At 72.8% G+C, this 55,796-nt stretch carries 55 protein-coding genes and 2 pseudogenes; 28 read left to right on the top strand and 29 right to left on the bottom strand.

What is annotated here, in order from left to right:
- Positions 1-21: 21 nt before the first annotated feature.
- From panD to miaB, 9 genes are all read right to left on the bottom strand, one after another.
- Positions 22-438 (bottom strand): aspartate 1-decarboxylase, encoded by a 417-nt coding sequence (panD, locus tag LJ221_RS00375; protein WP_241712621.1) that lies wholly within the window; start codon positions 436-438, stop codon positions 22-24.
- Between the two features lie 109 nt (positions 439-547).
- Positions 548-913 carry a response regulator transcription factor gene (locus LJ221_RS00370; RefSeq protein ID WP_241712618.1) on the bottom strand — a complete coding sequence of 122 codons (366 nt, stop codon included), beginning with the start codon at positions 911-913 and terminating at the stop codon, positions 548-550.
- Positions 914-999: 86 nt separating this feature from the next.
- Positions 1,000-2,499 carry a GTPase HflX gene (gene hflX, locus LJ221_RS00365; RefSeq protein WP_241712616.1) on the bottom strand — a complete coding sequence of 500 codons (1,500 nt, stop codon included), beginning with the start codon at positions 2,497-2,499 and terminating at the stop codon, positions 1,000-1,002.
- A gap of 215 nt (positions 2,500-2,714) precedes the next feature.
- Entirely contained in the window at positions 2,715-4,856 is a 2,142-nt protein-coding gene (locus tag LJ221_RS00360) for a bifunctional (p)ppGpp synthetase/guanosine-3',5'-bis(diphosphate) 3'-pyrophosphohydrolase (RefSeq protein ID WP_241712615.1), read from the bottom strand.
- A gap of 105 nt (positions 4,857-4,961) precedes the next feature.
- Positions 4,962-5,864: a diaminopimelate epimerase gene (gene dapF / locus LJ221_RS00355; RefSeq protein WP_374228332.1), complete on the bottom strand. Its 903-nt coding sequence runs from the start codon at positions 5,862-5,864 to the stop codon at positions 4,962-4,964.
- Positions 5,865-5,919: 55 nt separating this feature from the next.
- Positions 5,920-6,411: a hypothetical protein gene (locus LJ221_RS00350; RefSeq protein ID WP_241712737.1), complete on the bottom strand. Its 492-nt coding sequence runs from the start codon at positions 6,409-6,411 to the stop codon at positions 5,920-5,922.
- A gap of 125 nt (positions 6,412-6,536) precedes the next feature.
- On the bottom strand, positions 6,537-7,475 hold the full coding sequence (gene miaA, locus LJ221_RS00345) for a tRNA (adenosine(37)-N6)-dimethylallyltransferase MiaA (protein WP_241712613.1): 939 nt from the start codon (positions 7,473-7,475) through the stop codon (positions 6,537-6,539).
- A gap of 105 nt (positions 7,476-7,580) precedes the next feature.
- Complete coding sequence (locus tag LJ221_RS00340) at positions 7,581-8,288, bottom strand: class III extradiol dioxygenase subunit B-like domain-containing protein (protein ID WP_241712612.1); 708 nt, start codon at positions 8,286-8,288, stop codon at positions 7,581-7,583.
- 141 nt (positions 8,289-8,429) lie between these two features.
- Positions 8,430-9,917, bottom strand: a complete 1,488-nt coding sequence (miaB, locus tag LJ221_RS00335; protein ID WP_241712611.1) for a tRNA (N6-isopentenyl adenosine(37)-C2)-methylthiotransferase MiaB — start codon at positions 9,915-9,917, stop codon at positions 8,430-8,432.
- Positions 9,918-9,993: 76 nt separating this feature from the next.
- On the opposite strand from miaB, the gene LJ221_RS00330 reads away from it, so the two are divergent.
- Positions 9,994-10,983: a TAXI family TRAP transporter solute-binding subunit gene (locus LJ221_RS00330; RefSeq protein WP_241712610.1), complete on the top strand. Its 990-nt coding sequence runs from the start codon at positions 9,994-9,996 to the stop codon at positions 10,981-10,983.
- A gap of 60 nt (positions 10,984-11,043) precedes the next feature.
- Here the strand turns inward: LJ221_RS00330 and LJ221_RS00325 are convergent, their stop codons facing one another.
- Together LJ221_RS00325 and LJ221_RS00320 are read right to left on the bottom strand one after the other, a co-directional pair.
- A complete protein-coding gene (locus LJ221_RS00325) occupies positions 11,044-12,471 on the bottom strand; it encodes a HAMP domain-containing sensor histidine kinase (protein ID WP_241712609.1) in 1,428 nt (475 codons plus the stop codon).
- Positions 12,472-12,505: 34 nt separating this feature from the next.
- Positions 12,506-13,267, bottom strand: coding sequence for a response regulator transcription factor (locus tag LJ221_RS00320; RefSeq protein ID WP_241712608.1), 762 nt, complete (start codon positions 13,265-13,267; stop codon positions 12,506-12,508).
- Between the two features lie 283 nt (positions 13,268-13,550).
- Here LJ221_RS00320 and LJ221_RS00315 point away from each other — a divergent pair, with 283 nt between their 5' ends.
- The 6 genes and pseudogenes from LJ221_RS00315 to LJ221_RS00290 all read left to right on the top strand — a co-directional run.
- Positions 13,551-14,327, top strand: coding sequence for an amino acid ABC transporter ATP-binding protein (locus LJ221_RS00315; protein WP_241712606.1), 777 nt, complete (start codon positions 13,551-13,553; stop codon positions 14,325-14,327).
- 53 nt (positions 14,328-14,380) lie between these two features.
- Positions 14,381-15,211: a glutamate ABC transporter substrate-binding protein gene (locus LJ221_RS00310; protein ID WP_241712735.1), complete on the top strand. Its 831-nt coding sequence runs from the start codon at positions 14,381-14,383 to the stop codon at positions 15,209-15,211.
- 102 nt (positions 15,212-15,313) lie between these two features.
- The gene (locus tag LJ221_RS00305) at positions 15,314-15,991 is read left to right on the top strand and encodes an amino acid ABC transporter permease (protein WP_241712733.1); all 678 of its coding nucleotides are present in this window, start codon (positions 15,314-15,316) and stop codon (positions 15,989-15,991) included.
- A complete protein-coding gene (locus LJ221_RS00300) occupies positions 15,988-16,893 on the top strand; it encodes an amino acid ABC transporter permease (protein WP_241712604.1) in 906 nt (301 codons plus the stop codon). The genes LJ221_RS00305 and LJ221_RS00300 overlap by 4 nt, the downstream gene beginning before the upstream one ends.
- Positions 16,894-17,078: 185 nt before the next feature.
- The gene (locus LJ221_RS00295) at positions 17,079-18,653 is read left to right on the top strand and encodes an FAD-dependent monooxygenase (protein ID WP_241712602.1); all 1,575 of its coding nucleotides are present in this window, start codon (positions 17,079-17,081) and stop codon (positions 18,651-18,653) included.
- A gap of 119 nt (positions 18,654-18,772) precedes the next feature.
- A pseudogene (locus tag LJ221_RS00290) lies at positions 18,773-19,343 on the top strand (MFS transporter); the annotation flags it as partial.
- Positions 19,344-19,425: 82 nt separating this feature from the next.
- Here the strand turns inward: LJ221_RS00290 and recX are convergent.
- The 5 genes from recX to LJ221_RS00270 all read right to left on the bottom strand — a co-directional run bounded on the left by recX (position 19,426) and on the right by LJ221_RS00270 (position 22,481).
- Positions 19,426-19,956, bottom strand: a complete 531-nt coding sequence (gene recX / locus LJ221_RS00285; RefSeq protein WP_241712599.1) for a recombination regulator RecX — start codon at positions 19,954-19,956, stop codon at positions 19,426-19,428.
- Between the two features lie 3 nt (positions 19,957-19,959).
- Positions 19,960-21,087 (bottom strand): recombinase RecA, encoded by a 1,128-nt coding sequence (gene recA, locus LJ221_RS00280; RefSeq protein ID WP_241712597.1) that lies wholly within the window; start codon positions 21,085-21,087, stop codon positions 19,960-19,962.
- A gap of 112 nt (positions 21,088-21,199) precedes the next feature.
- Positions 21,200-21,409, bottom strand: a complete 210-nt coding sequence (locus LJ221_RS00275; protein ID WP_241712595.1) for a hypothetical protein — start codon at positions 21,407-21,409, stop codon at positions 21,200-21,202.
- A gap of 5 nt (positions 21,410-21,414) precedes the next feature.
- On the bottom strand, positions 21,415-21,546 hold the full coding sequence (locus LJ221_RS23350; protein ID WP_302851924.1) for a hypothetical protein: 132 nt from the start codon (positions 21,544-21,546) through the stop codon (positions 21,415-21,417).
- Positions 21,543-22,481 (bottom strand): ATP-binding protein, encoded by a 939-nt coding sequence (locus LJ221_RS00270; RefSeq protein ID WP_241712593.1) that lies wholly within the window; start codon positions 22,479-22,481, stop codon positions 21,543-21,545. The genes LJ221_RS23350 and LJ221_RS00270 overlap by 4 nt, the downstream gene beginning before the upstream one ends.
- A gap of 359 nt (positions 22,482-22,840) precedes the next feature.
- On the opposite strand from LJ221_RS00270, the gene LJ221_RS00265 reads away from it, so the two are divergent.
- On the top strand, positions 22,841-23,155 hold the full coding sequence (locus LJ221_RS00265) for a hypothetical protein (RefSeq protein WP_241712591.1): 315 nt from the start codon (positions 22,841-22,843) through the stop codon (positions 23,153-23,155).
- 126 nt (positions 23,156-23,281) lie between these two features.
- Here LJ221_RS00265 and LJ221_RS00260 read toward each other — a convergent pair whose 3' ends face one another.
- Positions 23,282-23,851 (bottom strand): snapalysin family zinc-dependent metalloprotease, encoded by a 570-nt coding sequence (locus tag LJ221_RS00260; protein ID WP_241712589.1) that lies wholly within the window; start codon positions 23,849-23,851, stop codon positions 23,282-23,284.
- 198 nt (positions 23,852-24,049) lie between these two features.
- A complete protein-coding gene (locus LJ221_RS00255; RefSeq protein WP_241712587.1) occupies positions 24,050-24,934 on the bottom strand; it encodes a septum formation family protein in 885 nt (294 codons plus the stop codon).
- A 153-nt stretch (positions 24,935-25,087) separates the two neighbouring features.
- Here LJ221_RS00255 and LJ221_RS00250 point away from each other — a divergent pair, with 153 nt between their 5' ends.
- Positions 25,088-25,312 (top strand): hypothetical protein, encoded by a 225-nt coding sequence (locus LJ221_RS00250; protein ID WP_241712585.1) that lies wholly within the window; start codon positions 25,088-25,090, stop codon positions 25,310-25,312.
- A 22-nt stretch (positions 25,313-25,334) separates the two neighbouring features.
- On the opposite strand, the gene LJ221_RS00245 is transcribed toward LJ221_RS00250, so the two are convergent.
- Positions 25,335-26,738 carry an FAD-dependent oxidoreductase gene (locus LJ221_RS00245; RefSeq protein ID WP_241712583.1) on the bottom strand — a complete coding sequence of 468 codons (1,404 nt, stop codon included), beginning with the start codon at positions 26,736-26,738 and terminating at the stop codon, positions 25,335-25,337.
- 108 nt (positions 26,739-26,846) lie between these two features.
- Entirely contained in the window at positions 26,847-27,443 is a 597-nt protein-coding gene (locus LJ221_RS00240; protein ID WP_241712581.1) for a TetR/AcrR family transcriptional regulator, read from the bottom strand.
- Positions 27,444-27,685: 242 nt separating this feature from the next.
- Here LJ221_RS00240 and LJ221_RS00235 point away from each other — a divergent pair, with 242 nt between their 5' ends.
- Positions 27,686-28,576: an NAD(P)-dependent oxidoreductase gene (locus tag LJ221_RS00235; RefSeq protein ID WP_241712578.1), complete on the top strand. Its 891-nt coding sequence runs from the start codon at positions 27,686-27,688 to the stop codon at positions 28,574-28,576.
- Positions 28,577-29,327: 751 nt separating this feature from the next.
- Complete coding sequence (locus tag LJ221_RS00230) at positions 29,328-30,002, top strand: CAP domain-containing protein (RefSeq protein ID WP_241712576.1); 675 nt, start codon at positions 29,328-29,330, stop codon at positions 30,000-30,002.
- A gap of 75 nt (positions 30,003-30,077) precedes the next feature.
- Here the strand turns inward: LJ221_RS00230 and LJ221_RS00225 are convergent.
- Positions 30,078-30,229, bottom strand: a pseudogene (locus LJ221_RS00225) (lamin tail domain-containing protein); the annotation flags it as partial.
- Positions 30,230-30,376: 147 nt separating this feature from the next.
- Positions 30,377-31,087: a ribonuclease H gene (locus LJ221_RS00220; RefSeq protein ID WP_241712731.1), complete on the bottom strand. Its 711-nt coding sequence runs from the start codon at positions 31,085-31,087 to the stop codon at positions 30,377-30,379.
- A gap of 98 nt (positions 31,088-31,185) precedes the next feature.
- Here LJ221_RS00220 and LJ221_RS00215 point away from each other — a divergent pair, with 98 nt between their 5' ends.
- Positions 31,186-31,935 carry an MBL fold metallo-hydrolase gene (locus LJ221_RS00215; RefSeq protein ID WP_241712574.1) on the top strand — a complete coding sequence of 250 codons (750 nt, stop codon included), beginning with the start codon at positions 31,186-31,188 and terminating at the stop codon, positions 31,933-31,935.
- A 35-nt stretch (positions 31,936-31,970) separates the two neighbouring features.
- Here LJ221_RS00215 and LJ221_RS00210 read toward each other — a convergent pair whose 3' ends face one another.
- From LJ221_RS00210 to LJ221_RS00200, 3 genes are all read right to left on the bottom strand, one after another.
- Positions 31,971-32,834, bottom strand: coding sequence for an ABC transporter ATP-binding protein (locus tag LJ221_RS00210; protein WP_241712571.1), 864 nt, complete (start codon positions 32,832-32,834; stop codon positions 31,971-31,973).
- Positions 32,835-32,899: 65 nt separating this feature from the next.
- On the bottom strand, positions 32,900-33,964 hold the full coding sequence (locus LJ221_RS00205; RefSeq protein WP_374228331.1) for a FecCD family ABC transporter permease: 1,065 nt from the start codon (positions 33,962-33,964) through the stop codon (positions 32,900-32,902).
- Complete coding sequence (locus tag LJ221_RS00200; RefSeq protein ID WP_374228330.1) at positions 33,961-35,028, bottom strand: FecCD family ABC transporter permease; 1,068 nt, start codon at positions 35,026-35,028, stop codon at positions 33,961-33,963. Before LJ221_RS00200 ends, LJ221_RS00205 begins: the two co-directional genes overlap by 4 nt.
- 136 nt (positions 35,029-35,164) lie before the next feature.
- Here LJ221_RS00200 and LJ221_RS00195 point away from each other — a divergent pair, with 136 nt between their 5' ends.
- From LJ221_RS00195 to LJ221_RS00150, 10 genes are all read left to right on the top strand, one after another.
- Entirely contained in the window at positions 35,165-36,205 is a 1,041-nt protein-coding gene (locus LJ221_RS00195; protein ID WP_241712569.1) for an ABC transporter substrate-binding protein, read from the top strand.
- 67 nt (positions 36,206-36,272) lie between these two features.
- The gene (locus tag LJ221_RS00190) at positions 36,273-37,202 is read left to right on the top strand and encodes a siderophore-interacting protein (protein ID WP_241712567.1); all 930 of its coding nucleotides are present in this window, start codon (positions 36,273-36,275) and stop codon (positions 37,200-37,202) included.
- Between the two features lie 203 nt (positions 37,203-37,405).
- Complete coding sequence (locus LJ221_RS00185; RefSeq protein ID WP_241712725.1) at positions 37,406-38,911, top strand: aspartate aminotransferase family protein; 1,506 nt, start codon at positions 37,406-37,408, stop codon at positions 38,909-38,911.
- Positions 38,908-40,245 carry a lysine N(6)-hydroxylase/L-ornithine N(5)-oxygenase family protein gene (locus tag LJ221_RS00180; RefSeq protein WP_241712565.1) on the top strand — a complete coding sequence of 446 codons (1,338 nt, stop codon included), beginning with the start codon at positions 38,908-38,910 and terminating at the stop codon, positions 40,243-40,245. The genes LJ221_RS00185 and LJ221_RS00180 overlap by 4 nt, the downstream gene beginning before the upstream one ends.
- On the top strand, positions 40,242-40,814 hold the full coding sequence (locus LJ221_RS00175) for a GNAT family N-acetyltransferase (protein WP_241712563.1): 573 nt from the start codon (positions 40,242-40,244) through the stop codon (positions 40,812-40,814). Before LJ221_RS00180 ends, LJ221_RS00175 begins: the two co-directional genes overlap by 4 nt.
- Before the next feature lie 71 nt (positions 40,815-40,885).
- Positions 40,886-42,670 (top strand): IucA/IucC family siderophore biosynthesis protein, encoded by a 1,785-nt coding sequence (locus tag LJ221_RS00170; protein ID WP_241712723.1) that lies wholly within the window; start codon positions 40,886-40,888, stop codon positions 42,668-42,670.
- Positions 42,671-42,679: 9 nt separating this feature from the next.
- Positions 42,680-44,269, top strand: coding sequence for a DHA2 family efflux MFS transporter permease subunit (locus LJ221_RS00165; RefSeq protein WP_374228337.1), 1,590 nt, complete (start codon positions 42,680-42,682; stop codon positions 44,267-44,269).
- 3 nt (positions 44,270-44,272) lie between these two features.
- The gene (locus tag LJ221_RS00160; RefSeq protein WP_241712561.1) at positions 44,273-46,477 is read left to right on the top strand and encodes a penicillin acylase family protein; all 2,205 of its coding nucleotides are present in this window, start codon (positions 44,273-44,275) and stop codon (positions 46,475-46,477) included.
- Positions 46,474-47,103 (top strand): GNAT family N-acetyltransferase, encoded by a 630-nt coding sequence (locus LJ221_RS00155; RefSeq protein WP_241712559.1) that lies wholly within the window; start codon positions 46,474-46,476, stop codon positions 47,101-47,103. The genes LJ221_RS00160 and LJ221_RS00155 overlap by 4 nt, the downstream gene beginning before the upstream one ends.
- Positions 47,104-47,161: 58 nt before the next feature.
- Positions 47,162-47,533: an MmcQ/YjbR family DNA-binding protein gene (locus tag LJ221_RS00150; RefSeq protein WP_241712557.1), complete on the top strand. Its 372-nt coding sequence runs from the start codon at positions 47,162-47,164 to the stop codon at positions 47,531-47,533.
- Positions 47,534-47,564: 31 nt separating this feature from the next.
- Here the strand turns inward: LJ221_RS00150 and LJ221_RS00145 are convergent, their stop codons facing one another.
- Positions 47,565-48,182, bottom strand: a complete 618-nt coding sequence (locus LJ221_RS00145; protein WP_241712554.1) for a PadR family transcriptional regulator — start codon at positions 48,180-48,182, stop codon at positions 47,565-47,567.
- A 158-nt stretch (positions 48,183-48,340) separates the two neighbouring features.
- On the opposite strand from LJ221_RS00145, the gene LJ221_RS00140 reads away from it, so the two are divergent.
- The 4 genes from LJ221_RS00140 to LJ221_RS00125 all read left to right on the top strand — a co-directional run bounded on the left by LJ221_RS00140 (position 48,341) and on the right by LJ221_RS00125 (position 51,772).
- Positions 48,341-48,733 (top strand): nuclear transport factor 2 family protein, encoded by a 393-nt coding sequence (locus LJ221_RS00140; protein ID WP_241712719.1) that lies wholly within the window; start codon positions 48,341-48,343, stop codon positions 48,731-48,733.
- 94 nt (positions 48,734-48,827) lie between these two features.
- A complete protein-coding gene (locus LJ221_RS00135) occupies positions 48,828-50,861 on the top strand; it encodes an FAD-dependent oxidoreductase (protein WP_241712552.1) in 2,034 nt (677 codons plus the stop codon).
- A 146-nt stretch (positions 50,862-51,007) separates the two neighbouring features.
- Positions 51,008-51,457 (top strand): NUDIX domain-containing protein, encoded by a 450-nt coding sequence (locus LJ221_RS00130; protein ID WP_241712550.1) that lies wholly within the window; start codon positions 51,008-51,010, stop codon positions 51,455-51,457.
- A gap of 84 nt (positions 51,458-51,541) precedes the next feature.
- A complete protein-coding gene (locus LJ221_RS00125) occupies positions 51,542-51,772 on the top strand; it encodes a hypothetical protein (protein ID WP_241712549.1) in 231 nt (76 codons plus the stop codon).
- A gap of 48 nt (positions 51,773-51,820) precedes the next feature.
- Here the strand turns inward: LJ221_RS00125 and LJ221_RS00120 are convergent, their stop codons facing one another.
- Together LJ221_RS00120 and LJ221_RS00115 are read right to left on the bottom strand one after the other, a co-directional pair.
- Positions 51,821-52,135, bottom strand: a complete 315-nt coding sequence (locus LJ221_RS00120; RefSeq protein WP_241712547.1) for a hypothetical protein — start codon at positions 52,133-52,135, stop codon at positions 51,821-51,823.
- A gap of 406 nt (positions 52,136-52,541) precedes the next feature.
- Complete coding sequence (locus LJ221_RS00115; protein ID WP_241712545.1) at positions 52,542-52,961, bottom strand: PPOX class F420-dependent oxidoreductase; 420 nt, start codon at positions 52,959-52,961, stop codon at positions 52,542-52,544.
- A gap of 516 nt (positions 52,962-53,477) precedes the next feature.
- Between LJ221_RS00115 and LJ221_RS00110 the strand changes: the two genes are divergently transcribed.
- A complete protein-coding gene (locus LJ221_RS00110; protein WP_241712543.1) occupies positions 53,478-54,371 on the top strand; it encodes a slipin family protein in 894 nt (297 codons plus the stop codon).
- Positions 54,372-54,418: 47 nt separating this feature from the next.
- On the opposite strand, the gene LJ221_RS00105 is transcribed toward LJ221_RS00110, so the two are convergent.
- Positions 54,419-55,156, bottom strand: a complete 738-nt coding sequence (locus tag LJ221_RS00105; RefSeq protein ID WP_241712541.1) for a peptidoglycan recognition protein — start codon at positions 55,154-55,156, stop codon at positions 54,419-54,421.
- A gap of 386 nt (positions 55,157-55,542) precedes the next feature.
- On the opposite strand from LJ221_RS00105, the gene LJ221_RS00100 reads away from it, so the two are divergent.
- On the top strand, positions 55,543-55,737 hold the full coding sequence (locus tag LJ221_RS00100; protein ID WP_241712540.1) for an antitoxin: 195 nt from the start codon (positions 55,543-55,545) through the stop codon (positions 55,735-55,737).
- The last annotated feature ends 59 nt before the right edge of the window (positions 55,738-55,796 follow it).

Below are 55,796 nucleotides of genomic sequence, written 5' to 3'. Positions count from 1 at the left end.
GGATGTGCGGGCGCCCGGTGGTCAGACCATGGCCATCGGGCTGCGCACCATGTCGCTGCCGGGCACCGGCTCGGAGGGGTCGCTGCCCAGCTCCACGATGCGGTTGTCGGCGTCGACGTGCACCACCGCGGGCCGGTGGGAGCGGGCCTCGGCGTCGTCCATCTGCGCGTAGCTGATGAGGATCACCAGGTCCCCGGGGTGGACCAGGTGCGCGGCCGCGCCGTTGATTCCGATCACCCCGGAGCCGCGCCGCCCCTCGATGACATAGGTCTCCAGGCGGGCGCCGTTGGTGATGTCGACGATGTGGACCAGCTCTCCGGGCAGCAGGTCGGCGGCCTCCATCAGGTCCGCGTCAATCGTGACGGACCCCACGTAGTGGAGATCCGCCTCGGTGACCGTGGCACGGTGGATCTTCGACTTGAACATGGTGCGCAGCACGGTGCCGACTCCTCGAAGGTGGGTAGGGTCGCGCTCCCGGGGCAGGATGCGCGCCGTCCCGCCCATCGTACGGCCGCGCCCCCGGCCACCCGGTGGAGCGTGACCCGGATCACGGTCGGTCGGCCGCCGTCTCCCGTGGCCCGCGGCGCGGACTCCAGCACCGCGGATAACGCCCCCTGACCGGCCACACCACCGGGGACAGCGCGCACCAGGCCGCCGAAACCGCCACCGGAAGCCTCTCACGCAGCCGTGCGGCCACCGAGATACCGTCCAGACCGGGCAGATCGATGTCGAGGACCATGATGTCGGGCCCGTGCCGCAGGGCCGCCTCCAGCGCGGACAGGCCGTCGGCCGCCTGCCCCGCGACCTCGATGCCCGGTTGTCCGTCCGGGATCTCCGCCGGGTCCGCCCGCACCACGTGCATGTCCTCGGCGACCAGCACTTTGATCGTGGGATCAGTATGCCCGTACGGCATCCGGCCCCGCACAGCCTCGGGCCCGCCCCCTGGAGAAGGGGGCGGGCCCGGTTGCGCGGTGCCGGAAGGCGCGTGCGGCGCCGGGGTCAGGCCGTCGTGCCCGCGGTGGCGTACGCCCTGAGTTCGACCGCCAGCTCCTCGTGAACACGGGTCGCGAGCAGCGTGCCGCCCTCGGTGTGTTCCTCCGAGATGATCTCCCCCTCGGCGTGGGCCCGGGAGACCAGGTCGCCGCGGGTGTAGGGCACCAGCACCGTCAGCTCCACGGCCGGGCGCGGCAGCTCCCGGTCGATCAGCTCCAGCAGCTCGTCGACACCCTGCCCGGTACGGGCGGAGACGGCGAGGGCGCGCTTCTCGGCGCGCAGCAGCCGCGCCAGGGTCAGCGGATCGGCGGCGTCCGCCTTGTTGACCACCACGATCTCGGGCACGTCCACCGCGCCGACGTCCCGGATCACCTCGCGCACGGCGGCGAGCTGCTCCTCGGGGGCCGGGTGCGAGCCGTCCACCACGTGGAGGATCAGGTCGGAGTCGGCGACCTCCTCCATCGTGGAGCGGAACGCCTCGACGAGGTGATGCGGCAGATGGCGCACGAAGCCGACGGTGTCGGCCAGGGTGTACGCGCGCCCGCCGGGGGTCTCGGCGCGGCGTACGGTCGGATCAAGGGTGGCGAACAGCGCGTTCTCCACCAGCACGCCCGCGCCCGTGAGGCGGTTGAGCAGCGAGGACTTGCCCGCGTTGGTGTATCCGGCGATGGCGATCGACGGTACCTTGTTGCGGCGCCGCTCCTGCCGCTTGACGTCGCGGCCGGTCTTCATCTCCGCGATCTCCCGGCGCGTCTTCGCCATCTTCTCGCGGATCCGCCGCCGGTCCGTCTCGATCTTGGTCTCACCGGGACCACGGGTGGCCATGCCGCCGCCGGAGGAACCGGAGCCGCCGCCGCCCATCTGCCGGGACAGAGACTGGCCCCAGCCGCGCAGCCTGGGCAGCATGTACTGCATCTGCGCCAGCGCCACCTGGGCCTTGCCCTCGCGGGACTTGGCGTGCTGGGCGAAGATGTCGAGGATCAGGGCGGTGCGGTCCACCACCTTGACCTTGACGACGTCCTCCAGGTGGATGAGCTGGCCGGGGCTGAGCTCACCGTCGCACACGACGGTATCGGCCGCCGTCTCGACCACGATGTCGCGCAGCTCCTGCGCCTTGCCCGAGCCGATGTAGGTGGCCGGGTCCGGCTTGTCGCGGCGCTGGATCACCCCGTCGAGGACGAGCGCGCCGGCGGTCTCGGCCAGGGCCGCGAGCTCGGCGAGGGAGTTATCGGCGTCCTGCGCGGTGCCGGAGGTCCACACGCCCACGAGCACCACGCGCTCCAGGCGCAGCTGCCGGTACTCGACCTCCGTGACGTCCTGGAGTTCGGTGGACAGGCCCGCGACACGGCGGAGAGCGGCGCGCTCGGAGCGGTCGTACTGGTCACCGTCGCGCTCGCCGTCGATGTCGTGGCTCCAAGCGACGTCCTCCTCCATCAGGGCGTCGGCTCGGCGGTACGTCTCGGCGAGGCGCTGGCCGTTCTGCGGGAGGGAGGAAGAGAAGGTCAAGTGAGTCCTTACGTCGTTGGAGTGAAGGTATCCGGGTCAACGTGTACGGCGCCCGGAACATTCCCGTCGGCACGAGTGCGAGCAGGGGCCCGGAGGCGGATCCGGGCCGCAGCCCGCCCCGGACATGAAGATGGTGGCACGGCGCGGCCCGGCCGTCACCCGGTTTGTGCGGCGGCCCGCCCTTCCGGCGGACCGGGCTCCCCCGAGCGGGTTCCTCAGGGCTGGGTCCGGGTGGCCCGGACGACGTCGTAGACGCCGGGCACCTCCCGCATGGCCCGCATCAGCCTGGGCAGCTCACCGGCGTCCTCCAGGCGCAGGGTGTAGGTGTGCCGCACCCGGTGCTCCCTGGGCGGCTCGACCTCGGCGGAGACCACGGCGACCCCTTCCGCCGCGATGGCCTCGGTCAGGTCGGCCAGGAGGTGCGGGCGGCTCAGTGACTCGGCGTACAGCGTCACCCGGCAACCCGCGCCGGAGTCCTGCCACCGCACGGCCACGGTCCCGCGGCCGGCCGCGGTCATCCGGGCCACGGTGGGGCAGCCCTCCCGGTGGGCGGTCACCGCACCGCCGCGTACCGCGAAGCCGACCACGGCGTCGGGCGGCACCGGTGTGCAGCAGCGGGCCAGCCGCACGGGGGCGCCGGGCAGCCCGGCCACCGCCGCGGGCCTCTCGCGGGGCCGCGCGGCCCGTCCGGGGGCGCCGGGCGCGGAGGCAGGGGCCGCGGGGGCGTGCGTGGTCGCCCGGGCTCCGGCCGGAGGGCCCGGCCGGGTGTCCCCGTCCGCGTCCTCCGCTCGCTCGCCCCCCTGCGCGCAGGCGTCGAGCCAGGTGCGGATGGCGATCCGCGCGGTGGGGGTGCGGGCGTGTTCGAGCCACTGCGGGGAGGGGCCGGAGGTGCCCTCGGAAGCCATCAGCAGCTGCAGCGAGTCCCCGTCGCTCAGTACGGTGCCCAGCGCCGCGAGCCGTCCGTCCACCCGGGCGCCGACCAGGGCGTGCCCGGCCGCGCCGTAGCGGGCGTAGGCGGCGTCCACGCAGGTGGCGCCCGCAGGCAGGTGGAGGGCCGCTGTCCGGCCGGGGCCACCCGGGTCGGTGCAGAAGACGGTGATCTCGCGGTCCTGGGCGAGATCGTCTCGCAGCTCGGCCCAGAAAGTGTCCGGATCGGGTGCGTGGCTCTGCCACTCCAGCAGCCTCTCCAGCCAGCCGGGCCGGGTGGGGTCGGCGCGGCCGTCGTCCGCGGCGGCCGCCTCGTCGTGGGGGTCGGAGGAGTGGCCGGGGGCCCCGTGCGGGTCACCGAGGGCGATCACCCCGGCCTCGGCGACACGGTGCATCCGGCGGGTGCGGACCAGGACCTCGGCCATCCGCCCCCCGGTGTCGGCGACGGCGGTGTGCAGCGACTGGTACAGGTTGAACTTGGGTACGGCGATGAAGTCCTTGAACTCCGACATCATCGGCGTGAAGCAGGTGTGCAGCTCTCCCAGGACGGCGTAGCAGTCCGCGTTCTCGGCGACCAGGATCAGCAGCCGCCCGAAGTCGCAGGGCCCCAGCTCGCCGCGTTTGGCGCGGGCCCGGTGGACGGAGAGGAAGTGCCGCGGCCGGATGAGGACCTCCGCGGCGATGCCCGCCTCGCGCAGTACGGCACGCACCGATTCGGCGATCTCGGCGAGCGGGTCGGCGCCGGCGTTGTGCTCGCGGATCAGCTCCCGGGTGCGGTCGTACTCCTCCGGGTGGAGCACGGCGAAGGCCAGGTCCTCCAGTTCGGTCTTGAGCGCCTGTACGCCCAGCCGCTCGGCCAGCGGGATCAGCACGTCACGGGTGACGCGGGCGATCCGCGCCTGCTTCTCGGGCCGCATCACCCCCAGGGTGCGCATGTTGTGCAGCCGGTCGGCGAGCTTGATGGACATCACCCGCACGTCGCTGCCGGTGGCCACCAGCATCTTTCGGAAGGTCTCCGGCTCGGCGGCGGCGCCGTAGTCCACCTTCTCCAGTTTGGTGACGCCGTCGACCAGGTAACCCACCTCCTCGCCGAACTCCGCCCGCACCTGCTCCAGCGTCACATCGGTGTCCTCGACGGTGTCGTGGAGCAGGGAGGCCGTCAGGGTCGTGGTCTCGGCGCCGAGTTCGGCCAGGATCAGGGTGACGGCCAGCGGGTGGGTGATGTAGGGCTCGCCGCTCTTGCGCGTCTGCCCCCGGTGCGAGGACTCCGCCAGCACGTAGGCGCGGCGCAGGGTGTCGAGGTCGGCGCCGGGGTGGTGGGCGCGGTGCGCCTTGGCCACGTGTTCGATGGCGTCGGGGAGGGCGTGTCGGGACGACGGACCCAGGAGGGCCGCACGACCGAGCTTGCGAAGGCTCCGTACTGCGCTCATGGCACCTCCCACTGCCTCGGGGGGCTTGATCCTACCGAGCCTGCCACATCCCGCGTGCCGCCTCCTGTCCGCAGTGGCCGGGATCACCCGTTCGAGCGGTCGCCCTCAGGAAACGGCGAGCAGGAACGGCTCGATCGTACCCTCGGCCACGATCACGGCGGGTCCGGTCATCTCGACACCGCCGTCCGGATGTTCAGTGATCACCAGCCGCCCGCCGGGGACGTCGACGGTGTAGGTGACCGGAGTGCCGTCCGCGGCCGGGTCCGCGCCGTCCCGGCGGGCGGCGGCGACCATGACCGCGCAGGCGCCCGTACCGCAGGAGCGGGTCTCGCCGGAGCCTCGCTCGTGCACCCGCAGGGCCACATGGCGCGGCCCCCGGCCGACGGCGAACTCGACGTTGACTCCTTCGGGGTAGGCCGCGGCCGGCGCCACGGCCGGAGCGGTGTACAGGTCGCCGGCGTGGGCGAGGTCGTCGACGAAGGCGACGGCGTGCGGGTTGCCCATGTCGACGTGGAGCGCGGGCCAACTGTGCTCACCCGCCGTCACTGTGACGTCCGTCTCCGTACCGCCGGGCAGCTTGGCCGCGCCCATGTGGACGGTGACGCCACCGTCCTCGGTCAGGCGCACCCGGCGCACACCGGCCCGGGTGGCGACGGCGAGGTCGCCGGTACCGGCCAGTCCGGCGCGCCGGAGGTAGCGCGCGAAGACCCGTACGCCGTTGCCGCACATCTCCGCGACACTGCCGTCGGAGTTGCGGTAGTCCATGAACCACTCGGCCTCGCCGGCCATCGAGCGTGCCTCGGGGTGGGCCGCGGAGCGCACCGCCCGCAGCAGGCCGTCCCCACCGATCCCGGCCCGCCGGTCGCACAGTCGGGCCACGGCCGCAGTGGACAGGTCCCGCACCCCGTCCGGGTCGGGGATGATCACGAAGTCGTTCTCGGTGCCGTGCCCCTTGAGGAACGGCACGGACGTGCCTGCGGTCCCTGCTGCGCTGTTCACGGTGCCCATCGTACGGGGCCGGCCCCGGCCGCCGGGCAGGCCGGCGGGAGGACCGGGGCGGTGTCTAGCGGAGCCGGGCGACGCGCCAAACGGCCAGCGTCACGAGAGCGCCGGCGATCAGCGCGTACAGCACGATCAGACGCCAGTCGGGACGCTCGCCGGAGCCTCGCGCCGGCAGGCCCGGCCAGGTGAGGCCGACACGGCGGGCGGCCATCATGCCCCAGCCGGCGGCACAGCAGCTGAGGAGGAGCCCGAGCATGGCGACCACCGCACCGCCCTCGCCGAGCCCGAAGGCGAGCGGGAAGGCGAACATCAGCGAGCCGGCCGCTCCCAGGCCCACGATGGGGGCGAGCTGCCACAGCCGCAGCTTCCGGGGCGGGCGGAGTTCACCGTAGGACTCGTCCTCCTCGGGTGCCGCTTCCTCCAGCGCCCCGAGGCCGTCGCCGTCCTCCAGAGAGTCCACACCGTCCAGGTCCTGCGGGCCGTCGCCGGCCGCGCCGTCGGCGCGGAGCTGCTCGACGGCCGGTTCGTCGCTGCTACGAGGGCCGGCCTCCATCGCCACGTGCCCTCCCAACTCCCGGCTCTGCGGCTCGATCGGCGGTCGATGCTCGCCGATGCTCGATAATGGCACGCCAGGGCGGCCGTCCAGCGCCCGCTGGACGTCCCGATGCCATCACGTGATCAGGCTGTGACCGCCCGTTCGAGGAGGGCCAGGGCCCGCCCGGGGAGTTCGCCGCGGTCGTCCGCCGCACCGCTGAGCCAGTGGACACGCGGGTCGCGGCGGAACCAGGAGTCCTGGCGGCGCGCGAAGCGCTTGGTGGCGCGTACGGTCTCGGCGCGCGCCTCGTCCTCGGTGCACTCGCCGGCCAGGGCGGTCAGAATCTGCTGGTAGCCCAGGGCGCGCGAGGCCGTGCGGCCCTCGCGCAGCCCGGCACGCTCCAGCTCGCGCACCTCCTCGACCAGCCCCGCCTCCCACATCCTGTCGACCCGCCGGGCGATCCGCTCGTCGAGTTCCGGGCGTCCGACGTCGACTCCGATCTGGAGGGTGTCGTAGACGGAGTCGGGACCGGGGAGGTTGGCGGTGAAGGGACGACCGGTGATCTCGACGACCTCCAGGGCGCGGACGATCCGGCGGCCGTTGCCGGGCAGGATCGCGCGGGCCGCCTCGGGGTCGACGGCGGCGAGCCGGGCGTGGAGCGCCCCGGGGCCGGACTCGGTCAGCTCCTCCTCCAGCCGGGCCCGCACGGCCGGGTCGGTGCCGGGGAACTCCAGGGCGTCGACGGCGCCGCGCACGTACAGCCCGGATCCCCCCACGAGCACAGGGGTGCGCCCCTGTGCGAGCAGGCGGTCGATCTCGGCACGGGCCAGGCGCTGGTACTCGGCGACGCTGGCGGTGACCGTGACGTCCCAGACGTCCAGGAGGCGGTGCGCAACGCCCTGGCGCTCCTCGCACGTCAGCTTGGCGGTGCCGATGTCCATGTCCCGGTAGAGCTGCATGGAGTCGGCGTTGATCACCTCGCCGCCGAGATGTCGCGCGAGGGCGACGCCCAGGTCGGACTTTCCGGCCGCGGTGGGTCCGACCACGGCGATGACGCGGGGGGTGGGGGGCGAACTGCTCACGGCCCAAGTCTCGCAAACACACCGGGAGGACTCCGAGCGGGTCGCGCGGCGCCCCGCGCCGGTCCGGCGCCATACCGTGACGGGGTGGGCCGGGAGCGCGGCGGTCTACGACCAGCTCGCCACCAGGTAGCCGACGCCGTAGGGCGCCTGGTCGTACAGCAGCCGTCCCCCGAGCCCCGCGTCCTCGGCCGCGCCGGCCAGCACCTGCCAGCAGGCCCGGCCGGACGCCCTCAGCTCGTAGGCCAGTTCCTCGTCGAGGGCCAGCAGCCCTGCGGGATCGGCGGCTCCCAGGGCGCGGGCCGCGTCCGTGTCGAAGGCGGGTGCACGCTCGTCGAAGTAGCCGGGGGCCTTGATCGTCCGGCAGGCGCTGCCGTCCCCCATCACCAGCAGCGCGAGGCGCTCCGCCGAGGCGGCCAGCTCCCGCCCGGTCCTCGCGCAGCGCTCCCTCGGCAGCGGCTCCCTCACGCCGAGCCCCTCCGCGGGCGCCGCACTCCAGTCCGTGTGCCGCAGCAGCCAGGCGCCCACGGTCAGGGACGGCGGCAGCGGATGCCCGGCGGGCGGGCCCTCGCCCAGCCGGACCTCCAGATCGACCCCGAAGGGACGGAGAGAGCCGGTGGCACCCTGCGGATATCTGCCGCGGCCCGCGGGGTCCGCGGTTCCGACGACGACGAGCCGGTCAGGACGCGCGGCGGCCAGGACGGCGATCGCGTCGTGGCAGGCAGCTCGTGCCTCGTCCATCTCGTGCGCGGCGCCTCCCGCCACCTCGGGCACCAGCAATGGCGGGCAGGGGCATACGGCGGCGGCGACAAGCATGGCGCGCAGCCTACCGCCGTACGCCCTCCCCGTGGTCGGGCGCACATGGGGCTCGCTCGCGTCCGACCAGCGCACGCCCGGCGCACAGCCGGAGCCGGGCGCACCGGGCCGAATGCGTGCGCACCGGAAGACGGGGGTGCTTCAGCAGGCGGTGCAGCCGTCCGGCGCCGCGGGCAGCGGCTCGGGAACGCCGACCGCCGGCAGCCCGAGCATCACCCCCTGGGGCCCCGCCGCGGGCGCGGCGTTGCGCCGCTCCCAGGCGTCCCCCGCGCGGGTGCGCCGCACTCCCAGCACCGCGCCCTCGGCCAGCAGGTGATGCGGGGCGGCGTAGGTGACCTCGACGGTCACCATGTCCCCCGGGCGCGGCACATCGGCGTCGGGACGGGTGAAGTGCACCAGACGGTTGTCGGGAGCGCGGCCGGACAGCCGGCGGGTGGCGCCGTCCTTGCGGCCCTCGCCCTCGGCCACCATGACCTCCAGCGTCCGCCCGACCTGCTTCTTGTTCTCCGCCCAGGAGATCTCCTCCTGGAGTGCCACCAGTCGCTCGTACCGCGCCTGCACGACCTCCTTGGGGATCTGCCCGTCCATCTCGGCGGCCGGAGTGCCGGGGCGCTTGGAGTACTGGAAGGTGAACGCCTGCGCGAAACGGGCCTCACGGACGACGTGGAGGGTCTGCTCGAAGTCCTCCTCGGTCTCGCCGGGGAAACCCACGATGATGTCGGTGGAGATCGCGGCGTCGGGAATCGCGGCCCGGACCTTCTCGATGATGCCCAGGAAGCGCTCCTGCCGGTAGGAGCGCCGCATCGCCCTCAGCACACGGTCGGATCCGGACTGCAGCGGCATGTGCAGCTGCGGCATCGCGTTCTCCGTCTCGGCCATGGCGGCGATGACGTCGTCGGTGAAGTCTCGCGGATGCGGGGAGGTGAAGCGGACCCGCTCCAGACCCTCGACCCTCCCGCAGGCGCGCAGCAGCTTGGAGAATGCCTCGCGGTCGCCGATGTCGGACCCGTAGGCGTTGACGTTCTGCCCCAGCAGGGTGATCTCGGTGACGCCCTCGGCGACCAGCGTCTCGACCTCGGCGAGGATGTCGCCGGGGCGGCGGTCCTTCTCCTTGCCGCGCAGCGCGGGGACGATGCAGAACGTGCAGGTGTTGTTGCAGCCGACCGAGATGGAGACCCAGGCGGCGTACGCGCTCTCGCGCCGGGTCGGCAGCGTGGAGGGGAACGCCTCCAGCGACTCGGCGATCTCGACCTGCGCCTCCTGCTCGACGCGGGCGCGCTCCAGCAGCACCGGCAGACTGCCGATGTTGTGGGTGCCGAAGACCACGTCCACCCAGGGTGCGCGCCGCACGATGGTGTCGCGGTCCTTCTGCGCCAGGCAGCCGCCGACCGCGATCTGCATGCCCGGCCGGGACGCCTTCCTCGGCGCGAGGTGGCCGAGGTTGCCGTACAGCTTGTTGTCGGCGTTCTCCCGCACCGCGCAGGTGTTGAAGACGACCACGTCGGCGTCGTCGGTGTCCCCCGGGGCCCGGACATAGCCCGCGTCCTCCAGCAGGCCCGACAGGCGCTCGGAGTCGTGGACGTTCATCTGGCACCCGTAGGTGCGCACCTGGTAAGTCTTCGCACTCATCTCATTCGACAGAGTACGCGCTCCCGTCCCGCCCCGCCTCTCCCCTCCGCGCCCCGGTCCTGGCAGGATCGGGGCCATGGTCTCCGAGCACGTACGACACCCGTGGGCACGGCGGCCGCTGACGGCCGCGGCGGCCGTGCTCGTGCTGCTGGTGTGGTGGCTGCTGCCCGGCGGCGGCCCCGCGCCCGGCGGTCAGGCCGTCTTCACCACCGGCGCCCGCGGCGGGGTCTACGAACGCTACGGGGAACTGCTGAAGGAGCAGCTGGGCCGCGACCTGCCCGAGGTGGACGTGACCCTCGTGCCCAGTCAGGGCTCGGTGCAGAACATAGAGCGGCTGATCTCCGGCGAGGCATCCTTCACCATCGCCGCGGCCGACGCGGTCGCCGCGTACGTCAACTCCGGCGGAAAGGACGCCGACCGGCTGCGGGCCTGCGCTCGGCTGTACGACGACTACATCCAGCTCGTCGTCCCGGCCGACTCATCGGTGCGCGACGCCGAGGACCTGAAGGGGCTGCGGGTCGGGCTCGGACAGCGGCGCTCCGGGGTCAACCTGATAGCGGGCCGGCTGCTGAAGGCCGCCGGCCTGGACCCGGGCGAGGACATCCGGCCGGTGCTCCAGGGCATCGACCGGATGCCGGAGCTGCTGATCCGCGAGGAACTGGACGCCTTCTTCTGGTCGGGCGGGCTGCCGACCGGCGCGATCGAGGAACTCGCGGAGGCCGTCGAGATCCGCCTCGTCCCGCTGGGCGACCTGGTGCCGGTGCTGCACTCGCAGGAGCCGCAGACCCGCTCCTACCGGGCGGCCCTGATGCCCTCCGACGCCTATCCCGCCGTTCAGGACGGCAAGGCCGTCGAGACGATCGCGGTGGCGAACCTGCTGGTCACCATGGACGGCACGGACGCCGCGCTGACCGAGGGGATCACCCGCTCGGTGATCAACAGCCGGGACCGCATCGGCCGTGCGGTCCACGCGGCGCAGAAGGTGGATCTGCGCACGGCCATCTACACCCACCCGCTGCCCCTGCACCTGGGGGCCGAGCGCTACTACCGCTCCGTGAAGTCCTGAGCGGCGGCCCGGGGCGAGGGGACCGCGGTGCCACGTGCACGGGCGCAGCGGGCAGCCCTGTCATCCGGCGTCCGGCGCGGACCGCGGCAGACTGATCACCACGCGCAGCCCGTGCGGCTCGTTACGGGCGAAGGAGATCTCCGCCCCGCCCGCGGCGAGCAGCGCGCGGGAGATGGACAGCCCCAGACCGGAGCCGGAGACATTCTGGTGGCGGCCGCTGCGCCAGAAGCGGTCCCCGATCCGGTGCAGCTCGTCCTCGATGAGTCCGGGTCCGTGGTCGGCGACCTCGACGGCCACCCTCCCGCCTCCGGCCGTGACGGAGAGCGTGACCGACTCCCCGGCGGGGGTGAACTTCACCGCGTTGTCCACGACCGCGTCCAGCGCGCTGGAGAGCGCGACCGGGTCCGCCCAGCCGGTCACCGCGCCCTGCCCGGCCGCGCGCAGCTCCACCCCCGCGCGGTCGGCGACCGGGCGCCAGGCGGCGACGCGTTCGGCGGCGAGCGCGGCGATGTCGGTCAGCCGCAGGTCGGCGGGTGTGTGCTCGGCCAGGGCGAGGCCGAGGAGCCCGTCGAGCACCTGGGCCAGCCGTTTACCCTCGGCCCGTACCGAGGCGATCTCCTCGTCGCCCCCGGGCAGTTCCAGGGCCAGCAGGTCGATGCGGAGCAGCAGGGCCGCCAGCGGGTTGCGCAGTTGGTGGGAGGCGTCGGCGACGAAGGTGCGCTGCTGTTCCAGAACGGTCTCGACGTGGTCGGCCATCTCGTTGAAGGAGCGGGCCAGGCGCTGAAGTTCCGGCGGTCCGCTCAGGGCGGCCACTCTGGAGGCCAGCCGTCCGGTGGCGATGTCGTGGCTGGCCCGGTCCAGGACCCGCACCGGTTTGAGGACCCAGCCGGTCAGCCGGACGGCGAGGGCGACGGCGACGAGCATGGCGGCCGCCTCCCCGGCGGCCAGCGGCAGCCATCCGTGCAGGATGCGCGAGCGCATCGGTCCGGTGGGGGAGTCGGTGAGGACGACGGCGACGACGTCGCCGTCGCGGACGACCGGTGAGGCGACCGCAATCCGGCCGTCCTGCCAGGGCCACACCTGGGGCGGGTCGTGACTGCGGCGCCCGGCCAGGGCCTCGTCGAAGGCCGCGTCGCCCTCCCCCTCGTCCGGCGGGCGCCAGATCGCCGGGGCCGCGGCCATCGCGCTGCGGTCGCGGTAGAAGACGCCGGCTCTGATGCCGTACAGGTCGTGGTAGCGGCTGAGTTCGTCGCGCAGGGTGGCCAGCCGCTCGTCCTGCTGGCGGGCCTCGGCGGTGGTGGGACTGCGGGCCGGGGGGCGGGTGGTGACGTACTGGGCCAGGGAGGCGAAGCGCGCGGTGTCGTCGATGCGGTCGATGACGACCTGCTGCTGTTCGGCGGCGGCCATGCTCGCGGCGAGTGGGAAGCCGAGGGCCAGCAGGACACCGGCCATCAGGGCGATGAGGAGGGCGAGGAGGCGTGTGCGCACGACGGGCCGTTCCGCTTTCGTCCCGGTCCCGGTCTCAGCCGGTGGGGGCGACGAGCCGGTAGCCGACCCCGCGCACCGTCTCTATCAGGGCGGGCAGGGCCAGCTTGGACCGGAGCGAGGCGATGTGCACCTCCAGGGTGCGGCCGGTGCCCTCCCAGTTGGTGCGCCAGACCTCGCTGATGATCTGCTCGCGGCGGAAGACGACGCCGGGGCGCTGGGCGAGCAGCGCGAGCAGGTCGAACTCCTTGCGGGTCAGGGAGACCGCCTCACCGTGCACCGTGACCCGGCGGGTCTCGGTCTCGACGGTCAGCGCCCCCAGGCGCAGCTCCGCGGCCCCCGTTCCCCGAGCGCTCACGGTCTCCGCACCCGGGCTTCGGTCGGCGCCCGGGTCGCCCGGCGCACCGGCCGGAGCCGCGGCGGCGACGGGGACGGTGCGGCGGCTGACCGCGTGTATCCGGGCGAGGAGCTCGGCGGTGTCGTACGGCTTGACCACGTAGTCGTCGGCGCCGAGGTTGAGGCCGTGGACGCGGGAGCGCACATCGGCTCGCGCCGTGACCATGATCACCGGGGTGCTGGTCAGCCGGCGGATGCGGCCGCACACCTCGAAGCCGTCGATGTCGGGCAGGCCGAGGTCGAGCAGCACCACGTCGAAGGGGGGCGCGGCGCCGTCCGGAAGCAGGCACCGCAGGGCCTCCTCGCCTCCGCGGGCGTGCACCACGTCGAAGCCGTGCCGGGCGAGTACGGCGGACAGTGCCGCGGCCACGTGGTCGTCGTCCTCGACGAGCAGCAGTCTCATGGCCCCTCTCCTCCCCCGGTGCTCCCCCCGTGTGCCTTCCCGGGGCCTTCCGGGTGTGGCAGTCATCCACTCCGATCCGGCCCGGCGCGTCAAGACCCGGCGGGCCTCTTCTCCACGCGAACCCCCACGTTAAGCAGCCGATACGCCGATCGGTGAACCTTTCGGGCGATAAGTCCCTTTGCAGCTGGATCGTTATGCTCAAGTTCAGCTCAGATGGGATGACGCTGCTCAACTGTGGTCACTAAGGTCCCCTCAACCGACGAGGACGGAGCGAATGACGCCGATGAGCAACGTATCGGTGACCAAGGACGCCGCACCGACGGCGGAGAATCTGGTCGTCCTGGACAATGTCAACAAGCACTTCGGTGCCCTGCACGTCCTTCAGGACATCGACCTGACCATCACGCGGGGCGAGGTCGTCGTCGTCATCGGGCCCTCGGGGTCCGGGAAGTCCACGCTGTGCCGCACCATCAACCGCCTGGAGACGATCGACTCGGGGACGATCCTGATCGACGGCAAGCCTCTGCCCGCCGAGGGCAGGGAACTGGCACGGCTCCGCGCCGATGTCGGCATGGTCTTCCAGTCGTTCAACCTCTTCGCGCACAAGACGGTGCTGGAGAACGTCATGCTGGGCCAGCTCAAGGTCCGCCGCATCGACAAGCAGGCGGCCGAGGAGAAGGCCCGCTCCCTGCTCGACCGGGTGGGCGTGGCCAACCAGGCCGACAAGTACCCCGCACAGCTCTCCGGCGGCCAGCAGCAGCGCGTGGCCATCGCCCGCGCGCTGGCGATGGACCCGAAGGTGATGCTCTTCGACGAGCCGACCTCCGCGCTCGACCCCGAGATGATCAACGAGGTCCTGGAGGTCATGCAGCAGCTCGCGCAGGGCGGCATGACGATGGTCGTCGTCACCCATGAGATGGGCTTCGCCCGCTCCGCGGCGAACCGGGTGGTCTTCATGGCCGACGGACGGATCGTCGAGGAGGCCGCTCCCGACCAGTTCTTCAGCAACCCGCGCAGCGACCGCGCCAAGGACTTCCTGTCGAAGATCCTCCACCACTGAGCCGACGACGACTCAGCGCATTTTTGCACGATACGACTCCAGGGATGTTCACCATGACCCTCCGCAAGCACGGCCTCGTGGCCGCCACCGCCGTCGTTCTCGCCCTGACCGCCACCGCGTGCGGCGGCGACGCCAGCGGCTCCGACGAAGAGAAGATCAACATCGGCATCAAGTTCGACCAGCCGGGCCTGGGCCTGAAGACCCAGGATGGCGAGTACACCGGCTTCGACGTGGACGTGGCCAAGTACGTCGCCAAGGAGCTGGGCTACGACGAGGAGGACATCACCTGGAAGCAGGCCCCCAGCGCCGAGCGCGAGAACATGATCGTCAACGGTGATGTGAAGTTCATCGCCGCCACCTACACGATCAACGACGAGCGCAAGGAGCGGGTGGACTTCGCCGGCCCGTACTTCCTCGCCCACCAGGACCTGCTGGTGAGGAGCGACGACGACACCGTCCGGGGCGAGGAGGACCTCGACAGCAGCGAGATGAAGCTCTGCTCGGTCACCGGCTCCACCTCGGCGCAGAACGTCAAGAAGGACTTCGCCCCGGAGGCCAACCTGATCAACTACGGCGGTTACTCGGAGTGCCTGACCGGCCTGGAGAACAAGGCCGTCGACGCCCTGACCACCGACGACTCCATCCTGGCCGGTTACGCGGCGCAGGAGGAGCACCAGGGCAAGTTCAAGCTCGCCGGCCTCAGCCTCAGCGACGAGCCGTACGGCATCGGCCTGAAGAAGGGCGACACCGAGCTGCAGGAGAAGATCAACGACGCCCTCAAGAAGATGGTCGACGAGGGCGCCTGGGAAGAGGCCGCCAAGAAGCACTTCGGCCCGGCCAACTACGAGTACGAGCCCGCACCGGAGATCACCGAGACGAACTGACGCCGTCCGCGGTGTGCCGCGGCCGTCCGCGGGCGGCGGCACACCGCACCTCCGACGGTGTCCGACGAGACGCCATCCGACGAGGCGAGAGCGCGGGAGAACGTGTTCGACTTTCTTGATTCCGGGCAGTACGACGTGCTCGGAGCCTTCTGGGTGACGGTGCAGCTCACCGTTTATTCGGCGATCGGATCCCTGGTGTGGGGAACGATCCTGGCCGCCATGCGGGTCAGCCCGGTGCCGCTGATGCGCGCCTTCGGTACCGCCTACATCAATGTCGTGCGGAACACCCCGCTGACGGTCATCATCCTGGCCGCCTCGCTGGGGTTGTTCCAGACACTGGGCATCACGCTCGCCGGCGGCAGCGACTTCGAGACGATCGGCTTCAGGCTCGCCGTGCTCGGACTGATCGCCTACCACGCAACCTTCGTGTGCGAGGCGCTGCGCTCGGGCATCAACACGGTGCCCGTCGGACAGGCCGAGGCAGCGCGCGCCCTGGGGCTGAGCTTCTTCCAGGTGCTGTTCCTCATCATCCTCCCGCAGGCGTTCCGCGCCGTCGTGGCGCCCCTGGCGAACGTCCTGATCGCCCTGACCAAGAACACCACGGTGGCGGCCGCCATCGGTGTGGCGGAGGCCGCGGCGCTGATGAAGACGATGATCGAGTACGAGAGCGACGCCATCTTCCTGGTCTCCGCGATGTTCGCCTTCGGGTTCGTTGTCCTGACACTCCCGACCGGCATGCTGCTGGGCTGGGTCAGCAAGCGCGTGGCGGTGAAGCGATGAGCAACCTCTCCGTTCTGTACGACGCCCCGGGCCCGCGGGCCAAGGCGCGCAACATCCTCTACTCCGTGGTGTTCCTGCTCCTCCTCGCCCTCGCCCTGTGGTGGGTGCTGGACACCATGGCCGACAAGAACCAGCTCGAGGCGGCGAAGTGGAAGCCGTTCGTCGCCGACGGCCGGGTGTGGACGACGTATCTGATTCCCGGCCTGCTCAACACCCTCAAGGCCGCGGCCCTGTCGATCGTCATCGCGCTCCCGCTGGGTGCGCTGTTCGGCCTGGCCCGGCTGTCGGACCACCGGTGGGTCCGTGTCTCCGCCGGCGCCGTGGTGGAGTTCTTCCGCGCCATCCCGGTGCTGCTGATGATGTTCTTCGCCAACGCGGCGTACGCGCAGTTCACCGACCTCTCCTCCGATGTGCGCCCGCTGTACGCGGTGGTGACGGGCCTGGTGCTCTACAACGCCTCGGTCATCGCGGAGATCGTGCGGGCGGGCATCCTGTCGCTGCCCTCGGGTCAGACGGACGCGGCCAAGGCCATCGGCATGCGCAAGGGCCAGATCATGTTCTACGTGCTGCTGCCGCAGGCCGTCACGGCGATGCTGCCGGCGCTGGTCAGCCAGCTCGTGGTGATCGTCAAGGACACCGCGCTGGGCGGCGCGCTGCTGGGCTACATGGAACTGCTCAGCCAAGTGCGGGTGATCACCGCCAACTACGGCGCCAACACCATCGCGGCCTTCACCGTGATCGCGCTGATCTTCATCGCGCTGAACTTCCTCCTCACCAGCTTCGCGAACCGGCTCGAGGCGCGGCTGCGGCGCGGCAAGCGGTCCACCGGGGCCGTACTGCACGGCGACGACACGGAGATGGAGTTCGACGAACCCCACGTCGGGCCACACGCCCGGAAGTAGCCGCGCGGGCTCCTTCCGCACTCGCCGTACGCCCACTGCCCGTGCCCCCGTCGCTTGACGGGGGCACGGGCAGTGGGTTGCATACGACGTGTGATCGTGTACCGGGCTCCATCGGCTCCACCCCCCCTTCCCTCCCCCGACCGCGACAACCGCCCGGACCGTGAGAACTGCGAGGGCCGCCCGTCGTGGACCCGGTGATCGTTGTCGGCGCGGGGCCTGTCGGGCTGGCGCTGGCGCTGGCGCTCTCGCGCCACGGTGTGCCGTCGGTGGTGCTGGACGGCGGTGACGGCGAGGTGGAGCAGCGCACGGCGCGTACCTGTGTCCTGCGGCAGGACACGGCGGCGTACGCGGCGGCGCTGGGCGGCGCCCGGTGGGCGGCGTGGCGCACCGAGCGGCGGCGGCAGCCGGTGCGGCGGGTCGAGTTGGACGTCCGGACCTCGCCGGTGCACATACAGCAGTACGCGCTGGAACGGGGCATGCGGGCCGCGCTGGAACGCGATCCGCTGGCCGAGATCGTCACCGGGGCCCGCCTGGACGAGCTGGAGCAGGACGAGCGCGGGGTGTCGGCGCACACCCGCGGCGCTCCCGGCTCCCCCGGTGTGCGGTGGCGCGGCAGTTATCTGGTGGGCTGCGACGGCGCCCGCTCCACGGTGCGCAAGCTGCTGGAGATCCGCTTCCCCGGACGTACCTCCGTCGAGCGGCACGCGGTGGCGGCCCTGCGCGTGGAACTGCCCTGGGACGGCGAGGCGCTGCTGCACCGCGATGTGCCCGGCGGTGAGAGCGAGGTGGTGGCGCGTCCGCTGCCCAACGGTGTGTGGCGCCTGGACTGGCTGCTGCCGCCGCGCGGCGACCTGGTCACCCCTGACGCGCTGCTGGCCCGGATACGCGACACCCTGGCCGCATGGTGCGAGGACACCCCGCCCCCCTACGAACTGCTGGACACCGGCGTGCACATCGCCCACCAGCGGCTGGCAAGGCACTGGCGCTCTGGCCGGGCCTTCCTGGCCGGGGACGCGGCGCACCTGCTGGGGGCACTGGGCAGCCAGCCGGTCGACGAGGGACTGCGGGACGCGGCCAATCTGGCCTGGAAGCTGGCGCTGTGCCTGCGCGGCCAGGCGCCTGCGGAGCTGCTCGACAGCTACGAGGCCGAGCGCCGCGGCGCGATGAGGGCCCGGCTGCGCGCCCTCGACCAGGCGCTGCCTCTGGTACGCGGGGGCGGGGGGCTGCGCACCCTGCTGTCCGGCGCCTCACGGGGGCACCTGGAGCTGCTGACGGACGGGCATCTGGGGCAGGGGCCGCTGGGCGCGCCCCCGTGCTACGGGTATTCGCCGCTGGCGCCCGGGCAGGACGCCGTTCCCGGAGCACTCGCGGTCGGGACCGAGCCGGGATCGCCCGTGCGGGACGTGCCGGTGACGGCTCTGGACGGGACGCGGGGGCGGCTGTGGGAGCGGCTGGGCGGTGATCTGCTGGTACTGCTGGTCGCGCCCGGCACCCGTGTGTGGGACAGCCGCCACTGGCTGTCGGCCGGGCTGATGCCGGAGCTGGCCGCCGTGGTGGAGCGGCTGCCAGTGCCCGCGGAGCTGCTGGTGGCCGAGGGCTATCCGGGCGCGGTCGCCCATACCGCCCTGGTGATCCGCCCGGACGGGCATCTGGTGACCGCGCTGCCCGGCGCCCGGACCGGTGAGTTGCGCGCCTGTGTGGACGGGGTGCGCGGCGCCCTCCTGGCCGGGGACGCCGCCGGTGCGGTGGACCGCGACTGAGCCGGCGCCGCTTCCCCGCCCGCCACCGCGGCGCCCGGACCACCGGCACCGGATACGAGGGCGCCCTCCTGCTGCCCGGTTCGGCGGCGGCTCCGGGAACCGGGCGGTGCGTGGTGACCCTGCTCCCGGATCCCGGAACCGCACGGCGCCGCTTCACCACCGTCACCTTTCTCTTCTGGCTCCCCGTCGGTCTCGTCCTGCCCGCTCAGGTGCTGCTGCTGGGCGAGCGCGGCATGAGCCTGACCGCCGTCGCCGGACTCTTCGCCCTGCACTCGCTGACCGTCACCGCGCTGGAGCTCCCCACCGGCGGCCTGTCCGACGTCATCGGCCGCCGCACCGTGCTGGCGGCCGCGGGGGTGCTCAACACAGCTGCCATGACATTGCTGGCGCTGGGCACCGCCGTGTGGGCCCTCGCCCTGGCCGTGGTCCTGATGGGGGGGGCGGGTCGCGCGCTGGCCAGTGGCCCCGCCGAGGCCTGGTACGTCGACACGGGAGGTGGTGCGGAACGTGCCGACCACCGTGCTGGGCGGTCTGCGGCTGGGAGCGGGCAATTCCCTGGTCCGCCGTGTGTTGTTGAGCGCCGCGGCGGCGGGGACCGCCCTGGCCGCCGTCGAGCTGCTGGCACCGGGGCGCTCCGCCGATCTGACGGGCGCGCCCGATGGAACCGGATCCGTCTCGGCCCCGGTGGCCGCTCCCTGAAACGGCGCCGTCCTCCCCTGCCGCCCGGTTCCCTCCCGAAGCGGGTCCGCGGGTGCCGCCCCGAGAGCCTGCTTCAGTCCGCGCCGTACAGCGGATACTCCTCCACGTCCTCCCCTTCCGCTTCCAGCGCCTCCCTCACGACCCTGAGGGCGAGTCCTTCGGGGTAGCCCTTGCGTGCCAGCATCCCGGCGAGCCGACGCAGCCGCCTGTCGCGCTCCAGGCCTTTGGTGGCACGGAGCTTGCGCTCCACCAGGGCTCGGGCGGTCCGCTCCTCCTGCTCCTGGTCCAGCTGCTCCACCGCGTGGCCGATCAGCTCGGTTTCCACGCCCTTGTGCCGCAGTTCCCGGGCGAGGGCCCGGCGGGCGAGGCCCCGGCCATGGTGACGGGACTCCACCCAGGCGTCGGCGAACGCCGCGTCGTCGATCAGCCCGACCTCCTCCAGCCGGGAGAGCACCGACTCGGCGATGTCATCGGGGATCTCCCGCTTGCGCAGTGCGTCGGCGAGCTGCCCGCGAGTGCGCGGCGTTCCGGTGAGCAGGCGCAGGCAGATCGCCCTCGCCCGCTCCTCCGGGTCTGCCGACGGCTCCCCCTGACGTCCCGCCACGGCTCAGCTCTTGGCCGCTGCGGTGCTCTTGACCGCCTTGGCACGCGTCGCCGGCACGGGCACCGTCTTCGCCGCCGCGGCCGGGGCGGCGGCCTCGGCTCCGGCCGCGTCCGGCTCGCTCCCGGGGGCCTCGGCCTTCGCCCCGGTGCCGAGCTTCTCCTTGATCTTCTTCTCGATCTCGTCGGCCAGATCCGGATTGTCACGCAGGAAGTTGCGGGCGTTCTCCTTGCCCTGCCCCAGCTGATCGCCCTCGTAGGTGTACCAGGCACCCGACTTGCGGATGAAGCCGTGCTCCACCCCCATGTCGATCAGCCCGCCCTCCCGGCTGATCCCCACCCCGTAGAGGATGTCGAACTCCGCCTGCTTGAACGGCGGCGCCACCTTGTTCTTGACCACCTTCACCCGGGTGCGGTTGCCCACCGCCTCGGTGCCGTCCTTGAGCGTCTCGATCCGGCGGATGTCCAGCCGCACCGAGGCGTAGAACTTCAGCGCCCGCCCACCGGTGGTCGTCTCCGGCGACCCGAACATCACCCCGACCTTCTCGCGGAGCTGGTTGATGAAGATCGCGGTGGTCCTGGACTGGCTGAGCGCACCGGTGATCTTGCGCAGCGCCTGGCTCATCAGCCGCGCCTGCAGACCCACATGGGAGTCGCCCATCTCACCCTCGATCTCCGCACGCGGCACCAGGGCGGCCACCGAGTCGATCACGATCAGATCCAGCGCCCCGGACCGGATGAGCATGTCGGTGATCTCCAGCGCCTGCTCGCCGTTGTCGGGCTGGGACAGGATCAGGGAGTCCACGTCCACCCCCAGCCGCTTGGCGTACTCCGGGTCCAGCGCGTGCTCGGCGTCGACGAAGGCGACCGTGCCCCCCATCCGCTGGGCGTTGGCCACCGCGTGCAGGGTCAGCGTGGTCTTGCCGGAGGACTCCGGCCCGTAGACCTCCACCACCCGGCCGCGCGGCAGACCGCCCACACCCAGCGCCACGTCCAGAGCGGTCGACCCGGTCGGGATCACCTCGACGGGCTCGTTCGGCCGCTCACCCAGGCGCATCACCGCGCCCTTGCCGAACTGCCGTTCAATCTGTGCGAGCGCGGCGTCGAGCGCCTTCTCACGGTCCTGTTCTTTCACTGGTCCACCTCGGTGGGTCGGGTCGCGCCGACGCGGCGGACGGCTCGGTACGCCGGCCGCGGCCGTCCGCCGACCGGCGCCTGGTGCGCGGTCTCGCGATAGACCGCCGCGGTCAGAAGGGGAGTTCGCTCTCCCTGGGTGGGTGCCGCTCGTCGTTCTCCCGGCCGGGCGGGCCGCCGGCGGGGACGCCCGTACGCGGGCCCCTGGCGACCGCCGCACTGGCGAACCGCAGGGCGTCCTCGTCGGCGACCACGACCTCCGGTCTGGGATCGATGAGCGTGATGGTGGCGATGGGCGTGCCGTCCCGCAGGGTCACCCGCATCGACTTCAGCGCGTACTCCTCACGGGCCGCGCGCAGTTCGTCGAGGACTCGCGGCGGGTGGCCTGGTACTGCTCCTCCACCGCGTCGCGCAGCGCCTTGAGGACGGCGACCCTGGTCGCGTGCTCCTTGAGGTTCATGCCGCCACGGCTTTCCGCTCGGTCTCCTTCCGGGCCTCCCCGGTCCTCCCGGCCTCCCTCCTCGCCCCGGTCCCGCGGCGCACGATGAGGTCGCCCAGTGTGGTGGGCTTCCCCGCCGGGTCCAGGACGGCGGCGGCGAGCAGGTTGTGCCGGCGGGCCTCCTCGTAGAGGGCACGGAGGTCCTCGTAGATGGTGTCCGGGGCGGTGGCGGTGGCGCGGTAGTCCGACGCGCTCGGGGTGGGCCTGCCCGCGTTGAGCCAGTCGAGGACGGAGTCGGCGAACTCCGTGCCCGGTTTGCGGATCACCAGTCCGGACAGTGACTTCGCCCGGGATTTGGAGATCACCAGGGTGTTCTCGTGGTCGAGGTCGCCGACCACGTCGAACTCGTACTCGATGCCCTCCCGCTGCTCGGGCTTGAGCCCGACCTTGCGCGGCACCTTGCGCCCGCGGTCGTCGGTCTCCACCACGTACTCGGTCTTGGTGCGCATGGTGACGATGAGGTGTCCGGGGTAGGCGAGCAGGGCGTCGATCATCGCCCGCTCCATCGGGCGGGTCTCCTTCCAGGCGGCGAAGCTGCTGCCCGTCCCGTAGCGCTTGGCGGCGTTGTCGACCTGTTCGAGCACGCCGCCCGCGCCGGACCAGAAGTGCGAGAGCGAGTCGACGATCACGGTGTCGTAGCCCTCATGGGCGGCGACCGCGAGGACGTCGATGAGCCCGGTGGGCTCGAACGAGGTGAGCTGGAGGGTGTCGAAGGCGAACTCGTCGGCGTACTTGGAGGCGCTGCCGTGCTCGGTGTCGACGAGGGCCACCCGCTCACCGATCGCGGTGCCGGTGACGAGTGCGGTGTAGGTCTTGCCCGATCCGGTCGGCCCGGTGAGCGCGATGCGGGCCTTGGCCTGTTCCTTGGTGGCTGGGGTGAAGACGAGGGTGTTCACGCCGTTTCTCCTCTGGCGCGTTCGACGGCGGTTCGGGGTGGGCTCGCCGGGTGGCGGGACGCGGTCCCGGCCCGACGGGACGTGCACCCGCGCGGCCGAAGCTTGAGTTCGAATCCACGTTCGAAACTTGTCCTGACTCACAGGACGGGCGCGCATTGTCGACAAATCAACACTTATCGAACGAGGGGCCCGCTCGCTCCGAAGCCCGGGCCACCACCGCCCCGCAGGGTGCCGCGCGGCCCGCGAACACGGCGCTCCGGAGCCCACCGCTCCCCCATTGACCAGGTCTTTTGTCAGCGGATCACGGTAAAATCGAAGGTAGATCGAGACGGCCGGACGACCACCTCAGGAGGAAGCCGATGGCCTCTGCCGCGCTCGCCGCCAAGCACCGTTCGAAGGCTCCGATCCCACCCGCCACCACTGCGCTGACGACCCTGACCACCCTGCCGAAGAAACCGCTCCCGGCCGGCCGACCCCGCGAGTGGTACGTCTCGCACAACCGCCGCCTGAAGGCCATGCGACTGGCCATAGCCCTGCTCGACACCGGCGTCCACCGCCCGGAGCAGGCCACCGACCGCAGGATCCGCGCCACGGCTGAGCGGATCGGCGTCCACCCGCCCTCCGGGGCGACCTGCCGCATGGTCCGCTCCCTGATCCGCCACGGCGACCGCTGACCGGGCACGGCGCCCCGCCCCGGCGCACCGGTGGGGACGGAGGGTCCCGGAGCGGGCGTTCACGGCCGCGCTCCGGGACCCTCCCGACCGCGACGGCGCCGGGGCGGGGCGCCCCTGCGCCGTGCGTCAGTCCACGGTCACCACACTGAGCGGCGCCCCGGCCTGCCGGGTGAACGCACCGCCGAAGTCACTCTCGACCTCCGCCCTCTCCGCCGCGTTCGGGTAGGGGTTCGTGCACCCGGTCCCGGCGCTCGAACCGGACATCAGGCTCGAGCAGGGACCGGGCTTGCGGTCCGGCAGTCCCAGGATGTGGCCCAGCTCGTGGGAGGAGATGCGAACGGTGTTGTAGCCCTGGTCGACGGCCTGCCGGCCGATGTACACGACACCGTTGCCCAGCGAGTAGGTGTAGGCGCGGGGCCAGCCGTTGTCGGCGAGGACCCGGATGTTGGCACGCTGTCCGGCCGCCACCGGCCGCAGCTCGACGGCGTCGACACTCTCGTTCCAGATCGCCGCGCCGCGGTCGACCGCGGCTTTGAACTCCGCCGCCCCACCGGCGTCGTAGGTGATGATCCGCGGGGCGAGGGCACGGTCCTCGGCGGCGGGAGCGGCCGGCGCGGCGGCGGCCGGGCCGCCGGCCAGCGCGAAGGTGGCCGCCAGGGCCGCGGTGAGGCCGCGGGCGAGTGTGCGGACGTGCATGGTCGTCCTCCTTGTGGGGGGTTGAGCGTGCTCATGACACGCTGCAAGCTCCCTGCCCAGCCGCGGCGCACCCCAATCCGTCAATCGGCGTGATCGCCCCCTCCCCGGGCCGGCGCCCGCAGAACCCCCGCCCGTCCGGATGGCGGGCCGGCCGCCGTGACCGGCGCCACCACCCGGGCGTGCGGGGCCGGCGGGGGGTCAGCTCGCCCAGACCTCCGCGTCCTCGGCCGGGACGGTGGTGGCCAGACCGAGCTCCTTGCGGGCGGCGACCGTGCCGCTGGGGTCCAGACCGGTGAAGGCGGGGTCGTAGGAGGTGTAGAACGCGTCGGCGTCACCCGCCTTCGCGGCGCCCCTCCAGTGACCGGCGGCCTTCTCCAGCCGGGCCCGGAGCCTGCCGGTCTCCGTGCCCTCCATGCCCCGCAGACCGTCCAGGTGCGCGTCGAGGGCGGTGGCGACGGCGTCCGCCTGCGCCTTGTAGCCCTCGAGGTCCTCCTCGACACTTTCCGCGGTGGGCTGGTTCGCCCACAGGGCGTCGTAGACGGCGTTCGCACCGTCGAGATAGGTCTTCTGACCCGGTTTCAGCGACTTGGCGCCGGCCTTCAGCGAGCCGGTGAACTCACCCGACTCCTTGGTGTAGGTGCAGCTCACGGCGCGGTCGCCGGTGGCCCAGCTCTCCGCGGTGGGCGTGTAGTAGGAGAGACCGACCCCCTCGGGCAGCGCCCAGGCGTCCGGGGCGAACTCACCCGCCTCGGCCGGGCAGCGCTCGTCGGCGACCGACGTGACCGCCTCGTCGCCGGGGAACTCCCCCTTCTCCTCGATGTCGAACTCGCCGACGACCTGGCCCCGGTGCGGTTCGTCGCACGGCACGAGCTCGACGGCGAGCGCCTCGCCCTCGGTCTTCTCGCTGTTGGGGTTGTAGCAGTCTCCGGTGGACAGCGAGAAAACCGACCGCTGACGGGCCACCTTCGTCGCACCGTTCTCGGCACTGTCGACGATGTCGGAGCACCCCGCGGCCCCGATCGCGAGCAGGGCGACGGCGGCGGATATGCCGCGGCGGGAGCGGAACGACGCACAGGTTGTCATGACATGTACATCCTCTGGGAAAATTCATGAACGGCGCGTGCATCTTATGTCGCTGTCATGACAAGCGCGTACACAGAGGACTCCCCGGCAGGAGCGGAAGCCCGCCGGCGGCGGGGCCGGCCGGACTCCACAACGGCTCGATAGACTCCTGCCGTGGACACCGCGAAGTGCACCCAGTGCGGCACGACCGGCCTGGAGCCGGGATTCGTCGAGGACTCGGGGGACAACTCCCGGGGATACGCCCGCTGGATCGCCGGGCCGCTGGAGCGCGGCGTGTTCGGTGGCGCCAAGCGCATGGGCCGCCCCCGGCGGCAGATCGACGCCTACCGCTGTCCGAAGTGCGGCCATCCGGAACTCTTCGCACGGCAACCGGCCTGACCGTCGCACCGGCTCCGGCCCGTCAGTGCGTACCGGCCCGGCGCACTGCCGCGGTCGCCTTCCGGGCCGCCACCAGCACCGGATCCCACAGCGGGGAGAACGGCGGGGCGTAGCCCAGGTCCAGGAAGGTCATCTGCTCGACCGTCATCGACGCGGACAGGGCGACCGCTGCCACGTCCACGCGTTTGCCCGCGCCCTCGCGTCCGACGATCTGCACGCCCAGCAGACGGCCCGTGCGGTGTTCGGCGAGCATCTTCACACGCATCGGCGCGGCGCCCGGGTAGTAGCCGGCGCGGCTGGTCGACTCGATCGTCACGGTCACGAACCGCAGCCCCGCGGACCGGGCCTGGCTCTCCAGCAGGCCGGTGCGGGCGATCTCCAGGTCGCAGATCCTGCTGACGGCCGTGCCGACGACTCCGGGGAAGGTGGCGTAACCGCCGCCCACGTTGGTGCCGATGACCTGGCCGTGCTTGTTGGCGTGCGTGCCCAGCGCGATGTGACGGTCGCGGCCGGAGACGAGGTCGAGGACCTCGACGCAGTCGCCGCCCGCCCAGACGTTCTCCCGCCCCCGCACCCGCATCGCCAGGTCGGTGAGCAGGCCGCCGGACCCGCCCAGCGGCAGTCCCGCCCCGCCTGCGAGCCCGGTCTCGGGCCGCACGCCCAGCCCGAGGATCACCAGCTCGGCCTCGTACTCGGCCTCCTCGGTGGCGACCGCTCGCACCCGGCCGTCCTCACCGGTGCGGACGGCGGTGACGGCGGCCTCGGTGACCGTCTCGATGCCCATGCGGCACATCGCCTCGCGCACCAGCCGCCCCATGTCGGGGTCCAGTGTGGTCATTGGCTCCTCGGCCCGGTCCAGCACCGTGACCCGGTAACCACGGCGGACCAGCGCCTCGGCCATCTCCACGCCGATGTAGCCGGCGCCGACCACCACCGCGCGCCGCGGTGCGCGTGCCGCCTCGGCCTTCTCCAGGGCCTCCAGCAGGGCTCTGCCGTCGTCCATGGTCTGCACACCGTGCACACCCGGCGCGTCGATGCCCGGCAGGGCGGGGCGCAGGGGGCGGGCCCCGGTGGCGATGACCAGGTGGTCGTAGCCCAGCCACTTCCCGGGACCGCCGCCGTCGCCGCCGTCGCGGACCCGGACGCGGCAGCCGTCCGGGTCGAGCTCGGTGACCTCGGTGTGCAGCCGCAGGTCAATGCCCCGCTCGCGGTGCTCCTCGGGAGTCCGTGCGATCAGCTCGCCGGCGGACGCGACGTCACCGCCCACCCAGTAGGGGATGCCGCAGGCGGAGTAGGACGCGTAGCCACCCCGTTCGAGGGCGACGATCTCCAGTTCCCCGGGCCGCTTCAGCCTGCGTGCCTGTGAGGCGGCCGACATACCCGCCGCGTTGCCTCCGATGACCACCATGCGCTGCGCGGTCGCCATGGTGTGAGCTCCCTTCGCCGTACCGGGCACACGCCGGCCCCGGTCTCCGTATGCCCACGTTATGCCCCGCTATCGCCGCCGCTGGTCCCCTCGGCGCCGCCGCGGGCGTCAGTTCCGCGGAGCGACACCCGCGTCGAGGAGGGGGCCGAGTTCCCGTGCCACGGTCTCGAGAGCCCGCGTGTCGCGCTCGGCCCTGGCGATCACGATCGCCCCCTCCAGGGCACTGATCATCAGCGTCGCCAGCGAGGCCGCCCGGTCGGCCGGCACACCCATATCCGTCAGCGCCTGCGCCACCGGGCGGTTCCAGGCGGCGAACGCGGCGGCGGCCGCCTGCCTGGTGGACTCGGCTGAGCCGGCACGGTCCACCGTGGCGGCGACGACGGGGCAGCCCGTGGCGAACCCGGCCGACCGGTACTCGTCGGTCCACTGGCGCACCATCGCCTCGAACAGACGGCTCGGCGACGGCTCGGGCGTCTCGCCCAGGAACCGGGCCACGCGCTTGGCCGCGTAACGGCCCGCCCATCCCACGGCCTCGTTGACGAGCTGCTCCTTGCCGTCCGGGAAGTAGTGCCGCAGCGACCCCCTCGGGGCCCGCGCGTGCGCGACGATGTCGCGCAGGCCGGTCGCGGCGACTCCGTCGCGCCGGATGAGCTGGGCCGCGCTGAAGACCATCCGCTCGCGCGGACCCCGCCGGGAAACCGTCATCGCCGACCTCCGCCCCCTGGCGAACCGGGTGGGCGACCCTCGCCCCGCCGGTCCGACCAGCTTATCGGCGTCGCCCCGAACGCCGCCGGTACGGGGAGGGACCCGCGCCCTCCGCCCCGGCCGCGCCCGCACTATGACACACGTCATAACGGCCGCTACTATGACGACCGTCACAAGCAGCGGGCCCGGCGGAACCCGCCGGGCCGGAGGCCGGGGGCCTCCGGCCGGAAGGGCGGCACAGCGTGGACGTGGGTTTCATCGGCCTCGGCGTCATGGGGCAGCCCATGGCCCTCAACCTGGCCCGCGCCGGCATGGCGCCGACCGTCTGGAACCGCACCGCGGCCAGGAGCGAGCCGCTGCGTGCGGCCGGGGCGGAGGTGGCCGCGAACCCCCGCGAGGTCTTCGAGCGCGCCGGCACCGTCTTCCTGATGCTGGCCGACGAGGCGGCGACCGACGCCGTACTGGGCCGCGGCGAACCGGACTTCGCCCAGCACGTCGCCGGACGCACGGTCGTGCACATGGGCACGACCTCACCCCACTACTCGCGGGGGCTGGAGGCCGATGTCCGCGCGGCCGGCGGCGGTTACGTCGAGGCCCCCGTCTCCGGCTCCCGGGTGCCCGCCGAGTCGGGGCAGTTGGTGGCGATGGCGGCCGGGGAGCCGGCGGCCGTGGAGTCGGTGCGCCCGCTGCTGCGGCCGATGTGCCGGGAGGTGTTCGTGTGCGGGCCAGCTCCGAACGCGCTGCTGATGAAGCTCTCGGTGAACCTGTTCCTGATCACCATGGTCACCGGGTTCACCGAGGCGTTCCACTTCGCCGACCGCCACGGCCTGGACCGGCGGCTGTTCCTGGAGGTGCTCGACGCCGGCCCGATGGCCAGCGGCGTCTCCCGCATGAAGGCGCCCAAACTGCTGGCGCGCGACTTCGGCGTCCAGGCCGCCGCCCTGGACGTCCTGAGGAACAACCGGCTGATCTTCGAGGCCGCCCGCGAGGCCTGTCTGGCCTCTCCCCTGCTGGACGTCTGCCACGCCCTCTTCGGCGAGACGGTCGCCCTGGGGCACGGCGACCGCGACATGGTGGCCGTCCTGCACGCCCTCGAGGCCAGGACCGACCACGGCCGGCGGCCCGCCTCCTGACGCCCACCGGAGCGGGCGGGCTTCAGCGCGGAAGCCGTCGGCGGCCGCCGCCACCGGTTCGGGGACGGTTGCCAGCTTCTCCCGCGGCCGGCCGGTCCGCAGCCCGAGGGTCACCTCCGCCCGGCCGATCGCGGCCTGGCCGCGGGCGTCGACCAGACGGCGGTCGCGGCCCCTCATCCGATGGGCGGCCACCGCACCCGAGCGGAGCGCTGTCGGACGCACGGACCGCGAACCGCGGTACACAGGGCCTCGCGGACCGCCCCGGCCACCCCTTCCCCGCCACCGCCCGCAGACCGCCGACGGGCCGGCCGGCGGAGTGCGCGAACACGCCGGACGCCCGCCAGCTCCATGACATACATCACAGCGCATATCGGTACTACGTCTGCCGGGTAGTAGACGACGCCCGAAGGACATAGAGGACCCGTCCCACTCGAAACGGTCATACCGCACGCCCGGTTCGACGGGCCCCGCCCCGCCTCGAGCGCTCCTCCGCACACGGCCGCACGGGGGGGGCTCCTGACGGGGCGACACGGCGCCGCCGCGCGCCCCGGCACCCGCCCCGGCATGGCTCCGTGCCGCTCGCAAGGGACGCGGGGACCTACGACCCGGCATAGTACCGAGGCTCGTTGCCCCGCTCGTCGGGCCGTCCCGACAATGACGGCCCGCACCGCGTTCCCGCGGCCCGGACGCGGGCGCTGTGCGGGTCGTCCACATCCCGGGGGGATCCGCGATCCGACGATTGGGGTCACATATGAACAAGCACCGCAGAACGAGGCGCTACCGGAAGATATCCGTCGCGGCCCTCGCCGTGACCGCCCTGGGAGTGCCCACCGTGGCCCTTGCCTGCGTGGACCGGCCGGCGACGGCCGACGGCCGCTCCTACTCGTGGCAGAACCGATCCTACGAGGACCGGTCGCCGGCCTCCAGGCCGACCTCGCGGCCCGTGGCGGAGAGGACCCGGACGCCCGCCACTCCCCCGAGCGCCTCCCCGGCCCCCGACACCTCCGCCCCGGCCGCGCCTTCCGCTCCCACCACACCCACCCCGGCCGACGACGCGGCGGCCCGCGTCGTGGAACTCGTCAACAGCGAGCGCGCCAAGGCCGGGTGCGCACCCCTGAAGGTGAACGAGAAGCTGACCGAGGCCGCCCGGGCGCACAGCAAGGACATGGCCGGCCACCGGAACATGTCCCACACCGGCTCCGACGGCTCCGGCCCCGGAGACCGGATCGAGCGGGCCGGCTACCAGTGGCGGGCCTACGGCGAGAACGTCGCCCACGGCTACCAGACCCCCGAGAGCGTGATGGACGGCTGGATGTCCAGCCCCGGCCACAGGCGCAACATCCTCAACTGCTCGTTCGAGGAGATCGGCGTCGGCCTGGCCCAGCCCGGCCACTACTGGACCCAGGCCTTCGGTACGGCCCGATAGGGCGGGCCGTACCGGGGCCCCTGACCCGCCCTGTCGGGCGGTGCGGGTCCGTGGGCCGCCCCCGCCCCGGAGAAGGGAGCATCTGTTGGAGTCCCGGCCGGGCGCGTCGTACCGGACACCGCGGACCTTCAGCGCCGAGCGGTACCCGGCGGCCCGGGCCGGAACTGCGGTGAGGACGCCAGGGTGCCGACTGCGGCGGCCACGGCTATGACCGGGCGCTTACGCAGGGGAGTTTCCTCCTCCACGTCGTGCGGAATTCGCGCCGCGCGTGAAGGACTTGCGACGGAACCTGATGGTTGCACCGTAAACAGGCTTCTCCGCCTGCCGCCGCCCCGGCGCGGCCCGCTACCGTCTTCCTCGCCGTCCCCTCGGCGTCACGCCCCGCCTGATCCGGTGGCGGCGCAGGAGGGGTGGCCCCAGCCGTCGGGGTTCTTCGCGATCGTCTCGCCCTTCGCGTACGGCCGGCCGCAGCGGCAACGGCCCGGGAAGCGTGCCTTGAGCGGCCTCCCGGAGGAGCGGTCCGGTGCCCCGGCCTTCCGCGCCGGCTTCGCCCCCTCCCGGCGGGGGGGGCGTCCACCGGCGGGGGCGGTGGCGGGTTCGGGCGGGGGCAGGTCGTCCCCCGCCGCGGAGCCGATCGGCCGCTGGGTGCGCGCGCTGTGGCTCGCGGCGCGGTCGGCGGCGTCGTTGAGCCGGTCGCCGTCCGCCCGGTGGGCCGGGGTGTGGACGAACTCCACCTCCCGCCCGGCCAGCAGTTCGTCGATGCGCACCACCAGGTCCCGGTTGGCCACCGGTGTGCCGGCCGAGGTCTTCCAGCCCCTGCGTCGCCAGCCCGGCAGCCAGGTGGTGACCGCCTTCATCGCGTACTGGGAGTCCATCCGCACCTGTGCCGGTACGGCCGGGTCCAGGACCTCCAGCAGTCTCTCCAGCGCGGTCAGCTCCGCCACGTTGTTGGTCGCCCTGCCCAGCGGACCGGCCTCCCAGCGTTCAGCGTCGCCGTCCGTACCGGCGATGACCCATGCCCAGGCCGCGGGCCCGGGGTTTCCCTTCGACGCGCCGTCGCATGCGGCGATGATCCGTTCCACCACCCTGTGATCCTGCCATCCTCCCGCCGCGGTCGCGGTCACCGGCCCGGACCCTCCTCCCGATCACGTCGTACCCTGCCGGGGAGTCGGGAGGAGAAGCGATGCGCACACCGGAGATGTTCCAGGTCGAGACGGGCGTCCACCTGGTCACGGGCAGCAACACCAACTGGGTGATCGTCCAGGACGGCGACGCGGTGACGCTGGTGGACACCGGGTATCCCGGGGACCGCGAGCTGGTGCTCGCCTCGCTCCGCGCCGTCGGCGCCGAGCCGTCGGCGGTGACGGCGGTACTGGTCACGCACGCCCACAGCGACCACATCGGCTCGGCCGAGTACCTGCGCACGGAGTACGAGGTCCCCGTCCTGGCCCACCGGGAGGAAGTGCCCCACGCCCGCCGGGACTTCCTCCAGCAGGTCTCCGTGGGGCAGATCGCCGCCAACGGATGGCGTCCCGGCGTCCTGCCCTGGGCCGTGCACGCGCTGCGGTCCGGCGGGAAGAAGGAGACCCCGGTCGCCGAGCCGCGGGAGTTCCCGTCCGGCGGCCCGCTCGATGTGCCCGGGCGCCCGGTGCCCGTCCACACTCCGGGCCACACCGACGGCCACTGCGCCTATCACCTGCCGGACAGGGGGATCCTGGTCACCGGCGACGCCCTCGTCAGCGGGCACCCCACCTCCGGCCGCCGGGGGCCCCAACTGCTGCCCCGTATGTTCCACCACGACCGCGGCCGCGCGCTGGACTCGCTCTCCACCCTGGCGGCCACCGGGGCGGAGGTCCTGCTCCCCGGCCACGGGCCGGTGCACCGCGGCCCGGTCGGTGCCGCGGTGGAGCACGCGCGCGAACAGGTCGGCTGATCCCTTCTCCGGCCGGGCCGGTGCCGGAGGGCGAATCAGGGGAGCCGTCCGGCCGCCTGCGGCCTGCGGGCGCGGCGCCGCGCCGCGGGCACCACCAGGGGGGTCCCGGTCTCCGGGTCGTCGATGACCCGGCAGGGCAGGCCGAAGACCTCCTCGACCAGTTCGGCGGTCACGATCTCCTCCGGCGGTCCGGAGGCCATCACCCGCCCCTCGCGCATGGCGATCAGGTGGGTGGCGTACCGGGCGGCGTGGTTGAGGTCGTGGAGGACGGCGACCAGGGTGCGGCCCTCCTCCTGGTGGAGGCGGGCGCACAGGTCCAGGATGTCGATCTGGTGGGCGAGGTCGAGGTAGGTGGTCGGCTCGTCCAGCAGCAGCAGGGGGGTCTGCTGGGCCAGCGCCATGGCGATCCACACCCGCTGCCGCTGCCCACCGGACAGTTCGTCCACCGAGCGGTCGGCGAGCTCGGCGACGCCGGTGGAGGCCATCGCCTCCACAACGACACGCTCGTCCTCCGCCGACCACTGGCGCAGCAGGCTCTGGTGCGGGTAGCGGCCACGGGAGACCAGTTCGGAGACGGAGATGCCCTCGGGGGCGACGGAGGACTGCGGCAGCAGGCCGAGGGTGCGGGCCACCTGCTTGGCGCCTGTGGAGGAGATGTCCCTGCCGTCCAGGAGGACCGTTCCGGCGGCCGGCTTCAGCATCCGCGACAGGGCGCGCAGCAGGGTGGACTTGCCGCAGGCGTTGGGACCTATGACGACGGTGAAGGAGCGGTCCGGTATCGCGACCGTGAGATCCTCGGCGATCGTGCGCCGGTCGTAGGCGAGGGTCAGACCCTGGCCGCTCAGCCTCGTCCCCCCGGCGGCCGGGGCTCCGTGGTCGCGGTGGTTGCCCTGCGTCATCCGTTCTGCTCCGTCCTGGGGTTGTCCGGCCGGGCCTTCGGGAGCCCGGGATTCCGCGAGGATGCTCATATCCGTCCTGCCTTCCGCTGAGTGGCCAGCAACCACACCAGGTAGCAGCCGCCGAGGAGACCGGTGAGGACGCCCACGGGGATCTGCCGTCCGGTGAAGAGGTTCTGGGCGGCCCAGTCGGCGGTCACCAGTACGGCCGCGCCCATGCAGCCGGCGGGCAGCAGGTTGGGGCCCGGCGCGCGGGTGAGGCGCTTGGCGAGCTGGGGCGCGGTGAGCGCGACGAAGGAGACCGGCCCGGCACAGGCCGCGGCGAAGGAGACCAGGACGACGGCGGAGCCCAGCGCGGCGGTGCGGGCACGTTCGACGCTCACGCCGAGGGCGTGGGCCGCGTCGTCGCCCATCTCCGTCATCCGCAGGGCCCGCCCGCAGCCCAGGACGGTGACCGGGCCCAGTACCGCCAGGGCGATCAGCAGCGGGGTGAGCTCGGGCCAGCCGCGGCCGTCGAGGCTGCCGGTGATCCACAGGATCGCGCGGGAAGCCTCCATCAGCTTGCCGCGGGTGAGCAGGTAGCCGTTGACGCCGGTGAGCATCGCCAGGACGCCGATGCCGGTGAGCACCAGCCGGTAGCCGTGCACTCCCTGGCGCCAGGCGAGGGCGTAGATGAGCAGTCCGGTCAGGAGTCCTCCGGCGATGGCTCCGCCGGCCAGGGCCGCGCTGCTGCCGCCGGCGAGGACGACGAGGAGGGCGCCGGTGGAGGCTCCCTGGGTGAGGCCGAGCATGTCGGGGCTGCCCAGCGGGTTGCGCACCACGGACTGGAAGACGGCTCCGGCCAGGCCGAGGGAGGCGCCGACGAGGAGGGCTGCGAGCACCCGGGGCAGCCGCAGTTCGTTGACGATGAAGTCCTGGGCGGGGGTGCCGCCGCCGGTGAGGGTGGTCAGCACCTCGGCGGGGCTCATGGGGTAGTCGCCGCTGCCGATGGTGACGACACCGGCGGCCAGGGCCACGAGCAGGCAGACGGCGGCGGCGATCAGGGCGCGGGGGCGGAAGCGGAGGCTGAGCGCCGGTCCGGCGCGGAAGGTCCTCACACCGGCCCTCATGTCGTTTCCCGTGTCGGTCCTCATGCGGCGGCCACCTTCCGCCGTCGCAGGACGTAGAGGAAGACGGGGCCGCCGAGGACGGCGGTGACGACGCCGACCTGGAGCTCGCCCGGGCGGCCCAGCAACCGGCCGAGCACATCGGAGCCGAGCAGCAGCACGGGGGCGAGCACCGCGCAGTACGGCAGCACCCAGCGCAGGTCGGGGCCGGTGATCGCGCGGACCAGGTGCGGCACCATCAGCCCGACGAAGACGATGGGGCCGGCGGCGGCGGTGGCCGCGCCGCACAGCAGGGTGATGGCGACGACGCAGGCCGCGCGGACCCTCTCCGGCCGGGCGCCCAGGGCGCGGGCCTGGTCGTCGCCGAGCGTGAGGGCGTTGAGCGGCCGGGCGAGGGCGAGGGCGGCCAGGGTGCCGGTGGCGATGAACGGCAGCACCTGCACCACGGCGTCCATCCGGGCCGAAGCCAGCGAACCGACGGTCCAAAAACGCATCCGCTCCAGCGCCGCGGCGTCCAGGATCATCGCGGCGCTGACGTAGGAGTACAGGGCGGCGTTGAGCGCCGCGCCGGCCAGGGCCAGCCGCGCCGGGGTCGCCCCGCGCCCGCCGCCGACGGCGTAGACGACAACGGAGACGACCGCGGCGCCGGCCAGGGCGAACCACACGTAGCCGGTGAAGCCGGTCACCCCGAGGAAGGCGATGGAGGTGACCACCGCGGCCGAAGCGCCGGCGTTGATGCCCAGCAGTCCGGGATCCGCCAGCGGGTTGCGGGTCAGCGCCTGCATCACCGCGCCGGCCAGCCCGAGGGCGAGACCGACGAGCAGTCCGAGCAGGGTGCGCGGCAACCGCATCTCGCGCACCACGCTCCAGGCCTCGGAGCCGCTGTCGAAGAGCCCGGACCAGACCTCGCCCGCCGACAGCGGCCGGGCGCCGAAGCCGAGGCTCAGCACCAGCAGGACGAGCAGGAGGGCCGCGGCGCCCGCCAGCCCGGCGGAGCGCAGGGCGGTACGGGTTCGCGTCGGCGGCTCCTCGACGGCGGGGGGCGGCGGCCCCGTTCTCTCCCGCGTGGGGCTCGGTTTGATGAGTGACACGTGCGGACTCCGGTGTGCCGGGGGAGATCGGGACCACCCCCTTGGGCTCGAACTTTGGTTAGGTTAACCTAACAGCCGCGGCCGGGCAGTAGAACACCCGTCGCATACCCGTGCGTTTGCCAGAAAGGCGCCAGTCATGTCCTACGCAAGAACCGCCAACCTCTCCCGCCGGGGCATCCTCACGGCGGGAGGCGCCCTCGGTCTGGGTGCCCTGCTCGCGGCCTGCGGGGACGACGGCGGTTCGCAGACGTCGGGCAAGACCTCGGAGAAGGACGGCGGCCCCTGGTCGTTCACCGACGACCGCAAGAAGAAGGTCACCGCCGACAGGACCCCCGAGCGCATCGTCGCCTTCACCGGCACCGCCGCCGCCCTGGCCGACTTCGGCCTGAAGGACCGGATCGTCGGCGTCTTCGGCGAGACGGTTCTGGAGGACGGCTCGGCCCACCCGCAGGCCGGCGGCCTGGACGTCAAGAAGATCGAGGTCATCGGCAACGCCTGGGGCGAGTTCGACATCGAGAAGTACGCCGCGCTCAGCCCCGAGCTGCTGGTCACGCACCAGTACGACCCCAGCTCGCTGTGGTACGTACCGGAGGAGAGTGCGGACAAGATCCTCAAGCTGGCCCCCAGCGTCGCCGTCCAGACCGCCGAGGTCTCCCTGCTCAAGCCGATCCAGCGCTACGCCGCCCTGGCCGAGTCCCTGGGCGCCGACCTGAAGTCCGAGCAGGTCGCCGACGGCAAGGCTCGCTTCGAGGCGGCGGCCGAGAAGCTCCGCAAGGCCGCCAAGGCCGGCGGCGGGCTGCGGGTGCTGGCCGCCTCCGGCAGCGCCGACTACTTCTACGTCTCCACCCCCGCGCCCGCGGCCGGCTTGAAGTACTTCGCCGAACTGGGCGTCAACTTCGTCATCCCCGACGACGTCGAGGCCAGCGGCGGCTACTTCGAGAGCCTCAGCTGGGAGAACGCCGGGCAGTACGAGGCCGACCTCATCATCCTGGACAACCGCAGCACCGCCCTGCAGCCGAAGGACCTGAAGTCCAAGCCCACCTGGGAGGCGCTCCCGGCGGTGAAGGCCGGCCAGGTCGCCGAGTGGGACCCGGTGCCGCGCTTCTCCTACCAGGGCGCCGCCCCGCTGATGGAGAACCTCGCCGACGCCATCACCAAGGCCAGGAAGCTCGGCTGAGCCGGGGCCGGGTCGTGCCGCCCCCAGACCGCGCAGGACAGCAACCTCCGAGAAGGAGAGCCCGCAGATGACACCGCGCACCGCCACCCCCGTCACCCCTCCCGCCGCCTCTGCCGCGGCTCACCGGCCGCCGGCGCCCCACCGCGCTCCCGCCACCCGGCGGGCCTCGCCGTTCGGCTTCTTCGATGCCTCGGTCGTGCGCACCGCGCGACTGGGACCGTCCCTGGTCCGGATCACCTTCAGGGGGGAGAGGCTCGGGCGGTTCGCGGGCGGCGGGAGGGACCAGAGCTTCTCGCTCTTCCTGCCTCAGCCCGGCCAGAGGGAGCCCGTCGTCCCGGTGGAGCTGGGCGACGGCTGGTTCGCGGCCTGGCGGGTGATGGATCCGGCGGTGCGCGCGATCATGCGCTCCTACACCGTGGCCGCGCAGCGGCCGAAGGCGGGCGAGGTGGACGTCGACTTCGTCCTGCACGGCGACACCGGTCCCGCGACCCGCTGGGCCCGGCGCGCCCGGCCCGGTGACCGGGTCCGCCTGCTGGGCCCGGTCGTCGCGGAGAACAGGAGCGTCGGCTTCCGTCCTCCCGCCGGCACGGACCGGGTGCTGCTCGCCGCCGACGAGACGGCGCTGCCCGCCCTCGCCGGGATCCTGGCCTGGCTGCCCGCCGGCGTCCGGGCGCGGGCGTGGGTCGAGGTGCCCCGGGCGGGGGACGTACGGCCGCTGCCCACCGCGGCCGACGCGGAGGTCACCTGGCTGGTCCGGGAGGACTTCCGGCGGCACGGCGTGGTGGTGGACGCCGTACGCGAGGCCGTACTGCCCGAGGAGGCGTGGGGCGGCGCGTACGCGTGGCTGGCGGGCGAGGCCGCCGCGGTGCGTGCACTGCGCCGCCACCTGGTGTCCGAACGAGGCTTGGACCGCGGCCGGGTGGCCTTCTCCGGGTACTGGCGAATGGGCGCCTCGGAGGAGGATCTGCGCGCCGAGGCGCTCACCGACGCCGCCTGACACGGGGGGCGAACCCGCACAGAGCCCCACGTACCACCCGCGGCACGGTGGACTCCCGCATGATCAAAGTAAGTTAGGATAGCCTTACTTAAGTTTCCTGCTCCCCCGATTCGGAGGACCCGCGCGTGAGCCCCCAGGGATCCGCCTCCCCTCTCGCTCCTGTCGACACGGCCGGCCCCGTCGGCGGCGACCCCCGTTCCCATCTGCTGAACGGCTCCACCGCCGAGTACTACCGGCGGCTGGTCTCCGACGGCGTGGCGCGGGTCGCCCGGACGGTCGCCGGAACCAGCCGGCCGTTCACCGGCGTCACCCCCGGCGAACTGGCCTCGGTGGTGGACGGCATCGACCTCGACAGCCCCCTGGGCGACCCGGCCGCCGCCCTCGACGAACTGGAGCGCGTCTACCTCCGCGACGCGGTCTACTTCCACCACCCCCGCTACCTCGCCCACCTCAACTGCCCGGTGGTGCTTCCCGCCCTCCTCGGCGAGGCCGTCCTCTCCGCCGTCAACTCCTCCCTGGACACCTGGGACCAGAGCGCCGGCGGCACTCTGATGGAGCGCCGGCTCATCGACTGGACCGCCGACCGCATCGGCCTGGGCCGCGCCGCCGACGGCATCTTCACCAGCGGCGGCACCCAGTCCAACCTCCAGGCGCTGCTGCTGGCCCGCGAGGAGGCCCTCCGGCTGCTGCGGAAGAACTCCTCCACCCCGCCGCCGGTCTCCCGGATGCTGCCGAAACTGCGCGTCCTGACCTCCGAGGCCGGCCACTTCTCCGTGCTAAAGGCCGCCAAACTCCTCGGCCTGGAGCCGGAGTCGGTCATCTGTGTCCCCTGCGACGGCGACCGCCGGATGCGTACCGACGTCCTCGCCCGCGAGCTGCGCCGCTGCCGGGAGGAGGGCCTGACGGTGATGGCTGTCTCCGCCACCGCCGGCACCACCGACTTCGGCTCCATCGACCCCCTGCCCGAGATCGCCGAGCTGTGCCGGGAGGCCGGGACCTGGTTCCACGTCGACGCCGCCTACGGCTGCGGACTGCTGGCCTCGCCCACGCGCCGCCATCTGCTGAGCGGCATCGAGCGGGCCGACTCGGTCACCGTCGACTACCACAAGTCCTTCTTCCAGCCGGTCAGTTCCAGCGCCGTCCTCGTCCGCGACGGCGCCGCCCTGCGGCACGCCACGTACCACGCCGACTACCTGAACCCGGTCCGCAGCGCCGAGAAGCTCATCCCCAACCAGGTCGACAAGTCCCTCCAGACGACCCGGCGCTTCGACGCGCTCAAGCTGTGGCTGACCCTGCGCATCATGGGCGCCGACACCGTCGGCGCGCTCTTCGACCAGGTGGTGGACCTGGCCGCCGACACCTGGCGGATCCTGGAGGACGACCCCCGCTTCACCGTCGTCACCAGGCCGACGCTCTCCACCCTGGTCTTCCGCTACACCCCCTGCGCGGACACCGGCGCAGGCGCGGGCCGCGCCGACGAGACGGCCGTGGACCTGGCCAACCTGCACGCCCGCGAGGCCCTGGCCGCCTCCGGCGAGGCCGTGGTCGCCGGAACGGTGGTCGACGGCCGCCACCACCTGAAGTTCACCCTGCTCAACCCGGAGACGACGACGGACGACATCCGCGCCGTCCTCGATCTGATCGCCGGACACGCCCAGGAACACCTGGCCTCCTCCGCCGCCCGCCCGGACGGCTCACCGGCCGCATGAACCACCGGATCCACCAGACCCACGGAGACGACGTGTCCACCCCTCACGACTTCATAGCCATCGGACTGGGCCCCTTCAACCTGGGGCTGGCCTGTCTGACGGAACCGGTCGACGACCTCGACGGGCTCTTCCTGGAGAGCCGCCCGGAGTTCGACTGGCACCCCGGCATGCTGCTGGACGGCGTCACCCTGCAGACGCCCTTCATGGCCGACCTGGTGACCATGGCCGACCCCACCTCCCCCTACTCCTTCCTCAACTACCTCAAGCAGTCCGGGCGCCTGTACCAGTTCTACATCCGCGAGAGCTTCTATCCGCTGCGCGCCGAGTACAACGCCTACTGCCGCTGGGCCGCCGGCCGGCTGTCCTGCGTCCGCTTCGGCCGCGAGGTCACAGCCGTCTCCCACGACGAGACCGAGGGCCTGTACACCGTCACCGCCCGCGACACCTCCACCGGCGAACTCGGCGAACACCGCGCCCGCCACCTGGTGCTGGGCACCGGCACCCCGCCGTACGTTCCCGAGTCCTGCGAGGGGCTGGGCGGCGATGTGATCCACAACTCCCGCTACCTGGAGCACAGGAAGGCGCTCCAGGCCAAGAAGAGCATCACGGTCGTGGGCAGCGGGCAGAGCGCCGCCGAGATCTACCACGACCTGCTCTCGGAGATCGACACCCACGGCTACCGCCTGAACTGGGTCACCCGCTCCCCGCGGTTCTTCCCGCTGGAGTACACCAAGCTGACCCTGGAGATGACCTCCCCCGACTACATCGACTACTTCCACGCCCTGCCCGAGACCACCCGGCACCGGCTGGAGGGCGAGCAGAAGGGTCTGTTCAAGGGCATCAACGAGGCCCTGATCAACGACATCTTCGACCTGCTGTACGCCAAGAGCGCCGCCGGTCCCGTCCCCACCCGGCTGCTGACCAACACAGCGCTGACCTCCGCCTCCCACGACGAGGCGAGCGACTCCTACACCCTCGGGCTGCACCAGGTCGAGCAGGACGAGGAGTTCACCCTCACCACCGAAGGACTGGTCCTGGCCACCGGCTACCGCCACCGCGTCCCCGCCTTCCTGGACGGCATCGGCGACCGCATCCGCTTCGACTCCTCGGGCCGCTTCGACGTCGCCCGCAACTACAGCGTCGATGTCACCGGCCGCGGTGTCTTCCTGCAGAACGGCGCCGTCCACGCCCACAGCGTCACCTCGCCGGACCTGGGCATGGGCCCGTACCGCAACTCCTGGATCATCCGCGAGATCCTCGGCCGCGAGGTCTACCCCGTCGAGAAGTCCATCACCTTCCAGGACTTCGGCGCCCCCGAGGGGAGCATCGTGTGAGCGAGATCCTCTTCCACCGCGAGGATCCCGGACTGGGGGGACTCTCCGTGGTCACCCTCGACCCCACCGCCGACGCGCCCCTGCTGCGCTCCTGGGTGACCCACCCCAAGGCCGTGTACTGGATGATGCAGGACGCCGACGAGCGGCAGGTGGCCGACGAGTACCGGCGGATCGCCGAACACCCGCACCACGATGCCTTCCTGGGCCTGCACCGCGGCAGTCCCGCCTTCCTCGTCGAGCGCTACGACCCCGCCCACGTGGAGCTGGCCGGGCTGTACGACCACCGGACGGGCGATGTCGGGATGCACTTCCTCACCGCGCCGTCCGACGCCCCGGTCCACGGATTCACCCTCGCCGTCATCACCACGGTGATGGAGATGCTCTTCGACGACCCGGCCACCCGCCGTGTGGTCGTCGAGCCCGACGCCCGCAACACCGCCGTGCACGCCCTCAACGCCGCCGTCGGTTTCGAGGTCGCCGCCACGATCGCCAAACCGGAGAAGGAGGCCCTGCTGAGCTTCTGCACCCGCGAGAGCTTCGAGGCCGCCATGCGAGGAGCCGCCCTGTGACCACCGACTCCCCCCGCGCCGCACCGCACCCCGGCCCGTATCCCGGCCCGCAGTCCGGTCCACAGCGGGCCGTGGCCCATCTGACCCCCGGCAACTGGGACACCGCCGTACGGCTGCTGCTGCGCAAGGCCCTGTCGGAGTTCTCCCACGAGCGTCTGCTGGCCCCCGCCGAGCTGGGCGGCGGGCGCTACGCCGTCACCGGCGGCGAGGACGGGAACGGCCGGGAGGGGACCGAGTACCGCTTCACGGCCCGCCTGATGGCGCTCGACCACTGGCAGATCGACGCCGACAGCATCACCCGCCACCGCGGCGGCGCCGAACTGTCCCTGGACGCCTTCGCGTTCTTCACCGAGTTCCGCGGCGCCCTGGGCCTGAGCGACGAGATACTGCCCGTCTACCTGGAGGAGATCAGCTCCACCCTGGCGAGCACCGCGTACAAACTGGCGAAGGAGCCGGTCACCGCCGCCGAGCTGGCCGGCGCCGGCTTCCAGGCGATCGAGACCGGTATGACCGAGGGGCATCCTTGCTTCGTCGCCAACAACGGCCGCCTCGGCTTCGGGATCCACGAGTACCTGGCCTACGCGCCCGAGGCCGCGGCCCCGGTGCGGCTGCTGTGGGTGGCCGCCCACCGTGACCACACCACCTTCACGTGCTCGGCCGACACCGACTACCACGCGCTGGTGCGCGCCGAGCTCGGGCAGGCCGCCCTCGACCGGTTCGACTCCGTCCTGCGCGGTCAGGACCTGGACCCGGCGGACTACCTGCTGATCCCCGTCCACCCCTGGCAGTGGTGGAACAAGCTCGCCGTGACCTTCTCCGCCGAGGTCGCCCAGCGCCGCATCGTGCTGGTGGGCGAGGGCGAGGACGAGTACCTGGCGCAGCAGTCCATCCGCACCTTCTTCAACATCTCCGCGCCGGACAAGCACTACGTCAAGACGGCCCTGTCCGTGCTCAACATGGGTTTCATGCGGGGCCTGTCGGCGGCCTACATGGAGGCCACCCCCGCCATCAACGACTGGCTGGCCGACCTGGTCGCCAAGGACCCCGTCCTGCGTGCCACCGGACTGGAGATCATCCGCGAGCGCGCTGCCGTCGGCTACCGCCACCCCGGCTACGAGGCCGCCACCGACCGCTACTCGCCCTACCGCAAGATGCTCGCGGCCCTGTGGCGTGAGAGCCCCGTCCCCACCCTGGAGGAAGGGCAGCGCCTGGCCACCATGGCCTCCCTGCTCCACACCGACGCGGCAGGGGGCTCGCTGGCCGCCGCGCTGATCGAGCGCTCCGGTCTCACCCCCGAGGCCTGGCTGGGCCGCTACCTGGACGCCTACCTCGTCCCGCTGCTCCACAGCTTCTACGCCTACGACCTGGCGTACATGCCGCACGGCGAGAACGTCATCCTCGTCCTGGAGGACGACGCGGTGGCGCGGGCGGTGTTCAAGGACATCGCCGAGGAGATCGTCGTGATGGACTCCGGCGTGGAACTGCCCCCCGAGGTCGAGCGCGTCCGCGCCGAGACGCCCGAGGACATGCGGCTGCTGGCCATCCTCACCGACGTCTTCGACTGCTTCCTGCGCCACCTCGGCGCGATCCTCGCCGACCGGGGCGTACTGACCGAGGACGCCTTCTGGCGCACGGTCGCCGAAGCGGTGATCCGCTACCAGGAGTCCGTGCCGGAGCTGGCCGGACGGTTCGAGCGGTACGACATCTTCGCCGACGAGTTCGCGCTGTCCTGCCTCAACCGGCTCCAGTTGCGCGACAACCGGCAGATGGTGGACCTGGCGGACCCCTCCGGAGCGCTCCAGCTCGTCGGCAGCCTGAAGAACCCCATCGCCCCCTACGCCCCGGGGAGGGCCTGACACACCGTGGTGACCACCGACCCGGCCGCCGGCGCCGGCCCGGCGCCCGGCCAGGAACCCGGCCAGGAACCCGGCACGGCGGAGACCGGACCGTCCGGCGGGCACCCCGCCCGCTGGGCGATCCTGACCGTGGTCTGCCTGGCCGAACTCGTCGTGGTGCTCGACAACACCGTGCTCAACGTGGCGATCCCGTCGCTGACCGGTGAGCTGGACGCGTCCACCGCGGACGTGCAGTGGATGATCAACGCCTACGCCCTGGTGCAGGCGGGTCTGCTGCTCGCGGCGGGCAACGCCGCCGACCGCTACGGACGCAAGCGGATGCTGCTGACCGGGCTGGCCCTGTTCGGGGCCGGTTCGCTGGCCGCGGGGCTGGCCTCCTCCTCCGCCCAGCTCATCGCGGCCCGCGCGGGCATGGGCGTGGGCGCGGCCCTGCTGCTGACGACCACCCTCGCCGTCGTCATGCAGGTCTTCGACGCGAGCGAGCGGCCGAAGGCCATCGGCCTGTGGGGCGCCGTCAACGCCCTCGGCTTCGCCTCCGGTCCGGTGGTCGGCGGTCTGGTGCTCAGCCACTTCTGGTGGGGCGCGGTCTTCCTGATCAACATCCCGGTGGTGCTTCTCGGGCTGGTCGCCGTCGCGGTCCTCGTCCCCGAGAGCCGCGACCCGCGCGGCGGCCGCCTGGACCTGCCGGGCCTGGTGCTCTCGGTCACCGGCATGACCTGCGTGGTCCACGCCGTCATCACCGGCCCGGAGGAGGGCTGGGCCTCTCCGCGGATCCTGGTGCCGGCCGTGCTGGGAGCAGCCGTGCTGGCGGCCTTCCTGCACTGGGAGCGGCGCACCGAGCACCCGATGCTGGATCCGGCCCTGTTCCGCAGCCGCCGCTTCACCGGGGCGGTGACGGGTGTCATGCTGATCACCTTCGGCAGCGGCGGCGCCCTGTACCTGCTCACGCAGCAGTTCCAGTTCGTCCGCGGCGACAGCCCGCTCCAGGCGGGTCTGGCCGTGGCGCCCTTCGCGCTGACGGTGGTGCTGGTGAACTTCACCGGCGTCTCCGCGCGGCTGATCGCGCGCTTCGGCCTGCCGGTGATGATCGCCTCGGGCATGGCCGTGATGGCGGCCGGTCTCGCGGTCGTCGCCCTTGTCGGCGGCGGAGGCTACGGGGGGATCCTGATCGGCCTGGTGCTGATGGGGGCGGGCTGCGGCTGTGCCAACCCGGCCATCGCCGAGGCCGTCATGAGCTCGATCCCCAAGGAGAAGGCGGGCGCGGGGGCCGGTGTCAACGGCACCCTCACCGAGATGGGCGCCGGTCTGGGCGTCGCCGTCCTGGGTGCCGTCCTGGCCTCCCGGTTCGCGATCCTGCTGCCGGACTCGGCGGGCGACGCCGAGTCGCTGCCCGCCGCGCTGGCCCGGGTCTCCGGGGAGGCCGATCTGGCCGCGGTCGCCGAGGCGTTCGCCTCCGGCCTGCGGACCGGGCAGCTGGCCGGCGCCGCGGCGGTCCTCGCCGGCGGCTGCGCGGCCGGCCTGCTGCTGGGCCGCGCCGGGCGGCCCGCCGTACGGGGTACGGCGGCAAAGCCGCGTCCCTCCCACGGGAAGGAGAGCTGACACATGGCCGTGAAGGTCTATCGGGACGCCTGGGGCGTGCCGCACCTGCGCGCGGACGGCGCGCAGGAGCTGGCGTACGCCCAGGGCCGCAACGCGGCGGCGGACCGCGCCTGGCAGCTCGAGGTCGAGCGGCACCGCTCGCAGGGCACCACCGCTTCGTTCCTCGGCGCGGAGGCCGTCTCCTGGGACCGGTTCGCGCGGCGGGTGCGGCTGGACGACACCGCCCGGCGGTGCATGGAAGCCCTGGAGCGCGAGAATCCCGGCACCGCCGCCTGGGTCCGCTCCTACGTCGGCGGAGTCAACGACGGGCTGGCGGAAGGGGCCGCCCGGGCACCGGAGTTCGCCGCCACCGGCCTCCTCCCCGGCCGCTGGCGGCCGTGGACGCCGATGGGCGTCTGGCTGTCGGCGCACATCCTGTTCGCGGGTTTCCCGGCCAAGCTCTGGCGCGACGCCGTCGCCCGCCGCCTGGGACCCGGGTGGGTCGGGGTGTTCGCCACCGACGGGCCCGGCACCTCCGGCAGCAACGGCTGGCTCGTCCCGGCGGAGCGCACCGCCACGGGCTCGGCGATCGTCGCGGGCGACCCCCACCGGTTCGTCGAGGCCCCGGGCGTCTACCAGCAGATCCGGCTGGCCTGCCCGGAGTTCGACGTCGTCGGCCTCGCCGTCCCCGGCGTCCCCGGCATCGCCCACTTCGGCCACGCCGGCCATGTGGCCTGGGCCATCACCAACGCCATGGCCGACTACCAGGACCTCTACCGCGAGCGGCTGCGGCGCACCGGGCCGGGCGGGGAGCGGGTGGAGGCGCTGGGCCCGGACGGATGGCGGCCCGCCGAGCGCCGTATCGAGACGATCGAGGTGGCAGGCGGCGAGCCCGTGGCGGTCGAGGTGATCGAGACCGAACGCGGTCCCGTCATCGCCGACGGCGACGAGGCGGCGGCCTGGGCGGGTTCGGGCTCCCACGCCCCGGACGCCACGGTCCGGGGCTTCTCCGCCCCGGACGCCTTCGGCGCGCTCTCCCTGCGCCACCCCTCGCGTGCGGGCGCCGGCCTCGGTTTCGGCGTGCTTCCCGCCCTGTTGCGGGCCCGGAACGTCGCCGACATCGACCGGGCCCTGGACGGCTGGGTGGAGCCGGTCAACGTCGTCCTGGCCGCCGACACCGCGGGCGGGACGCTGCACCGGGTGGCGGGCACCGTCCCCGTGCGCCATCCGGACAACCGCACGAGGGTAGTGCCCGCCTGGGAGCCCCGGTACGCCTGGCGGGCCCGGCGCGGGCCGATGCCGCGCGAACGCGTCGAGGGCGTCGCGGTCATGGCCAACCAGCGGGGGATCGCCGGGCCTTTCGGTGTGGAGTTCGCGCCGCCGCACCGGGCCGAGCGCATCCGGGAGCTGCTGGCGGAGCGGGCCGTGTGGTCCGCCCGGGACATGGCGGCCGTTCACCGCGACACCCTGCTGGCCTCGGCCGCGCCCCTGCTGGACCTGCTGGCGCGCACCGGCCCCGGGGAACTGGGGCCTGACGCCCGGCGGCTGCGGGAACGGCTGCTGGGCTGGGACCGCCGGATGGACGCCGACAGCGCCGGTGCCGCCGCATTCGCCGCCGTCCGCACCGCGACGGTGCGGCTGCTGGCGGAGCATCCGCTGCTGCGGCCGCTGGCGGACCCGCCGCCCGCCCCGGAGGTCCTCCGGCCCTGGCTCGCGCTCCTGCCCCGCGTCGGATACGCCCTGGAGCACCTGCTGACCACGGACCGTCTGCCGCTCGCGGACCGGGCCGGGGCCGTACGGGCCGCAGTCGAGGAGGTGGCGGCGCGCCCCACCGCCCCACAGGGCCCGCCGGCGCGGTGGGGCGACACCCACCGGCTCGCGCCCTGGCAGGCGCTGCCGGCCGATCCCGGTGAGCCCTGGCCGGCCCTGGACGGCGACCACGACTGCGTGCTGGCCACCTCCAGCGTGCCCGGGGTCACCGACCTCAGCACCCGCGCCTCCGCCGCCCGCTACGTGTGGGACCTCGCCCGCCGCGAGGACAGCGCCTGGGTGGTGCCACTGGGTGCCTCGGGCGTGCCCGGGGACCCGCACCACCGCGACCAGCTCCCGCTGTGGGCGCGCTGCGAGCTCGTCCCGGTGGTCACCGACTGGGACGAGCTCACCGAGGAGTCCGCCGCGCCACCGGTACCATCCGTACCGTCCGCAGACTCCGACCGAGGAGAGAAGTGACCGACCCGGCCGCGCCCCCCGCCCCCTCCACGCCCTCGGCTCCCCGGCGTCGCGAAGCAGTGCACGAGGCCCGCGTCGAGGGCTTCGGCACGGTCCGCGTCGTCCCCGTGGCCCCCGCGCGCGACATCGACCTGCTGCACGACTGGGTGACCCGGGAGCGGGCCCGCTTCTGGGGGATGCTCGGCCACACCCGCGAGCAGGTCCTGGAAACCTACGAGTACCTGGACTCCCTGTCCACGCACCACGCCTTCCTGGTCCATCTCGACGACCGGCCGGTCGCCCTCTTCCAGACCTACGAGCCGGGCGCCGACCCGGTCGGCGAGTACTACGAGGTGCGGCCGGGGGACTTCGGCCTCCATCTGATGGTCGGTCCGGCGGACGGCGGGGCGCGGCCGGGCTTCACCGGTACCCTGCTGGCCGTCTTCCTGACCCATCTGCTGGCCGAGAACCCCGGCCGCAGGCGGATCGTCGCCGAACCCGACACCCGCAACGAGAAGGCGGTCTCCCGGCTGCTGCGGGCCGGTTTCGTCCTCGGTCCCGGGATCGAACTTCCGCACAAGCGGGCCCGGCTGGTCTTCCTCGACCGGGATGCCTTCCTCTCCCGGGCCGCGCCCCGGTGCTCCTGAGAGGGCGGGGCGCCGGGTACGGTCCCGCCGTGTCGGTGGGCGCGGCTACGGTGTCGCCGTGATCGATTCAGACGATGTCCGGCGTATCGCGCTGTCCCTTCCGGAGACCGTGGAGAAGGAGGCGTGGAGCATGCCCACCTTCCGGGTGGCCGGGAAGATGTACATCACCGTCCCCGACGACGAGACCTCCGTCGCCGTGCGCTGCCCGCGCCTGGAGCGCACCGAACTGATCGCGGCCGAGCCGGAGAAGTTCTGGGTACCGCCCCACGAGGCGTCCTCGGCATGGGTGCGGGTCCGGCTGGCCGCCTTGGAGGACATCGCCGAGCTGCGGGACGTCCTCGTCGACTCGTGGCGGCAGGCGGCTCCCGAGCGGTTGCTGGAGGCGCGCCCGGATCTGGTGCCCGGCGGTGCGGCGGGCTCGGAAACGTAGTCCGGGCCCCGGCCGGCGGGCGCGGGGCCGCTCACCGCCGGCGGCCGGACGCCTCCACCGCGTCCCCGCGCTCGTCGGCGCCGGCGGACGCGACGGCACCGCGCCGCCGCAGGACCCTCAGGGCGGTCTCGCACCACTGCAGGTTCTCGCGTTCGAAGGCGATACCGCGCAGCAGTGTGAGGTAGGGGCCCACGCGCCTGGCCCGTGCGAAGTACTCCTCCTCCGTGCGTCCGTCCAGCAGCTTGGCGCGCCCCCGCTCGTAGCGGGCGAGTTTGGCCGTCGACCACTCCAGTTGCGTCTCCACGGCGGCCCGGACGCCCTCGATGTCGCCCGCGTCGGCGCTCTGGACCTTCACCAGCAGTTCGTCGCGGATGACGGTGGGCCGGGCGAGGGGGGCCGCGGTGTAGTCGCGCAGTGCGGCGTGTCCCGCCTCGGTCAGGGAGAACAGCCGTTTGTTGGGCCGGCGTTCCTGCTGGACGACACGGGCGGCGACGAGCCCTTCCCGCTCCATGCGCTCGAGTTCACGGTAGAGCTGCTGGGGTGTGGCCGTCCAGAAGTCGGCGACCGAGGAGTCGAACCCCTTGGCCAGGTCCCAGCCCGATGCCTCGCCTTCCAGTAGGGCTGCCATCACCGCGTTGCGCAGAGCCATCCCCGTATTGGAGCACGGGGGCGACCTGCCGACAAATCGACTGCTCCTGCCGGTTTCCGCGCAGGTGGGCGCGGTTTCGGCCCGGTGTGGACAGACTCCCCGCCAGGATTTACTCTCCAACGCACCTAGTGAACTTTTTGGCTATCAAGGTGGTCGGCATGAACTCCTTCCGGCGTGCCGTGGAGGCCCGCGACGAGCAGGCTCTGACGGACCTGCTGGCCGAGGATGTCGTCTTCACCAGCCCCGTCGCGTTCAGGCCCTACGAGGGCAGGGCGATCACCGCGGCGATCCTGCGTGGTGTGATGCGGGTCCTCGAGGACTTCGCCTACACCCGTGAGTTCTCCGGCCCGGACGGCCGGGACCATGCCCTCGTTTTCACCGCCACCGTTGGCGGCCGGCGGATCCAGGGCTGCGACTTCCTGCACTTCGACGAGGACGGCAGCATCGACGGCCTCACCGTCATGGTCCGCCCGCTGTCCGCCGCCCGGGCGCTCGCCGAGGCCATGGGCGCGCAGTTCGAGCGGATCTCGCGCGAGGCCGCCGGCGCCTGACCGCCGGCCCGTCCGGCCGCCACGCCCCCGTCTCGCCCAGCCGTCCCACCATCCCGCCCCGCCCTCACCCGCACCGAACCGGGAGACCTGTCGCATGACCACCTACCCTCACCTGCTCCGGCCGCTGGACCTGGGCTTCACCACCCTGCCCAACCGGGTCCTCATGGGCTCGATGCACGTCGGACTGGAGGAGGCCCCCGACGGCTTCTCCCGGATGGCCGCCTTCTACGCGGAGCGCGCCCGCGGCGGCGTCGGCCTGATCGTCACCGGCGGCATAGCACCCAACGAGGCCGGACGCCCCTATCCCGGCGGCGCCATGCTCACCACCGAGGAGGAGGCCGAGCGCCACCGCGCCGTCACCGACGCCGTCCACGCCGAGGGCGGCCGCATCGCGATGCAGATCCTCCACTTCGGCCGCTACGCCTACCATCCCGACCTCGTCGCCCCGAGCCCGCTGAAGGCCCCGATCAGCCCGCACACCCCGCGCGAACTCACCGACGCCGAGACCGAGCGGACCATCGAGGACTTCGCCCACTGCGCCGCCCTCGCCCGGTCCGCGGGCTACGACGGCGTGGAGATCATGGGCTCCGAGGGCTACCTGATCAACGAGTTCATCGCCTCCGCCACCAACCACCGCACCGACCGCTGGGGCGGCTCGTACACCAACCGCATGCGCTTCCCCGTCGAGATCGTGCGCCGGGTCCGTGAGCGCGTCGGCGAGGACTTCATCATCGTCTACCGGCTGTCCATGCTCGACCTGGTGCCCGGCGGTTCCACCTTCCCCGAGGTCGTCGAACTCGCCCGTGCCGTCGAGGCCGCGGGCGCCACCATCATCAACACCGGCATCGGCTGGCACGAGGCGCGCATCCCCACCATCGCCACCTCCGTGCCCCGAGGCGCCTACACCTGGGTCACCCGCAGGCTGATGGGGTCCGTCTCCGTCCCGCTGGTCACCTGCAACCGCATCAACAACCCCGAGCTGGCCGAGCGGATCCTCGCCGACGGCGACGCCGACATGGTCTCCCTGGCCCGCCCCATGCTCGCCGACGCCGACTTCGTCGCCAAGGCCGCCGCCGGAACGCCCGAGGCGATCAACACCTGCATCGGCTGCAACCAGGCCTGCCTCGACCACACCTTCAGCCTCAAGATCACTTCCTGTCTGGTCAACCCGCGGGCCTGCCACGAGACCGAGCTCGTCCTGGAGCCCACCCGCCGGGTCAAGGACATCGCGGTGGTCGGCGCCGGACCGGCCGGTCTCGCCTTCGCCGTCTCCGCGGCCGAGCGCGGCCACACCGTCACCCTGTACGACGCCGCCCCCGAGATCGGCGGGCAGCTCAACACCGCCCGCCGCGTCCCCGGCAAGCAGGAGTTCGACGAGACCCTGCGCTACTACAGCCACCGGCTCGAGGCCCTCGGCGTCGAGCGGCGTCTGGGCGCCGAGGTCACCGCCGGGCGGCTCGCGGACGCCGGCCACGACGAGATCGTCCTGGCCACCGGCGTCACCCCCCGCGTCCCCGAGATCCCCGGCATCGACCACCCGAGTGTGATGGGCTACCTCGATGTCCTCCACGGCCGCAGGCCCGTCGGCCGGAGCGTCGCGATCCTGGGCGCGGGCGGCATCGGCTTCGATGTCGCCGCCTACCTCACCCACCCGGGGACGGACGGCGGGCCCGGCGGACCGGAGACGACCGAGGCGTTCCTCGCCCGCTGGGGCGTCGATGCCGAGTACCGCTCCCCCGGCGGTCTGACCGAGCCCGCCCACCCCGCCGGCGGGCGCACCGTCCACCTGCTCCAGCGTAAGACGAGCAAGGTCGGCGCGGGCCTGGGCAGGACCACCGGCTGGATCCACCGCACCGAGCTCAGGGAACGCGGCGTCACCATGCTCCCCGGCGTCACCTACGAGCGCATCGACGACGAGGGCCTGCACCTCACCGTCGACGGACAGCCCGGGGTGCTGCCGGTGGACACCGTGGTGCTGTGCACCGGGCAGGAGCCCCGGCGCGACCTGTACGACGAGCTGGCCGGGCGCGGCGTCAAGGCCCATCTCATCGGCGGCGCCGACATCGCCGCCGAGCTCGACGCCAAGCGCGCGATCGACCAGGGCACGCGCCTGGCGGCCGCCCTGTAGCACGACGGACGGCCGACGGACGGCCCGTCCCGCCGCCCTCCCTCGCACCGGCCCGTCCCGGGTTCCTCCCGCGCGGGGACGGCGGATGCGCCATCGTGGGCGGCGGCGCCCTCCGCGCCGCACCTGCCCAAGGAGAAGAGGCCGTGATGAGGACCGTCGCCCGGATCTGGCACCGCATCGGTGGTCCGCTGCAGTGGCGCCTGCTGTGGCTGGCCAACCCGAAGTTCATGGTGGGCGTCACCGGCGTCGTACGCGACGCGGACGGCAACGTGCTCCTGCTGCGGCACCGCATGTGGCGGGAGGACCGTCCGTGGGGCCTGCCGACGGGCTACGCGAAGAAGGGCGAGACCTTCCAGGAGACGGTCGTCCGCGAGGTGCGCGAGGAGACCGGACTGGACGTGCGCGTCGGCGAACTCGTCCGTCTCACCAGCGGGTACCGGCTGCGGGCGGAGGTCGCCTACGAGGCCCGGCTCGCCGGCGGCGCCCTCGAGGTCGATCCTTTCGAGGTCCTGGAGGCGAGGTGGTTCGCGCCCGGAGAGCTGCCCGAGGGCCTGCAGGAGTCCCACCGGTCACTGATCAGAAGCCGGTCCGGCTGATCCGGCCGTCCCGCACCGCGTCCCGCATCCCGGACCCGCCTGCGGTCCGGGGCCGGGGTGCGGGAAAGGCCGCGCCGGTCCACGATGGAAGGCGTGACCGACGAGAAGCCGTCGCAGCCCCCGATCATCGTCTGGGGCGTGACACACGGGGACCGGCCGTTCCGCACGGTCCAGCTCGGTGACGGGACGGTCGGTCTCGCCCACGACATCACCGACGTGGTCCGGCTGGCGTACGCCGCGGGGCTGAGTCCGGTGGACCTGGACGACCCGGCCACCGTGCGATGGGTGGGCGGGGACAAGTACACCTGGACCTGAGCCGCCGCCCCGCTCCGGGAGCCCTGCGCCGCCTCACGCGCCGTGGCCTCACACGTCGTGCCCCCGGGCGGCGAGCCACCGGTGGACCGCGGCCTTGTCGGCCACGCTGACGTGCGCGGGCCCCGGCCTGGAAGGCCCCTCGTCCTGGTTGAACCCGGTGTCGGTGACCCGGGCCGTAACCCAGTCGGCCAACTCCCTGGCGGCGTCGGAGGACAGGCGGTCCTGGTCCCACTCCTGCCGGGCCCGCCCGGCCCTCTCCGCGTCATGGCCGGCGGACTCCTCCAGCCAGACCGGTACCAGACGCCGGACCGTCTGCTCGTCCGCCGGGTCGCCGGCGAGGGGTGTGCTCGGTGAGTCGTTCATGTTCCGACGTGTGACCGGCCGGGCCGGATGCCATGCCCGATTCGCCCGTCCATGCCCCGGCAGGGTCAGCGCGGGGACCGGCGGAGAGTCAGCGGGGAAGGGTGCCGACGCCGCCCGGGTCCGTCTGCGGCGCCCGCCACCGCACGGTCCGCGCCGCCGGCCGCCTCCGGCCGGCGAAGCGGCCCAGCAGTCACACGGCGCCGTTCAGTCCCCAGGTGAGCAGGGCAAGGGCGGCGATGGGCGCGACCACCAGGCCGAGGATGAGAACGACGGTTTCCGTCACGGTGCCTCCTGGAACAACCCAACCGGGCTGTCATCGACCGGTGCCCCGTGCGGAGAAGGACACTCCTGCCTGCTCGCGGCCGCCTCGGCCGGGCCTCGAGACGCGGGCGCCCGGACGGAGGCGTCATCCCGGCTGGTCGCTGTCCTTCAGGGAGCCCCAGCCGTGCCAGCGGTCGATCTCGATCCAGGCGCTGACGCGGCGGCGGTCCCGCCGCGGATACGGTTCGCCCAGATAGTGGCGGGCCAGCCGGTCGATGTCGGCGAGTTCCGGATCGTCGTGGATCTCGGTGACACGGCCGATGAGGCTGACGTGTGTGTACCAGTTGCCCTCATCGAGCACGGTGAGGGTGACACGGGGATCGTTGCGCACGTGCTGCAGCCGTTTGCGGGCCTCGTCCATGTTGACCAGCACACGACCCCCGTCCCACAGGTACCAGGTGGCGGTGGACACCGGCTGGCCGTCCGACCGCAGGGTGGTGATGACGGCCGGATTGGCCTTCTCCAGCATGGTCACGGCCTCTTCGGGAAGCGGTGGCTTCGACATGGGTGGCACTCCTCGGCACATCGCTGCAGGTCGTCTCACACCGTCCGACCGGCATGGTCCCGCCAGCATCACACACCGCCGGCGCCGATCGCGGGAGCACACCCGAGACGGTGTGGGCCGAACAGGTGCCGCACTCCGGCCGGGGCGGACCCGGGCCGGGGGAGGCCGACGAGCAGGCGCTGCTGGCCGTGTTCGACGAATTCGGCTGAGGCCGCCGGGGCGGCCCGATGCCCTCCGGACAGGCGGCCACCGGGGCGTGGAGGGCGCGAGCCAGACCGTCAGCGTCGGCCTGCCGGTCCTCACCTCGCTGGCGCTGTACCTCGCCGTCGGGCTGGTGCGGGCCGAGGTGGAGCGGAGGTTCGTCGACCACCCGCCCTCCTCCGACGGCGACACCGTGTCCGGCACGGTCGGCACCCGCTGGGCGGGACTCCCTCTGTCACCCGCACGGAGCTATGGTAATTATCAGGCAAATCGGACAGAGGAAACAGCCCAACCCATGGACAGTAGGTGTCTGCGATGCTCCAGGGACTCGCGACGGCGGGGATCGTTCTGCTCTGCGTCTGCGCCGTCTACGTCGCACTGGCGGCCCGCGTGGTCAAACAGTACGAACGCGGGGTGGTCTTCCGGCTCGGGCGGGTCATGAAGGACGTACGTCCGCCGGGCTTCACCGTGATCGTTCCGTTCGTCGACCGGATGCGCAAGGTCAACCTGCAGATCGTGACCTTGCCGGTGCCCGCGCAGGAGGGCATCAGCAGGGACAACGTGACCGTCCGGGTCGACGCGGTCGTGTACTTCAAGGTGGTCGACCCCGTCGACGCGGTCGTACGGGTGGAGGACTACCGCTTCGCGGTCTCCCAGATGGCGCAGACCTCGCTGCGCTCCATCATCGGCAAGAGCGATCTGGACGACCTGCTGTCCAACCGGGAGAAACTCAACCAGGGCCTGGAGCTGATGATCGACAGCCCTGCCGTGGGCTGGGGCGTCCACGTCGACCGGGTGGAGATCAAGGATGTCTCCCTGCCGGAGACGATGAAGCGGTCGATGGCCCGCCAGGCCGAGGCCGCCCGCGACCGGCGGGCCCGCGTCATCAACGCCGACGCGGAGTTCGAGGCGTCGAAGAAGCTGGCGGAGGCCGCGCAGCAGATGGCCGACACGCCCTCCGCGCTGCAGCTGCGGCTTCTGCAGACGGTGGTGGCGGTCGCCGCCGAGAAGAACTCCACTCTGGTCCTGCCCTTCCCCGTCGAACTGCTGCGGTTCCTGGAGAAGGCACAGCAGGGCCCGCAGCCGGGTGTGGCACCCTCCGCCCAGACCGCGGTCCCGCCCCCGCAGGCCCCGTACGCGGCGGCTTCCTCCGCCCGGACGCCGGCGGCGGATCCGGGAAGCGACGGGCAGAGGACCGGGAAGGAGTGAGGCGCGCCCCCGGCGCCCCGCGGCCGCGCCGGGGGCCGCCGGCGCCGTCAGGGGTCGAGGGCGCGCAGGCGGGTGGCCTCCGCGCGGATCTCCGGCAGCCGGTCGTGCAGCGCCTGGCCGGGACAGTCGGTCTGGTGGCTGTCCCGGTGGCCCGCGATGACGTCGAACACCGCCGCCTCGCCCTTGTCGTAGCGGCTCTCGTCATTCGTCGAGACCAGCCGCACCCTGCCTTCCGGATCGGCACCGGGCCGCAGCTTCCATGCCGCGACCTCGGCGATCGCGTCGATCACCGCGCGCGGCACCTCCTGCCCCGCCCCGAAGGTGCCCAGCGCCGCCACACCGACGCTGTTGCGGTTGAAGCCCTTGGTGTGCGCGCCGTACACCGGACGTCCGATGCCGCCGCCCCGCCCCTCGTAGATGGTCCCGCACTTGTCCACGACGAAGTTGTATCCGATGTCGTCCCACCCCTGGCCCTCGACGTGGTCCGTCTCCAGGGCCCGCAGCAGCTCCGGGACCTCCGAGCAGTCGTAGCCGTTGGGGTGGCCGGTGTGGTGGACGAAGACGGCGCTCACCGGGCCCGTGTAGCTGGCCTCCTCCCTGACCATGCTCTCGTCGGCGCGCCAGGCCTTCCGGCTGACGACCGCGGGCCGTGGCGCGGTGTAGGCGGTGGCGGGACCGGTGGTCTCCGGTCCCGGGGGTTCGAGGAGGTGGGCGGGAACGTCCCGCGCCGCCAGCAGCGCCAGCGGCAGAAGGGCGGCGCCCAGCACAAGTCGTGGGTACCACATGCGCCTACCCTGCCCCCGCTCGCCGCGGATCTCGCGGCCAACGGGGCCGGTCGAGTGACGGCGGGTGGCCGGCCGGGAGGGTGTTCGCACAGCTCACAGGGCCTGTGAGGGGGTGCACCGGAGGGCGGCCACCGCCCGACGGCGGCAAGTGTTCCCCGGTCGGCGGGAAGCCGTTTCCTCGCGGTCCTCGCGCAAGGCGGTGAGGATGCCGGCCGCCTCCTGCGGGCCCGGCTCGGCTCGACGGCGGACCGCCGCGCCCAGGCGTGCCACGGCGTCCTCCGGCCGTTCCAGCCCGCTGCCCGCCGGACAACAGCATGTTTCCGCCATTTGCCAGTGGTTAGGCGATATGCAGCAAGACGGTACGACACCACCGCGAGGAGGCCGTTATGGGCAAGCTGGGCGATATGGCGAACAAGGCCAAGAAGATGGCCAAGCGCCACCCCGACCAGGCGGACAAGGGCGTCGGCCGCGCCGAGCAGACGATCGACGAGCGCACCGGCAACAAGTACGACACCCAGACCGACAAGGCCGCCGACTCAGTACGCCGTTCCTACGGCGACGAGGAGGACCGGCCGCGATAGGGCGGGCCGGAACGGGGCAGCACACGGAACAGCGGGGCCGCCGGTGCGCGGAGCACCGG

Origin of the sequence: Streptomyces sp. CNQ085 (assembly GCF_022614595.1) — a bacterium.
Classification (GTDB): Bacteria; Actinomycetota; Actinomycetes; order Streptomycetales; family Streptomycetaceae; genus Streptomyces.
Note: the sequence above shows the minus strand (reverse complement) of the source record. Positions and strands in the feature narration are given on the sequence as shown.

Bases quoted from the DNA above. Each gene is read 5' to 3' on its own strand.
- LJ221_RS00370 (WP_241712618.1), bottom strand. From the start codon at position 913: ATGCCGTACGGGCATACTGATCCCACGATCAAAGTGCTGGTCGCCGAG.
- LJ221_RS00360 (WP_241712615.1), bottom strand. From the start codon at position 4,856: ATGAGCGCAGTACGGAGCCTTCGCAAGCTCGGTCGTGCGGCCCTCCTG.
- dapF (WP_374228332.1), bottom strand. From the start codon at position 5,864: ATGGGCACCGTGAACAGCGCAGCAGGGACCGCAGGCACGTCCGTGCCG.
- LJ221_RS00350 (WP_241712737.1), bottom strand. From the start codon at position 6,411: ATGGAGGCCGGCCCTCGTAGCAGCGACGAACCGGCCGTCGAGCAGCTC.
- LJ221_RS00340 (WP_241712612.1), bottom strand. From the start codon at position 8,288: ATGCTTGTCGCCGCCGCCGTATGCCCCTGCCCGCCATTGCTGGTGCCC.
- miaB (WP_241712611.1), bottom strand. From the start codon at position 9,917: ATGAGTGCGAAGACTTACCAGGTGCGCACCTACGGGTGCCAGATGAAC.
- LJ221_RS00330 (WP_241712610.1), top strand. From the start codon at position 9,994: ATGGTCTCCGAGCACGTACGACACCCGTGGGCACGGCGGCCGCTGACG.
- LJ221_RS00320 (WP_241712608.1), bottom strand. From the start codon at position 13,267: ATGAGACTGCTGCTCGTCGAGGACGACGACCACGTGGCCGCGGCACTG.
- LJ221_RS00315 (WP_241712606.1), top strand. From the start codon at position 13,551: ATGAGCAACGTATCGGTGACCAAGGACGCCGCACCGACGGCGGAGAAT.
- LJ221_RS00310 (WP_241712735.1), top strand. From the start codon at position 14,381: ATGACCCTCCGCAAGCACGGCCTCGTGGCCGCCACCGCCGTCGTTCTC.
- LJ221_RS00300 (WP_241712604.1), top strand. From the start codon at position 15,988: ATGAGCAACCTCTCCGTTCTGTACGACGCCCCGGGCCCGCGGGCCAAG.
- LJ221_RS00275 (WP_241712595.1), bottom strand. From the start codon at position 21,409: ATGCGGGTGACCCTGCGGGACGGCACGCCCATCGCCACCATCACGCTC.
- LJ221_RS23350 (WP_302851924.1), bottom strand. From the start codon at position 21,546: ATGAACCTCAAGGAGCACGCGACCAGGGTCGCCGTCCTCAAGGCGCTG.
- LJ221_RS00265 (WP_241712591.1), top strand. From the start codon at position 22,841: ATGGCCTCTGCCGCGCTCGCCGCCAAGCACCGTTCGAAGGCTCCGATC.
- LJ221_RS00260 (WP_241712589.1), bottom strand. From the start codon at position 23,851: ATGCACGTCCGCACACTCGCCCGCGGCCTCACCGCGGCCCTGGCGGCC.
- LJ221_RS00255 (WP_241712587.1), bottom strand. From the start codon at position 24,934: ATGACAACCTGTGCGTCGTTCCGCTCCCGCCGCGGCATATCCGCCGCC.
- LJ221_RS00245 (WP_241712583.1), bottom strand. From the start codon at position 26,738: ATGGCGACCGCGCAGCGCATGGTGGTCATCGGAGGCAACGCGGCGGGT.
- LJ221_RS00240 (WP_241712581.1), bottom strand. From the start codon at position 27,443: ATGACGGTTTCCCGGCGGGGTCCGCGCGAGCGGATGGTCTTCAGCGCG.
- LJ221_RS00230 (WP_241712576.1), top strand. From the start codon at position 29,328: ATGAACAAGCACCGCAGAACGAGGCGCTACCGGAAGATATCCGTCGCG.
- LJ221_RS00215 (WP_241712574.1), top strand. From the start codon at position 31,186: ATGCGCACACCGGAGATGTTCCAGGTCGAGACGGGCGTCCACCTGGTC.
- LJ221_RS00210 (WP_241712571.1), bottom strand. From the start codon at position 32,834: ATGACGCAGGGCAACCACCGCGACCACGGAGCCCCGGCCGCCGGGGGG.
- LJ221_RS00205 (WP_374228331.1), bottom strand. From the start codon at position 33,964: ATGAGGACCGACACGGGAAACGACATGAGGGCCGGTGTGAGGACCTTC.
- LJ221_RS00195 (WP_241712569.1), top strand. From the start codon at position 35,165: ATGTCCTACGCAAGAACCGCCAACCTCTCCCGCCGGGGCATCCTCACG.
- LJ221_RS00190 (WP_241712567.1), top strand. From the start codon at position 36,273: ATGACACCGCGCACCGCCACCCCCGTCACCCCTCCCGCCGCCTCTGCC.
- LJ221_RS00180 (WP_241712565.1), top strand. From the start codon at position 38,908: ATGAACCACCGGATCCACCAGACCCACGGAGACGACGTGTCCACCCCT.
- LJ221_RS00160 (WP_241712561.1), top strand. From the start codon at position 44,273: ATGGCCGTGAAGGTCTATCGGGACGCCTGGGGCGTGCCGCACCTGCGC.
- LJ221_RS00145 (WP_241712554.1), bottom strand. From the start codon at position 48,182: ATGGCTCTGCGCAACGCGGTGATGGCAGCCCTACTGGAAGGCGAGGCA.
- LJ221_RS00140 (WP_241712719.1), top strand. From the start codon at position 48,341: ATGAACTCCTTCCGGCGTGCCGTGGAGGCCCGCGACGAGCAGGCTCTG.
- LJ221_RS00135 (WP_241712552.1), top strand. From the start codon at position 48,828: ATGACCACCTACCCTCACCTGCTCCGGCCGCTGGACCTGGGCTTCACC.
- LJ221_RS00130 (WP_241712550.1), top strand. From the start codon at position 51,008: ATGAGGACCGTCGCCCGGATCTGGCACCGCATCGGTGGTCCGCTGCAG.
- LJ221_RS00125 (WP_241712549.1), top strand. From the start codon at position 51,542: ATGGAAGGCGTGACCGACGAGAAGCCGTCGCAGCCCCCGATCATCGTC.
- LJ221_RS00120 (WP_241712547.1), bottom strand. From the start codon at position 52,135: ATGAACGACTCACCGAGCACACCCCTCGCCGGCGACCCGGCGGACGAG.
- LJ221_RS00115 (WP_241712545.1), bottom strand. From the start codon at position 52,961: ATGTCGAAGCCACCGCTTCCCGAAGAGGCCGTGACCATGCTGGAGAAG.
- LJ221_RS00110 (WP_241712543.1), top strand. From the start codon at position 53,478: ATGCTCCAGGGACTCGCGACGGCGGGGATCGTTCTGCTCTGCGTCTGC.
- LJ221_RS00105 (WP_241712541.1), bottom strand. From the start codon at position 55,156: ATGTGGTACCCACGACTTGTGCTGGGCGCCGCCCTTCTGCCGCTGGCG.
- LJ221_RS00100 (WP_241712540.1), top strand. From the start codon at position 55,543: ATGGGCAAGCTGGGCGATATGGCGAACAAGGCCAAGAAGATGGCCAAG.